Source organism: Pseudomonas sp. GM48 (assembly GCF_000282335.1).
Lineage (GTDB): Bacteria > Pseudomonadota > Gammaproteobacteria > Pseudomonadales > Pseudomonadaceae > Aquipseudomonas.
This window is the reverse complement of the sequence record NZ_AKJM01000040.1, coordinates 1-56012: the sequence shown is the minus strand read 5'-3', so window position 1 is coordinate 56012 and position 56012 is coordinate 1. Positions and strand designations below refer to the sequence as shown.

Sequence of the window (56012 nt, the reverse complement as noted above, 5' to 3'; positions counted from 1 at the left end):
AAACTTTACGCGCCCCCCAGGTTGAGAGCGGGAAACATCCCCTTTCAGCGCACGTTGACTCGGGCCAAGCGCTCCACATGCTGCTGTCCACTTAATGCCAGATGGATCTTCCACTGCTGATCGGGATGAATGTCCCGGGGTCCGAACAGTGGAACGGGTACTGAACCGGTACTGCCGCAACCCTAGCTACTCTGAATGCTTCGCAGGAAAAACCTTTGATTTCTACAGCTAACATCACGATGCAGTTCGGCGCCAAGCCGCTCTTCGAAAACGTTTCGGTCAAGTTCAACGGTGGCAACCGTTACGGTCTGATCGGCGCCAACGGTTGCGGCAAGTCGACCTTCATGAAGATCCTCGGCGGCGACCTCGAGCCTTCCGGCGGCCAGGTCATGCTGGAGCCGAACGTGCGTCTGGGTAAATTGCGCCAGGACCAGTTCGCCTACGAAGAATTCACCGTGATCGACACCGTGATCATGGGTCACGAAGAGCTGTGGAAGGTCAAGGCCGAGCGCGACCGCATCTATTCGCTGCCGGAAATGAGCGAAGCAGACGGCATGGCCGTGGCCGAGCTGGAAACCGAATTCGCCGAAATGGACGGCTACACCGCCGAATCCCGCGCCGGTGAGCTGCTGCTGGGCCTGGGTATTCCACTGGAACAGCATTTCGGCCCGATGTCCGAAGTCGCTCCGGGCTGGAAACTGCGCGTATTGCTGGCTCAGGCGCTGTTTTCCGATCCGGAAGTGCTGTTGCTCGACGAACCGACCAACCACCTGGACATCAACACCATTCGCTGGCTGGAATCCATTCTCACAGTGCGCAACAGCACCATGATTATCATTTCCCACGACCGTCACTTCCTCAACAGCGTCTGCACCCACATGGCCGACCTGGACTACGGTGAGCTGCGCCTGTTCCCGGGCAACTACGACGAGTACATGACCGCGGCGACCCAGTCCCGCGAGCAACTGCTGTCGGACAACGCCAAGAAGAAAGCCCAGATTGCCGAACTGCAAACGTTCGTCAGCCGCTTCTCGGCCAACGCCTCGAAAGCCAAGCAAGCCACTTCCCGCGCCAAGCAGATCGACAAGATCCAGCTGGCCGAAGTCAAGCCATCGAGCCGCGTGAGCCCGTTCATCCGCTTCGAACAGACCAAGAAGCTGCACCGCCAGGCCGTGACCATCGAACAGATGTCCAAGGGCTTCGACGGCAAGACCCTGTTCAAAAACTTCAGCTTCACCGTCGAAGCCGGCGAGCGCGTGGCGATCATCGGCCCGAACGGTATCGGCAAGACCACCCTGCTGCGCACCTTGATGGGTGAGCTGACCCCGGACGCCGGTTCCGTGAAATGGACCGAAAGCGCGGAGCTGGGCTACTACGCTCAGGACCACGCCCATGACTTCGAAGAAGACGTCAGCCTGTTCGACTGGATGGGCCAGTGGACTCAGGGCGAGCAGATCATTCGCGGCACGCTGGGTCGCATGCTGTTCTCCAACGACGAGATCCTCAAATCGGTCAAGGTCATCTCCGGTGGTGAGCAAGGCCGCATGCTGTTCGGCAAGCTGATCCTGCAAAAGCCGAACGTACTGGTGATGGACGAACCGACCAACCACCTGGACATGGAATCCATCGAGGCGCTGAACCTGGCGCTGGAAAACTACCCGGGCACGCTGATCTTCGTCAGCCACGACCGTGAGTTCGTATCGTCCCTGGCCACCCGCATCATCGAGTTGAGCCCTAACGGCGTGACCGACTTCAGCGGTACCTACGACGATTACCTGCGTAGCCAGGGTGTGGTGTTCTAAGGGCAGCTATTGGTTTCAAGCTGCAAGTTAAAAGCCCTGTCCATGTGACGGGGCTTTTTGCATTTCATGGTCAGGATTTTGTTGGGTACCGAATCCTTCGCGAGCAAGCCCGCTCCCACATTTGGAATGCATTCCCCTTGTGGGAGCGGGCTTGCTCGCGAAGAGGCCTTCAAGAACAGCGATAATTAGTTAGCCTGCTTCCTTTTATCACTGTCCCGCGCCATGATGCAGTTCTCCCACCGCCGCCCGCGAACGAGCCCTCATGTCTGTGCAGCAAGTCGCTCCGCAAAGCTCCATGGCGATCACCCTGCAGATCGTCTCCATCGTTTTCTATACCTTCATTGCCTTCCTCTGCATTGGTTTGCCGATTGCGGTATTGCCGGGTTATGTCCACGAGCAACTGGGGTTCAGCGCCATCGTGGCTGGGCTGACCATCGGCTCGCAATACCTCGCCACCCTGCTCAGCCGGCCCATGGCCGGGCGAATGTCGGACAGCGTTGGCACCAAACGCGCAATCATTTATGGCTTGTCCGGGATTGTGCTCAGTGGCCTGCTGACCTTGCTGTCGACCCTGTTGCAAGGCTTTCCCTTGCTCAGCCTGTTGATTTTGATCGCCGGCCGCCTGTTGCTGGGTATCGCCCAAGGGTTGATCGGCGTCGGCACTATCAGTTGGTGCATGGGCCAGGTCGGCGCCGAACACACTGCGCGGTCGATCTCCTGGAACGGCATTGCGTCCTATGGTGCGATTGCCATTGGTGCACCGCTGGGCGTGGTGATGGTCCAACAACTCGGTTTCACCAGTCTGGGCATCGCCCTGTCGCTGCTGGCCCTGGCCGCACTGTTGCTGATTCGCAACAAGCCCTCGGTACCCGTGGTGCGCGGTGAGCGCCTGCCGTTTTGGGCAGTGTTCGGACGCATAGCGCCGTTTGGCGCGAGCCTGAGCCTGGCTTCCATTGGCTACGGCACCCTGACCACCTTTATTACCTTGTATTACGTCAATCGCGGCTGGACCGGCGCGGCCTACTGCCTGACCGCATTTGGCGTGTGTTTCATCCTGTCGCGACTGCTGTTCATTTCCGCCATCAGTCGTTTCGGCGGGTTCACGTCGGCCATTGCCTGCATGTGCATCGAGACGGTTGGCCTGGTGCTGCTGTGGCTGGCACCGTCGACCGGGTACGCGCTGATTGGCGCCGGGCTGACCGGATTCGGCCTGTCCCTGGTGTACCCGGCACTGGGTGTCGAGGCCATCAAACAGGTGCCTGACTCCAGCCGGGGGGCGGGCTTGAGTGCTTATGCGGTGTTTTTCGACCTGGCGCTGGCAATCGCCGGCCCGTTGATGGGCGCCGTGGCGTTGAACCTGGGTTATGCGTGGATTTTCTTCAGTGCGGCGTTGTTGTCGGTGACGGGCCTGGGGCTGACCCTGCTGCTCAAGCGCCGGGCGATGGTTTAATGTGGGAGCGGGCTTGCTCGCGAAGGCGGTGTGACAGTAGGCATATGTATTGCCTGACACACCGCCTTCGCGAGCAAGCCCGCTCCCACAGAGGGTCGAGGAAACTTACTGATCAGCCGTCTGCATCCCCGCCCGGGTCGCTCTGCCCAGGGTGCGCGAGAAGAAACTTCCAGCCTCGGAAATCAGGTTGCGGTGAATATCTTGCCGGTCGACGCCATCGGCATCGGTGCACAGCGCGGGCATGATCACGATCTGTTCGTCATTGCACGGCGCCATGAACACGAAGTGCCCTGCCCCGGCCAGTAACTTGAAGTCAGGTGCCGTCGGCAGTTTGCGTGCCAGGGCTGCGGCGTTTTTGTCGAAAGCAACCAGTTTGTCGCCATCACCGCTGTACAGCAGCACCGGCACATGCACATCGGCCAGGGTGTGGCGGCCGAACTTCAGGCTCAACGGCGCCATCAGCATCAAGGCATGGACGCGAGGATCAGCGACCGGTTGCAGGTCATCGCGGTCAACAATCAATTCACCCCGGGTGTTGCAGGCATCGCGGTCATCCGGACGCTCCTGGCAGTAACGACGCAGGCGATCCAGGTCCGGGGTCGCGCCGGACAAAATCAATGCGGTCTCGCCACCGGCCGAATAGCCGATGACCCCCACCTGCTCGGCATTGACGAACGGCGACAGCATACGGTCGCCCAAGGTGGCGGTGATGGCTTCGGAAATCTGGATCGGCCGGCCGTACAGGTTACTCAAAGTACCGAGACGGCTGTGGTCTTTGGAGTTGTCACCGGGGTGAATCACCGCCACCACGACAAAGCCTTTACGCGCCAGCGACGTGGCAAGGTCGTGCAGGGCCAGCGGGGTGCCGGTGTTACCGTGGGATAGCATCAGCATCGGGAACCGGCCAATGGCGACTTTGGTATCTTCCCCGGCTTCGACGGTGTAACCCTCGAGTTTGCTGGTGTGCTCCCAGTCACTGGAAGGATAGAAGGCGATGGCGCGCATCGGCTGCAGGTCCAGTGGATCGAGAAAAGTCATCTCATGGAAGCCGACGCTCCAGTGAGGATGCGGTGCAGGCGCGGCGTGCACTGTATTCAGGCTGCTAAGCAGACAAATCAGTAAAGTTGCACAAAGACGCATCATGGGATGCCCCACCTTGTTACCGGACTTGAGATGTGAACCCTTGACTGCATAAGTCAGGCCACAAACTGCAATAACCAGAAACAAAAAACTCCGTATCTGGTACTTGCGTAACCAGAATACAGAGTTTTTTTTGCTTTACCCGAACGCTTGCCTACTTTTACGCAAGCCTTACGCGGCGGCGAACAACTGCTCGCTGATTTGCGTGTGAGCATCGCTCATGGCTTTGTTGCGAACATCGTCACCGTAGGCCAGGCCTTCGGCGCGGACGATTTCGATGTCGGTGATGCCGATGAAACCGAACAGCAGCTTCAAATATTCTTCGTGGGCAACACCGGTGGCCTGACCTGCGTGCATGCCGCCGGAAGTCGAGACGATCACGACTTTCTTGCCACCGCACAGGCCTTCAGGGCCGGCTTCGGTGTAACGGAAGGTCTGACCGGCAACGGCGATGCGGTCAATCCACGCCTTCAGTTGAGTCGGGATGGTGAAGTTGTACATCGGTGCGGCAATCACCACGGCATCGGCGGCAAGGAATTCGGCCAGGGTCGAGGCGCTCAGTTCGGCTTCGTGCTGTTGTGCGGCGTTGCGCAGTTCAGCGGTGGTGCCGGCGGCAACCAGGGTGGTGGCAGAGAAGTGGCTGATCGCGTCGGCGGCCAGGTCGCGGTAGGTCACCACGGCGGTTGGCTCGGCGGCTTGCCAGGCTTTGACGACTTCGCCGCTCAGCTGACGGGAGGCCGAGTTGTCGCCCAGAATGCTCGAATCGATATGCAGCAGTTTCATGTGGGATCTCCAAGTGAGGATCGCCCACAAGGGCGATCTGATGGGACTAATCCTACAGACGAAACCAATAGCTGATTAGTCGGCAACAATGCGATAGTTCGTCTCACAGATAGAACAATCAGGCTCACATCATGCAAGACCTCAACGACCTGTATTACTTCGCCAAAGTCGTGGAAGCCGGTGGTTTCGCGGCGGCCGGGCGTTTGCTGGGCATCCCCAAGTCACGACTGTCGCGCCGTATCGCCGAACTGGAAGAACGCCTTGGCGCACGATTGCTGCAACGCACGACCCGACAGCTGAAGTTGACCGCCGTGGGTGAGCGTTACCTCAGGCACTGCCAGGCGATGCTGTTGGAGGCGGAAATGGCCGATGAGGCCGTGGCCAGCATGTCCAGCGAACCCCGTGGGCGATTACGGGTGTCCTGCCCGGTTGGGCTGGCCCACGAAATATTGCCGGGAGTAATCAGCGACTTTCTCGAACGGTTTCCGCAAGTCCAGTTGGAGGTCATGTTGCTCAACCGGCGGGTCGACCTGGTAAACGAAGGCATTGATGTGGCCCTGCGTGTGCGGGAACTGGGCGACGAAGACCCGCTGTTGGTCACTCGCCGCCTGCGTCAGGCGCAGATGCTGATGGTCGCCAGCCCCGGTTTCCTCGTTGGCCGTGAGATCAACCATCCCGAGGATCTGAAAAGCCTGCCGGTACTCGGCGCCCTGGAAGCCGACCGCATGGTGCACATCCGCATGCTGGATCAAAAAGGCAAAAGTTGTGAACTCGCGCTTGAGGCCCGGCTGGGCATCGATGACTTTATCGTGCGCAAGGCCAGTACCCTCTCCGGCCTGGGCTTCACGATGTTGCCCATGATGTATTGCGAGCAGGAACTGGAAAACGGCTCACTGGTGCAGTTGTTGCCCGAGTGGTCGCTGCCCGGTGGCTGGTTGCAAGCGGTCTATCCTCATCGGCGCGGGGTGATGCCGGCGGTGCGCGCCTGGATTGACCATTTGGTCGAATCATTCAATGCCTGTGGGGAACGATTGTTATGAAAGCTGGACGGATGAGCGAAGAGGATGTCGCGAAATTTTGCCTCGCCCTGCCCGGAGCGCGGGAAGACTATAAATGGGGAGGCGTACGGGTGTTTTCGATTGCCGGGAACAAGATGTTCGCCTTACAGGGCCTGCGGGGTGACTCCCTGGCCTTCAAGGTCGACAAGGATTTGTTTCTCGGTCACTGCGACCGCCCGGGGATTCATCCGGCGCCTTATCTGGCGCGCGCCCAGTGGATCATCATGGAAACGCCCTACCCGCTCGGAGGCGAAGAACTACAGGGATTACTGCAGCGCTCCCACCAATTGGTGGTGAGCAAACTGCCCAAGCGCACGCAAGTCGGCCTGTTGCTTTAGGGCGTTCTTTATTAGAACAAGGCGAACAGGTGTGCACCGAGGAACAGGTGATCGATCCAGAACACCTGGTGCAACAGCACGATGATCCAGAACACCAACTGGAACGAGACTTTGCGGGTTTTGTGCCGAAACGCTTGCTGGGCCAACAAGGCGCCGGGCCAGCCTCCGGCGAACTCCAGCGCATGCAAGACGTTTTCCGGCGTCCGCCATTGATCGGCGCGCGCCTTGCGCTTGTCGCTCCAGTACAGGAAAAACGTCACGACGCTGACGGTGCCATAGGCCGCGAGGGGAATCAGCGACTCCCCGTGCAGCCATGTCGACACCGACCCCGACAGCGGCAACGCGCACAGGATGGCAAACACCAGCCACTTCAGCCGCGAATGGCGGATCTGTCCCCCGGACTGGCGCCCGGGGTTGTTGCGCGAGCGCGAATCACTCACGGCTTGGCCGCGCTCCAGTCGACCCAGCCAAATTGCCAGGTCGCCAGGATGATCAGGCCGAACACAATGCGGTACCAGGCAAACGCCGCATAGCTGTGGTTGGCGATGAACTTGAGCAGCCCGCGGACCGCAATCATCGCGAAGACGAATGCCGTGACGAAGCCGATTGCGAACACCGGGAAATCCGCCGGGACAAACAGGTGACGGTATTTATAGCCCGAGTACACCGCCGCGCCGACCATGGTGGGCATTGCCAGGAAGAACGAAAATTCGGTAGCCGTCTTGCGCGACAGGCCGAACAGTAACCCGCCGATGATCGTCGAGCCCGAACGCGATGTGCCCGGAATCATGGCCAGGCATTGGGCGAAGCCGACTTTCAGGGCATCTTTCCAGGTGATGTCATCCACCGTTTCGGCGTGTACTTCATGCTGACGGCGCTCGGCCCACAACATGATGATCCCGCCCACGACCAGCGCCGTTGCCACGGTGATCGGATTGAACAGGTACTGGTGGATCAGGTCGGCGAAGATGACGCCCAACACCACGGCCGGCAAGAACGCGATCAACAGGTTTGCGGTAAACCGCCGAGCGCCCGGCTGGGTCGGCAGACCGATGACCACGTCGAAGATCTTGCGTCGAAACTCCCACACCACCGCCAGGATTGCCCCCAACTGAATAATGATGTTGAACGCCATCGCCCGCTCGCCCCCGAAGCCGAGCAAGTCGGCCACGATGATCTGGTGGCCGGTACTGGAAATGGGCAGGAACTCGGTCAGCCCTTCTACAACCCCAAGAATCAATGCCTGAAAGGCGGTCCAAAAATCCATTAATCCCCCAAAAGGCTATGCGCACCGGCATGCCCCGTTAGTATTTTTCAAAAGCTTTCATCGCGATCAGCGTAGCTGAAGCCCCGCGCATCAAGGATTACCACAGAACCGTAAAAATCCTGTGAAAAAACAACCCTGATTCGGGTTTATCCGTACGGGGCCGAAATCCTATCAGACAAGTCCGATTGGCGCTGCCGCGTTATCGGCGCACGGCCCTTCGCCACAGGATTCCTGACGCCAATCCGGGTACAATCCGCCCCCTCTTCGATTTCTCCAAGGAACCTCCATGTCCGGGCTTGAACTGTTTGCCGCCGCCCTCGGTGTCATTGCCGTCTGGTTGACGGTCAAACAGAATGCCTGGTGCTGGCCCATCGGCCTGGTCATGGTGCTGCTTTATAGCTGGATCTTTTTTGAGGTGAAGCTGTATTCGGACATGCTGCTGCAAGTCGTCTATGCCGCTTTGCAGCTTTACGGCTGGTGGCAGTGGACGCGGTTTGACGATACCACCCATGGCCGCGAAGTCAGTCGGCTCGATACCCGGTCTGTGGCGTTGAGCCTTACCGTTGGCGCACTCGGCAGTCTGTTGCTGGGGGCGGCCATGGCCCACTGGACTGACGCTGCGCAACCCTGGCTCGATGCGGCGCTGACCGGGTTCAGCCTGGTGGCGCAGGTCTGGATGGCGCAAAAACGTGTCCAGTGCTGGCCGTTGTGGATCACCCTGGATGTAATTTTCGTCGGGTTGTTCATCTACAAGGGCCTGTACCTGACCGCCACCCTGTACGGGTTGTTCACCGTTATCGCCGTGCAGGGCTGGCGCGAATGGCGCGCCGATCCGGCATTGCGCGCATGAAAGTTCTGGTACTCACCGGCCCCGAATCCAGCGGTAAAAGCTGGCTGGCGGCCGAGTTGCAACAGCGTTTCGGCGGGATTCTGGTCGACGAGTATGTGCGCCGGTTCATTGAGCAGAATCCTCGGGACACTACATTGGCCGACATTCCGGAGATTGCCCGCGGTCAATTGGCATGGGAAGACGAAGCGCGGACGCAACAACCGTCTTTGCTCATCCTCGACACGCACCTGTTGAGCAACATCCTCTGGAGCCAGACCCTGTTTGGCGATTGCCCCGCCTGGATTGAACAAGCGTTACTGGCCCGGCATTACGACTTGCACCTGCTGCTGTCGCCGGAACACGTCGACTGGACTGACGACGGCCAGCGTTGCCAGCCCCGATTGAGTGAGCGCCAGGCATTTTTCGATCAGACGCTCGACTGGCTTTTGCGCCACGCACAACCGGTTCAGGTACTGCACGGAGATTGGGCAGAACGCCGACTCCAGGCACTGAACGCCGTGACCCGATTGCTCGGCGCCTGACCGGCGTTTGGGGCAATTTCCCCATCATCCCCCTGCCTTGGGGGGGAAAGTGTCCGATCCTGAAACACCCTCCCTGCCTGAAACGGCCCATTTCAGCGCCCTTCATCGTTTGATCACAGGATGTGTTAGGGCATTGATACAACTACGCTAGAACCCTTGTTCCAGAGGGGGTCGTCCGCAATTACGGGCTGCCTGCGCAGGGTTTCGTCTCACCGTTGGTACATCCTCGGCAAAGGGTTCCCGAACAGAGTCTGTAAACCATTGAATCAACTCGATATTCAAAAACCGGCACGGCTTTCGCTCTATCCCTCTTACAGCTGACCGGGGCCAGCTTACAAATGAAGGAATGAATGTCGTGGAGATATTCAAAAAAAAAGGCTTGATGTGCCTCCTGCTGATCGCAAGCGCTGTCGGCACTGTACTCAGTTTCAACGTTCAAGCCGAAGGCAACGGTGTCATCGTGCTTGATCGTACCGTTCACCCCACTCTCATCGGTCGCAGCGGTGGCAGAGATCCGAACCCGGCCACCATCAATGCCAACCCTTCTGCCCGCGTCACCGGCGAACTCAGCGACGCCGATATCGCCGGGGTAACCACCGGAACGACCCCTCATAACAACTTCGGGCAAAACCCGGGCGGCATGCAAGGCATGAATGTCATCACCAACCCCAACGGTTTGCCCGGCATGTCCGTCGGCCACGGTGGTGGCAGTGGCGGTGCCATTTCCGGAACCATCAACCGCGCCATGAGCAGCGGCCTCGGCTCACTGGGCAGAATGGCGGGAGGCCAGTGAGATGGATCGTTTCTTCCTGTTACCTGCCCTGTTACTTGCCCTGCTCGACTGTACCAGCGTGATGGCCGATTCGGGCGTCAGTTCGGTGAACAACGCCACCCTCCTGGATTCCGGTACTCAATATCGAGGCAACTTCAGCGTCAACCAGGCGGCCGGTGATCAACAGCAGCAGGCCAACGTCCGCGCGATCGCCATTGGTACCGAAGCCGGTGCGACCACCAGCGTCAGACAGAGAATCACCTCACCCGCCAATCCGTCAATGGATGCGACGGCCAATATCGGCGGCACCTCCTTCAGTAATGGCAACGGCGTACTGGGTGTCAACCAGGGTGCCGGGGCGAACAACCAGATGGCCAACGCCATGCGCATCAGCATCAGCGCTGCTCCGCAAGCCGTTGACGACAGTGCCCTTTCTCAACAGAACGTGGCGTTGTTTCCGAACTCGGGAGCAACTGGCACCGCAATCGGCAGTCGCCAGGTCGTGACAAGCGACCAGGCCTTCACCGGCAGCCGGGGAGTGATCCAGGTAAACCAGAGTGCCGGGGTGGGGAACCGAATGGCTAACACCCTGAGCATCCGGGTCGCTGACTGACCCCTATGGAGTGCAATTAGGGAAGTACCAACACTTGACCAACTAATGAGCACGGAGAATCACCATGAACCCGACAACTGCTCTCAAACCACTGGCTTTCGCCCTGGCAGCAGTGATGGCATTCGCAGCCCAGGCTGATCCCGTGCAGGGCAATGGACAGGGCAGCAACCAACAGCCTAATGGCCCGTCGCTGGATCAAATTCTGCAGATTACCTCAGGCGCCGGGGCCGCCGTGCTGGACTCGCAGGAAAGCAGTGACAGCAGAGTAGTGAACCGGGGCACCCAAAACGACGCCAAAATCGATAACTCCCTGAACAACTCCAACGGCAACATGGGCGCCAACGTTGCAGCCGGTAACGGCAACCAGCAAGACAACGCCGCCGCCCTTGCCACGGCTGACGAAGCCTTCATCTTCGGCAGCGCGATCGCCGTCTCCAGCGCGACTCAAAAGAGCGCCGGCAACACCGCCAGGAACCACTCCAACACCAACAACACAACGCTCAATAACGCTGGCAACAGCGGTTCCGGCAACATCGGCATCAACGTGACCACCGGCGACTTCAACCAACAGAAAAACAACCTGGCGATTGCCGTTTCGGGTGGCCGTGTAGCAGTAGCCGCGGCGGCGGCCAACCAAAGCACGTCCGGGCTGAACGTCACCAACAACGCCAGGACTGATTTCGTACCCGTGGGTGTACTTGGTCTGTCCGGCATATCCACTCAACAAGTGATGACGCCAGAAGGCTGGAGACCTCCCGTAACCAACAATGCTTCGATCACGGGTTCGATGAACAACTTCTCCGGCAACGGCGGAGCCAACGTATCGTCCGGCGTCGGCAACCAGCAAAGCAACTCGCTGTCGATCGCCGCAGGCTGCAAATCATGCCCATAATCGCGAACGCAATGAAAGCCCCGGCGACGGGGCTTTTCCACGGTCCCAAGGCGTATCGATCATGCGTAAGACGGCCCTTTTCGCCCTGCTCTGCCTGTCTGGCCTGACCCAGGCTGCACAGATGCCGGTTGCCGCCCTGCCGGGTGGCGTGCTGGTGTACAAGCACGTACAGAGTTTGCGTGAGCGCAAGTTCAGCGACATCGTCGAACAGAAAACCGATTTCAGCTGCGGCGCCGCCGCGCTGGCAACGATACTGCGCCAGGCCTATTGGCTCGACGTCGATGAGGAGCACATCATCAAAGGCATGCTGGTCTACGCCGACCAGGACCTTGTGCGTACCCAGGGTTTTTCCATGCTGGACATGAAGCGCTACATAGAAAGCATCGGCATGCGCGCCCGGGGCTACAAGATCCCGCCTGAAAGACTCGATGCCGTAACGATTCCGGTGGTAGTACTGATGGAAATTCGCGGCTACAAGCACTTCGTGGTGTTGCAGCGGGCGGACAAGAACTGGGTCTACATCGGCGACCCGGTACTCGGTCACAAACGCTACTCCCATGATGACTTTGTCAAAGGCTGGAATGGCATTATCTTCGCTATCGTCGGTACGGGTTATGACAAAACCAATGCGTTACGCAGTCCACCTCAACCGCTGACAGCCAAGAACAAGCTGGATAATTTCAACCCGGTCAAAGATGCTGAATTGATGGATTTTGGTTTCATACAGAGCGACTTCTTTTAATCGCCAATAAGATGATAGGGGGCAGGATGCTCCGGGAGCAGCAAATGAAAACCTCGTATTGGGTGGTCGCTGCCTGTCTGGCAGCGACCACTTCAGGTTTTGCTGATGAGTTCAGACCCATCGAAATCAAGGACCAGGAACTGGCCGAGTTGCGTGGCCGGTATGTGATGCCGGGGCGGATCATCAGCTTCGGTGTCGTCATGAGCAGTACCTGGCGCAACGCCAGTGGTGATCTGATCGGGGCATCAACCTCGATGCAACTTCAAGCCGAAACGGTCAAGCCCGAGTTCTACGTTTCAACCATCAAACACAACGGTAAAGGCGGTTCGCCCAACTCGGGTACCGGTCATGTAACGGGTGGCGCCGGGCTGAGCACCTCTCAAGGCATCACCCAGGTCACACGGGCTGCAGGCGATGGCAACAGTTCAAACAACAAGATCGCCATCAACGTCAAAGAGGCCAGCACGGCCCCTGCGCCGGTGCCGAGCCGGGGCCAGGCGCTGATAGCCGGTCAAACCATCACCGGCAGCAATGCTGCAGGCAGTGTCGCTGTGTCCGCGACCGGCGGCGGTGTTCAGGTGGCCATTACCGCCAACAACAACCAGGGCTCAAGCCTGCAACAAATCGCCCAAGGCGGGTTACTGCAAGACACCCGGTTGCTGGGCAACAGCAATGTGGTCAACAACATGACTCGACTCAATGTAGTGCTCGACAATAAAAGCCCGAGAGCTGGTGGATTGGGCTACAACCTGAACCAACTCGCTGCATTACGGACCTTGGGGTATTGAGCTACGCTGAATCACGACCATTGGGCACAAATGGACGGCTTTTTCATGTACCGATCGGTATCACTGCGTGCAGTTATATGCTTGTGCTCTCTACTTCCGGTGGCGATGGTGCAGGCAGCACCTGACCCGGAATTGGAGGCTCTCAAACGAGAGCTTCTGGAGTTGAAACAACGATACGAAGTCCAGCAAAAAGCCCTGGCGGTTCTCGAACAACGGGTCCGCCAGGTCGAAGACCAGCCCGCTTCGCCCCCTCCCAAACGCCTGGCCAAGTCGCCAGCGGATCTCAAGGGCAATCAAAATGTCGCCACTGGCACCGGTGCCGCAGCGGCTTCAGGGGGCGCCGCCGGGGGCAGCGGCAGCTCTTATGGGCAATCGCTGGCCGATGATTCACAACCGGCGCAAAGTGTTTCAAACCTGTATGACGAGGCCAGCGGATTCTTCGGCGGCGGAAAGTTCAGCGTCGAAACCGGAATAACCTACTCCCGATACGATACCCGCCAACTGGTCCTCAACGGTTTTCTCGCCCTGGACTCGATCTTTCTCGGTGCCATCAACCTGGACCGGATCAAGGCCGACACCTGGACGCTGGACCTCACCGGCCGCTACAACTTCAACAATCGCTGGCAGTTCGACCTGAACGTGCCCGTGGTCTACCGTCAGTCCACGTACCAGTCCGGTGGCGGCAATAACGGCGCCTCCAACGTCACGACCGAAGGTACCGTCAAGGAAGACCCGACCATTGGTGACGTCAACTTCGGTATCGCCTACAAATTCCTCGACGAATCGGCCAACACCCCGGATGCCGTGGTGACCTTGCGCGTCAAGGCACCGACCGGCAAAGATCCGTTCGGCATCAAGCTGGTTCGGGTGGACGATAACTCCAACCTGGCCGTGCCTGAATCCTTGCCTACCGGTAATGGCGTCTGGTCGCTTACGCCGGGGATCTCTCTGGTCAAGACGTTCGATCCGGCCGTGCTGTTCGGCAGCCTGTCCTACACGCACAACCTGGAAGAGTCTTTCGACGACATCAGCTCCAACCCGGCGGTCAAGACACCGGGCAAAGTACGCATTGGCGACAGCTTCCAGATTGGCGCCGGTATTGCGTTCGCCTTGAACGAAAAGATGAGTATGTCGTTCTCGGTCTCTGACCTGGTGCAACGCAAAAGCCAGCTCAAGGAAGATGGCGGGGATTGGCAATCGGTGGTTTCCAGCGACGCCAACGCCGGTTACTTCAACATCGGTATGACCATTGCGGCCACCGACAACCTGACCATCGTACCGAACCTGACCATCGGCATGACGGACGATGCCCCGGACTTCCAGTTCAGCCTGAAATTCCCTTACTACTTCTGACCCGAACAGAAAAACTGCTGCAATTTCAAACGCAACGGTTTTTTTGTTTCAGGCTGGGGGGTTAGCGAATCTGGTGCTTGTGCAACAACCGGTAGAAGGTCGGTCGCGACACACCCAATACTTTGGCGGCGACACTCAGGTTATCGCTGTGGCGGTTCAATACATCGCACAACGCCTGGCGTTCGGCCCGGGCCTTGTATTCTTCGAGGGTGCCCATCGGTGCGGCGATCATATGCTGACTGATCAACCCCAGATCGCGGGCCTCGATCTGCCGGCCTTCGGCCAACACCAGCCCGCGACGAACGCGGTTGGCCAGTTCGCGAACATTGCCTGGCCAGTCGTGTTTGCCCATGGCAATCAATGCGTCCTCGCTGAAACTGCGTGGGCGGCGCCCGGTTTCATGGCTGTAGGAATGGGCGAAGTGGTTGGCCAGCGTCACCAGGTCGCCATGGCGCTCGCGCAGTGGAACGGTCACCACTTGCAGAACGTTCAGGCGGTAATACAAGTCTTCGCGAAAACGTTTCTTCTCGATGGCGGCTTCAAGGTCGACGTGCGTGGCCGCCAGCACCCGCACATCCACCGGAATCAGTTGACTGCCGCCCACCCGCTCGATGTGTTTTTCCTGAAGGAACCGCAACAGGTTGGCCTGCAACTCCAGTGGCAGGTCACCGATTTCGTCGAGAAACAGGGTGCCGCCGTTGGCGGCTTCTATCCGCCCGACCTTGCGTTGGTGCGCACCGGTAAACGCGCCTTTTTCATGACCAAACAACTCGGACTGGATCAAATGTTCGGGAATCGCACCACAATTGATCGCGATAAAGGGTTTGTTGTGACGCTGGGACAGACGATGCAGGGTTCGTGCGACCAGCTCTTTGCCGGTGCCGCTTTCACCCCGAATCAACACCGGAGATTCGGTTGGAGCGAGTTTGCTCAACAGTTTTCGCAGTTCACGTATAGGTTTGCTGTCGCCCAGCAATTCGTGCTCGGGCTGGTCGACATGCACCGTGCCCTGTCCGCGCAACCGCGCCATGCCAAACGCCCGGCCCAGCGTTACCTGAACCCGGGACACATCGAATGGCAGGGTATGAAAGTCAAAAAACCATTCACAGACAAAGTCGCCGACATTTTGCAGCCGCAGCACGTCCTGATTGAGTACGGCTATCCACTCGGTGCCGCTGCGACGGATCAACTCTTTGACAGCCTCCGGGTGCTCAAAGTGAAAGGGCTGCAAGCGCAACAGGCCCACGTCACAGGTTCGGTCACCGGCGTTCTCCAGCGTGCAGCTGTCAACGTCCCAACCGATAGCGCGCAATCCTGGGAGCAGACGATAGCAATCGTCGCAAGGGTCCACCACTAATAGACGTCGTAAAGCAGGCGCATTGCTCATGACTGTTCCTTGGCGCCAAATTTAAGAAATTTTATTAAAAACAGTCATTTGGCATACCTGACTGTAACATTAGCAAGAATTTGACAAGCTCTTGTACCGTTTAACTATAGAGGCGCTATACAAGCAGTTATAAGGTGCGAGTTTGTTAGTTACCTAACGACTCTTTCCTTTCATTCAGCTTTCAATGCCAGGCTCATTCTTGAGCATTTGAAATAAAGCGGAAATTTTTTTTGATTGTGTGTGACCCACACCCCGGTTGCGGGCATCAGTACAAGTAACCAGCCGAACGGTAAGCCCAACCGTCGGCACATCACTTGATTGGGCATGCCGAGGAAGACCCCATGAACGCCCCGCTCCGTATCAACGAAGCACTTCTGATTGCCGACCGCGCATTTAAACCATTCAAATGCGTGGCCTGGGCTCCACAGGACGGTAATGGCGAACTCAGCCTGACCGTTATCGACCGCACCAGCACCAGTATTGGCCGCAAGCAGATCCCAAGCAGCGCTTACTCCGACCCCGCACAACTCGAACTTCTGCTGGAACAGGCCCGTGCCGAATTGAGCCAGGAAGGCTACACGCTGCAGTCGTGGTCGATGCCGCACTAATTGTTATGCGGATTACTCCGGGGTAATCCGCACCCTCCTCCAGTCATTAGTTCGCTGGTTTTTCTGGCCATGCGCACTTCTTGACGCCGTTTATTTCGAACTTTGCAAACGCCTGATACTTTGCAGGCTTGCCAATGGTTCGAAAAGACACTGTTGTGGCACACAACGACCCTCCGTCTGTTAGTTCTTGCCGTTGTGCATCCCTTGATTCAGGGGTTGAATATTTTCCTTATAAGTCGCCACCCAAACTTCTGGATCATGACGACGCGCAAGGAGATGCGGTGCATGTCAATCCAGCCGGCCTTTGCCTACCCCGCCACCCGGAACAACGCCGGGACCCTCGATACGACGTTTGCCGCCAACGGCAAGACCCAAGTGTATTTTGCCGACAGCCTTTCCAGCCAGGCCAATGGCATTGCGATCGATGCGCAGGGTCGCTTGCTGGTAGCCGCTAAAGTCGTCATGGCCGATGGCAGTCGCTTTGGCCTGGCCCGCCTGCTGAAGGATGGTTCCGCAGACCTCGCATTCGGCAAACAAGGCAGTGTCATCGGGCAGTTCGAACCTGGGTTCGAAGCCATGGGCGCCAAGGTCCTGGCCATGCCCGACGGCACTATCCTGTTGGCCGGCCTGCAATACGAAAACGCACGCCGCACGCTTCCGGCCCTGGCGTTGCTGGATCAAGAGGGCCGCCTGGTTCAACGCTTTGGTGATAATGGCTACCGTGTCGTGCGATTGCCTGGTGGTTTGTCCCTGGGCATGCGCGATGCCTGTCTCCCGCCCGGTGTGCCGGGTGCCGAAGCCTGCGATGTCGGCGTGCAACAAGACGGTCGAATCCTGATTCTGGCCAACCATCACTACGAACCGACTGATCACGCCGGTATGTTGATACGGCTGGATGTCGAAGGCTCGCTGGACTACTCGTTCAACGACCGCGGCTTTGTCGTGGTCAGGCACCTGCTGATGAACACCTGGCTCAGCAGCCTGACGCTACAACGTGATGGCCGGATTCTGGTCGGTGGATCGATCAACTTCCCTGAAGAAGGCTTGCTGGCACGCTATCACCCTGACGGGCGTCTCGACGACAATTTTGCCGTGGATGGATTCATGACCTTCAAGGCGCAAGGGCATGGTGCCCGGGTCAGTCAGGTGGTCCAGCAAAACGAAGGTGACATCCTGTGTTTTGGCAGCAGTCGCGAGCCGATGCACTGCCTGACATTTAAAATGCACAGCAACGGCCGCCCCGACAATCATTGCAACGGCGGAAAACCGCAGCGGCTGGTAATCGGTCACAGCGGCTGCAAGTGGAACGCTGCGCAGTTACAGCCCGATGGCGGTGTGCTGACGGCGGGCGCCACCATCGGCGGCATTGAAGCAGACTTCATTCTGGGGCGATACCTGCCCAATGGCCGTCCCGATCGCCACTTTGGCAAAGGCTGCGGCTGTACGCGAACCCGCCTCGGCCCCCACCTGGATACCGCCACGTGTGTCGCCGTGCAGGCCGATGGAAACATCGTTGCAGGAGGCTATTCACTGCACGGCAATTACAAGGCGGTCATCGCACGCTATTTGGGATAAACACCTGCGTTTTTCCCGTGCTTGATCTTCTTGCCCGCTTGCGGCAAGTTGCGCGCTTCTTAAAACAAGGAGCAGCCGATGTCCGGTTCAATGGCCCAGGCGTTCGCGCACAACTTTCTCGGGCACTCGCCCCGTTGGTATAAGGCCTGCATCGTCGGCTTCCTCATCCTCAATGCCCTGGTGCTGTGGTCTGCAGGCCCGGTGGCTGCCGGCTGGCTGCTGGTGCTGGAGTTCATCTTCACCCTGGCCATGGCGCTCAAATGCTATCCGCTGATGCCCGGCGGCCTGCTGATGATTGAAGCCCTGTTGCTGAAGATGACCACGCCCCAGGCGCTGTACGACGAGTTGCTGCACAACTTCCCGGTGATCCTGCTGCTGATGTTCATGGTGGCTGGCATCTACTTCATGAAGGACTTGTTGCTGTACCTGTTCTCGCGCTTGCTGCTCGGGGTTCGCTCCAAGGCCCTGCTGGCGCTGATGTTCTGTTTTTTATCGGCCTTTCTGTCGGCGTTTCTCGATGCCTTGACCGTGACCGCCGTGATCATCAGTGCCGCCGTTGGTTTTTACTCGGTGTATCACCGTGTCGCCTCCGGTAACGATCCGCGTCAGGACAGCGAGTTCAACGACGACAAACATCTGCCAACCCTGCATCACGGCGATCTCGAACAGTTCCGCGCTTTTCTGCGCAGCCTGCTGATGCACGGTGCCGTGGGCACCGCACTGGGTGGCGTTTGCACGCTGGTCGGCGAGCCGCAGAACCTGCTGATCGGCCATGAAATGGGCTGGCACTTCTCCGAGTTCTTTTCCAAGGTTGCGCCGGTATCCCTGCCGGTGCTGGCAGCCGGATTGATGACATGCGTCCTGCTGGAAAAATTGCGCTGGTTCGGATACGGCACGTTGCTGCCGGACAACGTCCGAGCGGTGCTGGCCAACTACGCCGCCGAAGACAACGCCGCGCGCACCTCTCGCCAGCGTGCAGCGCTCCTGGTCCAGGGCTTTGCCGCATTGATCCTGATTGCCGGGCTGGCGTTTCACATTGCCGAAGTGGGCTTGATCGGCTTGATGGTGATCGTATTGATCACGGCCTTTACCGGCATCACCGACGAACACCGCCTCGGCACCGCGTTCAAGGACGCCATGCCGTTCACCGCCTTGCTGGTGGTGTTTTTCGCCGTGGTCGCGGTGATTCATGATCAGCAGCTGTTCACACCGTTGATCCAGTGGGTACTGGCACTACCGGCGGACCAACAACCGGGCATGCTGTTCATTGCCAACGGCCTGTTGTCCGCCATCAGCGACAACGTGTTCGTGGCAACCATTTACATCACCGAAGTGAAGCGTGCATTCATGGCAGGTGAGATGAGCCGTGAGCATTTCGAGACGCTGGCCATTGCGATCAATACCGGCACCAATCTGCCGAGCGTGGCGACACCCAATGGTCAGGCGGCGTTCCTGTTTTTGCTGACCTCGGCAATTGCGCCGCTGGTGCGCCTGTCTTATGGGCGGATGGTCTGGATGGCGTTGCCGTACACCGTGGTGATGGGCTTGCTCGGGTGGTATGCGGTGAGCTACTGGCTCTGACACCGCCGCCCCTGTGGGAGCGAGCTTGCTCGCGATGGCGGCGGCACATTCAACATCCCTGTGCCTGACAGACCGCCATCGCGAGCAAGCTCGCTCCCACAGGAGATCCGTGTTATCCGAGGCGATGCCAGACGCGACCATCGCGGGTCAGCAATTCTTCACCGGCCTTCGGGCCGTTCTCCCCGGCGGCATAGCTCTGCACGCTGGAGTCCTGCTGCCAAGCATCCAGGAACGGCTGCACGGCGCGCCAGCCGTTCTCGATATTGTCGGCACGCTGGAACAGCGTCTGGTCGCCGGTCAGGCAATCGTAAATCAGGGTTTCGTAACCGGTGGACGGTTGCATCTCGAAGAAGTCCTTGTAGGCAAACCCGAGCTCGATGTTGTCCATCTTCAGGGCCTGGCCGGGACGCTTGGCCAGCAGGTCGAACCACATGCCTTCGTTGGGCTGGATCTGAATGCGCAGATAGGTCGGTTGCAACTCATCGACCTCGGTGTCGCGGAACTGCGCATAAGGCGCCGGCTTGAAACAGATGACGATCTCGGTGTCACGCACACTCATGCGTTTGCCGGTACGCAGGTAGAACGGCACGCCGACCCACCGCCAGTTATCGATCATCACCTTGAGGGCCACATAGGTTTCGGTATTGCTGTCGGGCGCCACGTTGTTTTCCTGGCGATAGCCCGGCAGTGCCTTGCCGTCGATCTCACCCGCGACGTATTGGCCGCGCACCGAGTTGACGCGGGCCTCCTCCACCGTCCACGGCCGGATCGCACCGACGACCTTGGCTTTCTCGCCGCGTACCGCATCGGCGCCAAACGCAGCAGGTGGCTCCATCGCCACCATCGCCAGCAACTGGAACAGGTGATTGGGCACCATGTCCCGCAGCGCGCCGGTGTGCTCGTAAAAACTGCCACGGGTTTCCACGCCGACGGTTTCGGCGGCGGTGATCTGCACATGGTCGATGTAGTGATTGTTCCAGAACGCCTCGAACAGGCTGTTGGAGAACCGGCTGACCAGGATGTTCTGCACGGTCTCCTTGCCCAGGTAATGGTCGATCCGATAGATCTGCTTTTCCGTCATCACCTTGAGCAGGCAAGCGTTCAAGGCCTCGGCCGTATGCAGGTCGGAGCCGAAAGGCTTTTCGATCACCACCCTTCTGAACGCCTCAGGGGTTTCTTCCAGCAAACCGGCCGAACCGAGGCGACGCACCACTTCACTGAAGAATCGCGGCGCGGTGGCCAGGTAGAACACCGCATTGCCGGTACCGCTGTCGGCGATTTTTGCCGCCAGCGCTTGATAAGTGCTGTCGTCCAGGAAATCGCCCTGGACGTAGCTGATGCCTTTGGCGAGCTTGGCCCACACCGCCGGATCAAGGGCCTGATCGCCCTTGCCGGTCTTGGTGGCCACCTCGTTGCGGATGAAGTCTTCGAGTTTTTTCGCGAAGCCTTCATCGCTGATGGCGTTGTGGTCAACACCGATGATCCGCAGTCCATCCCCGAGTAAACCGTCGCGACTGAGGTTGTACAGCGCCGGCATCAGCAGGCGCTTGACCAGATCGCCGTGGGCGCCGAACAGGAACAGCGTGGTCGGCGGCGCGGGTTCAGCCTTGGATTTTCTGTGGATCGTGTGGGTCATTTCTTCGCAGTCTCCACGTGGCCGCCGAAGCCAAAGCGCTGGGCCGAGAGGATCTTGTCGCCAAAGGTGCCTTGGCCACGCGAACGGTAGCGGGAGAACAGCGAGTTCGACAGCACCGGCACCGGCACCGCTTGCTCCATGGCAGCTTCGATGGTCCAGCGACCTTCACCGCTGTCGGCCACCGAGCCGGAGAAACCGTCGAGTTTCGGATCGCTGGCCAGGGCGTCGGCAGTCAGGTCGAGCAACCACGACGACACCACGCTGCCACGACGCCAGACTTCGGCGATGTCCGCCACGTTCAGGTCGAAACGCTGGTCTTGCGGCAGGTTCTCGCTGTTTTTGGTCTGCAGAATGTCGAAGCCTTCGGCAAACGCCTGCATCATTCCGTATTCGATGCCGTTGTGGATCATCTTGACGAAATGCCCGGCGCCTGCAGGGCCTGCATGGATATAGCCACGCTCGGCACGATCGTCGTCGGACTTGCGGTCCTTGGTACGCGGGATGTCGCCCATGCCCGGGGCCAGGGTAGCGAACAGCGGGTCAAGACGCTTAACGGTCGCGGCATCGCCGCCGATCATCATGCAGTAACCGCGCTCCAGGCCCCAGACGCCGCCAGACGTGCCGACGTCAATGTAATGCAGGCCTTTTTCCGACAGGGTTTTGGCCCGGCGGATATCGTCCTTATAGAAGGTGTTGCCGCCGTCGATGATGGTATCGCCGGCTTCGAGCAAAGTGCTCAGGGTGTCGATGGTTTCTTCGGTCGGTGCGCCTGCCGGCAGCATGACCCACACCGCACGCGGCTTGGCCAGACCAGCGACCAGCGCTGGCAGATCGGTGACGCCGGTGGAGCCCTCAGCGGACAAGGCTTCGACAAAGGCGGTATTGCGGTCGTAAACAACGGTGGTGTGCCCGTTGAGCATCAGGCGCCGCGCAATATTGCCGCCCATGCGGCCCAGTCCAATAATCCCGAGTTGCATGTGCTGATGCTCCCTACTACAAATAAAAGGTGTGTCAAAGGTTATAGCCCAACGCGACTCATGAGGTTAGTCCAGAGCGTTGGCGTGAAGTTTCCGGGCATTGTGCCCGATCCTGATGGATAACGTCGGCAATCAAGCCGAAGACACAACGACAATCAAAAATAAAAAAGTTCCCTTCAGGGGCAAAAGAAATCAAAATTGGCGCCGATAGTAGATCAGCCGTTGATTTCGAGGCGGACCTACAGTTGAGACACGCCATTTGCGAGGTGAGCAATGGGCACAGTACACACCGCACTGCCAGCACAAACCCTTTACGTCACTATCCGTCGCGATGAATTGCGTCAGTTGAAAGACGAACGCGATCAATTGAAACAGGAGCTGGCGCAATTGCGACTGCTGCTGCAAGCCAGTCAGACGCAACCCCTGGCTGTGACGTAACGCGCCCCACTCGCCTGCCCCCCTCCTTTCAAGCGGGAGCAGTCTGCACTGCTTCCGCAGCCGTTCTCGCACTCGCGGTCGTTCAGCAGTAATCCTTTGTAGCAGCTGCCGAGCCCGCGAGGCTGCGTTCGGCTGCGAAGCAGTCGTAAAAATCAGTGATTGCGGCATGTCAGGCAGACCGCGTCAGATGGACTCACGACTGCTTCGCAGCCGAACGCAGCCTCGCGGGCTCGGCTGCTGCTACAGATCGCATTAGCGCTTAACTGACTGGCATCAGGCCGATTCCCGCCCCCTTTTTCATGCTCCCGTCGCAGCCATAAAGGCCGCTGGTGAAGTTAATTCCCATTTAGCCGAATCGGCGGATAATGTCATTTCGACACTGATTCATTGATTCATGGACGAAAGGCATCCGACATCTGTGGTGGGAGGCAAACCATGAAACGCACCGCATTGATCCTCGCCGGCCTGATGGCCTTGGGCGCAACCAGCGCTTTTGCCGAAGGCGGAGCCGAACGCATGCGCTATTACTACGAAAGTCTGCGACTGGCCCAGCAACAAGCCCTGGGCCACCCCATCCAAAGCACCGAGCTGCGGGTTCCGGACGATCAAACCGCACAAATGACTGAAACCTACAGACCGAAATGATCCATGGGTCTCTGACTGCGGCTCTACAGTCGGAGAAGATTGTTGGGCGTCCTGATGGACGCCCTTGTTTTGCCTGTTGAGTCAGAGACTCTTGGTCCAGAACAACATCCGTCCATGGGCAGGGTCGAACATGCCGGCGGCGAAACCGGCTTTTTCATAAGAGCCCTGCGCCACGGCATTGCCTTCCAGCACTTCCAGAGTGAGCTTGCAGCAGCCACGCTGACGGGCGATGTCCTCGACCTTTTGCAGCATCTTCTGGCTCAAGCCCAGGCCGCGAAATTTTTTCACCACCGACACATCGTGCACATTGACCAACGGCCGGCAGGCAAAGGTGGAGAACCCTTCGAAGCAATTGACCAGCCCGGCCGGCTCGCCACCGACAAAGGCCAGCACGCTGAAGGCGTGGGGACGCCTGGCAAGCTCAGCCGGGAGTTGCTCAAGCACACCGGCCGGTAACGGCTGGCCACCCCCCATCGGGTCCTCGGCGTAGTGGTTCAACACCAGGCAAATAGCCTCGGCATGCACCGGATTGGTGTAGCTGGCCTGAAGCACAAGAATTTCTGCGGAGTCCATTTCCATCCTCGATCACACATGAAGTAGCCCCCGGCATGTATTTCACGCTGAAGTGCCCGCAGACCATAGCGCGAGCACCGGGGTAACGACAATCGCAACCGAGGAAATCTTTGGCGCTCAAGCGCCCCAGATCAAAGCTTCCGTCCATCCCAGTTCGGCAAAGTCCTCGGCCCGCAAGTGCGACTCACCGGCACAGAAAAACTCGTCAAGTTGCGGTGGCTTGACCGAGGTGCCGCTGAGCATGGCGTGAACCTGGCCGCGGTGATGGATCTGGTGTTCAAACAAATGGGACAGCAGGCGCAGACGGCTGTCGTGTTGCGGGGTGTCACGGGCGATGGTCACGATTTTGCCGAGGTCGGCGTCGCGCATCTGCTCGCAGTAGGCGATCAGCCGGCGGTCGACGTGGGCCTGTTCGCCGACGAGGTCCGTCGCCAGGAGACAGGGCTCGTCTTCCTTGAAAAACCTATGACAATCGGGATGCGGATCGTCGCCGCGCAATTCGCGCTCCAGGGCGTCCACATAGAACCAGTCACAGGTGAGGATGTGGTTGAGCGTGGCGCGAATAGTGGGGAAGAAGCTGACCCGGGGTGCGGTCAACTCCTGCGGGCTCAACTGCCGCCAGGCTTTGGCCAGTCGGTGATTGGCCCAGGCGTTCTGATAGGCCATGGTCAGCAAATGGTGTGACAGGGGCTGATTCATGTTCGCTGCTCCCGATCAAATCCCGATCAAACTTCGGCAAACCGTTGCAGTTGCATTTCCTGTAAGCGGCTGAGGGTGCGGCGGAACGGGAACTCCAGATAACCCTCAGTGTAAAGCGACGCCATTGGCACTTGCGCTTCAAGGTACAGCGGCACCTTGCGGTCATAGCACTCGTCCACCAAGGCAATAAACCGTCGTACACCGTCATCATGCACCGACAACTGCGGTAACTCGCGATCCCCCGCTGCCACCCGTTCGACACCGTCCTCGGTGCCACGGGCAATGCGCCCGGCGCGTTTTTGCGCGCTGAGGTTGGGTACGTCCCCCAACAGAATAGCGCCGTAGGTATCGCACAGGGCGATGAAATCCATGGCCGCGAAGGGTTGCTCGCACAGCGCGGCGTAACGGGTCCAGAGCACAGTCGGGCTGGCCTTGACCACCTCAAGGGCGCGGTAACCGACCTTGACCGGCTCGCTCGAAACCGCCTGGTCCACAGTCAACCCCGCGAACACCTCGGCGAGTGCGCCGGGCTGGCCGGGCTCGGCTACCCAGTAGCGTTGCGAACCGGCACCCGGATGCAGGCGATGGTCTTCCCCGCCATCCACCGCAATCACCTGCATGTGTTGCTTGATCGCCGCGATGGCGGGCATGAAGCGGTCGCGATTGAATCCGTCGGCGTACAACTGGTCCGGCGGCAGATTGGACGTGCAGACCACCACCACGCCCTGTTCGAACATCACCTGGAACAGCCGCCCGAGAATGATCGCGTCACCAATGTCATTGACGAACAACTCGTCAAAACACAGTACGCGCACTTCTTCGGCCAATTCACGGGCCAACGCCTTGAGTGGGTCGGCGGTGCCGGTCAGTTGAAACGAGCGTTGGTGCACCCAGCCCATGAAATGGTGAAAGTGCTGGCGCCGCGCCGGGACCCGCAGGCTTTGGTAGAACTGGTCCATCAGCCAGGTTTTGCCCCGCCCGACCGGGCCCCACAAGTACACCCCGGAAATACGCGAACGGCCTTCGTGCAGCGCTTCGTGGCATTTTTGCAGCGCCCACACGGCAAATTCCTGAGCCTCGTCCTGGACAAAGCCCTTGTGTTCGATGGCGTGTTGCCAGGCGTTTAAGGGGGATTCGATAGTCATGGGCGGCAGTATGCCATTGCGCGTCGATGCCGCGACCAGTGATCGGCAGTTTTGTGCAGGAAGAAAAAGCGTCTTGACGGCTTATATTACTCACATCATATTTAATACATGTCGACAGACATTTAAATACAACCCCGACCTCATCCCTCTGGAGTCATCCCATGCATTACAAAGTTTTCGGTCGTAAAACCGGCTTGCGTGTTTCCGAACTGGCGTTGGGCGCCGGCAATTTCGGCACCGGTTGGGGTCATGGCGCCGAGCGTGACGAAGCCAGGCGCATTTTTGATGGCTACCTGGAGGCCGGTGGCAACTTCATCGATACCGCCAATGGTTACCAGGGCGGGCAGTCCGAGGCCATGCTCAGCGAATTCATCAACGCAGAACGGGATAGCCTGGTCATCGCCACCAAATACACCCTCGGGACTACACCGGCGGCCGGCATTTCCCACACTGGCAACAGTCGCAAGAACATGGTGCGCGCCGTCGAGGAAAGCCTGAAACGCCTGAAGACCGATCATATCGATCTGTTCTGGGCCCATATGAGCGACGGCGTCACGCCCATGGAAGAGATCCTGCGCGGCTTCGACGATCTGGTCAGTGCCGGCAAGATTCATTACGCCGGGCTATCGAATTTCCCCGCGTGGCGTATCGCCCGCGCCGACCTGCTGGCCGAGGTACGCGGTTTTGCACCGATTGCCGCGATCCAGGTCGAGTACAGCCTCGCCGAACGCACCGCTGAGCGTGAACAACTGCCGATGGCCGAAGCCCTGGGCCTGGCCGCGACATTGTGGTCGCCGCTGGGTGGCGGCTTCCTCACCGGCAAGTATCGCAACAGTGAAGGCGACAATCGCGCGAACAAGCTCGGCGTGCTGATTCATACCGAAAAAAGCGCCCGCGAAACCGCTCTGCTCGACACCTTGATCGGTGTCGCCGCAGAACTGGACGCCAGCCCGACCCACGTAGCCATTGCCTGGCTGCGGGAAAAGGCCAAGCGTTCGACCACGGCGCTGATTCCGATCCTCGGCTCCCGGACCCGCGAGCAATTGGACGCGACATTGGGGGCACTGAATGTGCAGTTGAATGCTGAGCAATTGGCGCGACTCGATGGCGTCAGTGACGTGGCCAAAGGCGTGCCGCACGAATCCATTGCCGGTTCGTTCGCGCGGTTTAGCGGTGGTCGGGTCCTCGATCTGCCAAGCATTCCGGTAGCCTGACACCCATCAAACCTGTGGGAGCGGGCTTGCTCGCGAAGGCGTCGTATCAGTCGACATAGTTGTTGGATGACACACCGCTTTCGCGAGCAAGCCCGCTCCCACATTTCGACCGTGTATTACTTATCGATCTTGTGCCTGGCCGCATACAGACACAGCATCTCCATCGCCAACGTCGCCGCTGCCAGTGACGTGATCTCTGCGCTGTCATAGGCCGGGGCCACTTCCACCACGTCCATGCCCACCAGATTGATCCCGCGTAATCCGCCGAGAATCTCCAGTGCCTGCACCGTGCTCAAGCCGCCGCAGACTGGCGTTCCCGTACCAGGCGCGAACGCCGGATCGAGGCAGTCGATGTCGAACGTCAGGTACACCGGGTTGTCGCCGACCCGCGCCCGAATCGCCTCGACAATCGCTTCGCAGCCACGGCGATGCACTTGCCGCGCGTCCAGCACTTCAAAGCCCTGATGATCGTCATTGGTGGTGCGCAAACCGATTTGCACCGAGCGCGACGGGTCGACCAGCCCTTCCCTGGCCGCGTGCCAGAACATGGTGCCGTGGTCGATGCGCTTGCCCTCTTCGTCCGGCCAGGTGTCGCTGTGGGCGTCGAAGTGGATCAGCGACAACGCCCCGTGCTTGCGCGCATGGGCCTTGAGCAGCGGATAGGTGATGAAGTGATCGCCGCCGAACGTCAGCATCGCAGTGCCGGCATTGAGGATGTGCGCGGCGTGAGCCTCAATCATTTCGGGCGTCGACTGCGGAGAGCCGTAGTCGAAATCGCAATCGCCATAATCGATCACCGCCAGATGGTCGAACGGGTCAAACGTCCACGGCCAGTGCCGTTCCCAGGCAATCCCGGCAGAGGCGGCGCGAATGCCGCGTGGTCCGAAGCGTGCGCCGGGGCGGTTGCTGGTGGCGGTGTCGAACGGCACGCCACTGACAGCCACATCAACACCACGCAGGTCACGGCTGTAGCGGCGACGCATGAAACTGGTAATGCCGGCGTAGGTGCTTTCGGCGGCCGTGCCGTAAAGGCTGTCACGGGTAAGGGCTTGATCGTTCTGCATCGGGACGTCCATTGAAGGCTCCTTTTTATTATTGGCGACTACGGAAAGTGGTCCACAGACGGGTGCGCTGACGCATGTCCTTGAGGTTCATGCTGCGGTCGGCATACAGCCGTTCGCGCACGTCAGCCAGTGGATAGATGTCCGGGTCGGTGCGCACCGCTTCATCCACCAGCGGTGTGGCGGCCTGGTTCGCCGTGGCGAAGAACAACGTGTTGGTCAGTGCCGCGACGGACTCGGGGCGCAACATGAACTCGATAAAGGCGCGGGCGGCTTCGGGGTGCGGCGCGTCCTTGGGAATGGCCAGGTTGTCCTGCCAGACGAGGGTGCCTTCCTTGGGAATCCGGTAGGCAATTTCATAGGGTTTGTTGGCTTTGCGCGCCTGATCGGCGGCCATGCTCGCGTCACCGTTGTAGGTCAATGCCAGACAAACGCTGCCATTGGCCAGGTCGCTGATCTGCCGTCCAGTGGCGACGTACAGCACATTCGGCTGCAACTGATGCAGCAACGCCTCGGCGGCTGACAGATCGTTCTTGTCGATGCTGTAGGGATCTTTACCCAGGTAGTGCAGCGCCAGCCCGATCACTTCCTGGGGCGAGTCGAGAATGGCGATGCCGCAATCCTTCAACTTGCTCGCGTACTCGGGCTTGAACAGCATATCCAGACTGTTGAGTGGCACATCCGGCAAGCGCTGCTTTACCGCCTCGACGTTCATGCCAAATCCCAATGTGCCCCAGGTATAAGGCACGCCGTAGCGGTTGCCCGGATCGACAGCGGCGAGTTTTTCCAGCAAATCCGGATCGAGGTTGGCGTAACCCTTGAGGCCTTCGTGGGGGATCGGTTTCAACGCCCCGGCGGCAAGGCCCCGGGCCAGCACACTGGAAGACGGCACCACCACGTCATAACCGCTGCCGCCAGTGAGCAACTTGGTCTCCAGCACTTCCGAAGAGTCAAAGGTGTCGTAGCGCACATGGATGCCGGTTTCCTGCTCGAACCGTTGCAGGGTTTCGGGGGCGACGTAATCAGCCCAACTGTACAGATTGACCACGTTGTCTTCGGCCTGGGCCGATGCAGCCATGGCAAGGAATAGCGCGGGTAAACACAGCTTGAACATGGGAGCCATGACGAACACCTGACCAGAGGAAGTGGTTGCAGGATGCGTCGTCGGATACATTGGTGAAATATCAAGTTAATTAACCTGACTTTATGACGGAGTAATGTTTGATGCTCGGCCAACTGCATGATCTGGATCTGCAATTGTTGCGTCTGTTTGTCAGCGTGGTGGAGTGCGGCGGGTTCAGCGCAGCCCAGGGCGAGTTGGGGTTGAGCCAGTCGAGCATCAGCCAGCAAATGGCCAAGCTGGAAACCCGTCTCGGCTATCGCTTATGCAGTCGCGGCAAGGGCGGATTCAAAATCACCCCCAAGGGCGAGCAATTGCTCAGCGCCACCCGCGGGTTGTTCCAGTCCATCGAAGCGTTCCGCCATCAATCCAACGGCGTGGCCGGACGCTTGATCGGCGAAGTGCGCCTGGGTCTGTCCGAAGCCCTGGATCAATCGGTGCTGCAACGAGTGGCCGAAGCGATCCGGCGTTTCCGAGAGCGGGACGAGTCGGTGCGTATCGAACTGATCAGCGCCATGCCCGGCGAAATGGAACGCTTGCTGCTGCAACAGCGGCTGGACCTCGCCATCGGTTATTTCTCACAAGTGCAAAGCGCGTTTGACTACCGCCAACTGTTCATAGAAACCCAGCACTTGTATTGCGCTCCCGGCCATCCGCTGTTCACCAGCGCGCAACCGGACGATCAGGATCTCCAGTCCTGCGACCGGGTCGATCACCCCTACCGTTTCCTGCGCAGTGACGAACCCTTTCAGGGCAAGCGGTGTTCGGCGCGTTCGGAACAGGTCGAAGGCACCCTCGCCTTCATCCTTTCCGGCAAGCATGTCGGTTATTTGCCCAGCCACTTTGCCCGTGGCTGGGAAGAAAAAGGATTGCTCAGGGCCGTGCGTCGAAGCGATATGAGTTTCGATGTCGCGTTTCATCTGGCCCGGCACCGGGCGCAGGTGGCCGGCGATGCGCAGAAGGCGTTCGAAGAGGATTTGCTCGCGGCGTTTGCCTGAATACGCCGTGGTCTACGCTGAAACAGTGCCGGTCATCACCATGCAAAAATGCACAGATAACCTGCACTTATCCGGGTTGTACAAGGCAAATTTGCACTGATACGATCCCCCATCGCTCGCGCGCGAGCATCTCGATAAAGAACAATAAAAGCAGGGAGTTAGTGATGACTGCTCAGGTTTCATCGAAGGGGCCGCTGTCCATGGATGCCATGCAAAACGAAGTGCTGGCCGAGGTGCGCAACCACATCGGTCATCTGACCCTCAACCGCCCCGCCGGCCTCAATGCCCTGACCCTGGACATGGTGCGCAACCTGCACCGCCAGCTCGACGCCTGGGCCCAGGATTCGCAAGTACATGCGGTGGTCTTGCGCGGCGCCGGCGAAAAAGCCTTCTGCGCCGGCGGCGACATTCGCTCGCTGTATGACAGCTTCAAAAGCGGCGATACCCTGCATGAAGATTTCTTCGTCGAAGAATACGCCCTCGACCTCGCGATCCATCATTACCGCAAACCAGTGCTGGCCCTGATGGACGGTTTTGTCCTCGGCGGCGGCATGGGTCTGGTGCAAGGCGCAGACTTGCGCGTGGTCACCGAGAAAAGCCGCCTGGCGATGCCGGAAGTCGGCATTGGCTATTTCCCCGACGTCGGCGGCAGTTACTTCCTGCCGCGCATCCCTGGTGAACTGGGGATTTACCTCGGCGTCAGCGGCGTGCAGATTCGCGCCGCCGATGCGCTGTATTGCGGCCTGGCCGACTGGTACCTGGAAAGCGACAAACTGGGCGTCCTGGACGAGAGTCTTGACCAGCTCGAGTGGCACGACACGCCGCTCAAGGACCTGCAAGGCCTGCTGGCAAAACTCGCCGTCCAGCAGCTGCCCGACGCTCCATTGAGTGCACTGCGCCCGGCCATCGACCACTTCTTCGCCCAACCCGATGTGCCGAGTATTGTGGAGCAACTGCGCCAGGTCACGGTCGCCGACAGCCATGAGTGGGCCGTCACCACCGCCGACCTGCTGGAAACCCGCTCGCCACTGGCCATGGGCGTCACCCTGGAAATGCTGCGTCGCGGACGCGAGCTGCCACTTGAACAATGTTTCGCCCTTGAGCTGCATCTGGACCGCCAGTGGTTCGAGCGCGGCGACCTGATCGAAGGCGTGCGCGCCTTGCTGATCGACAAAGACAAAACACCACGCTGGAACCCGCCAACCCTCAAGGCGCTGGACGCCGAACACGTGGCGAGCTTCTTCAGCGGGTTTGACCAGAGCGAGAGCTGAGCCATGCACGATATCGAATTGAGCGAAGAGCAAGTCATGATCCGCGACATGGCCCGGGATTTTGCCCGTGGCGAAATCGCGCCCCATGCCCAGGCCTGGGAAAAGGCCGGCTGGATCGACGACGGCCTGGTGGCGAAGATGGGCGAACTGGGCTTGCTCGGCATGGTGGTGCCTGAGGAATGGGGCGGCACCTATGTCGACTACGTGGCCTACGCCCTGGCGGTAGAAGAGATTTCCGCCGGCGACGGTGCTACCGGCGCCTTCATGAGCATCCACAACTCCGTGGGCTGCGGGCCGGTGCTCAACTACGGCAGCGAAGAACAGAAACAGACCTGGCTGGCGGACCTGGCCAGCGGCCAGGTCATCGGCTGCTTCTGCCTAACCGAACCCCAGGCCGGTTCCGAGGCCCACAACCTGCGCACCCGCGCCGAACTGCGCGACGGCCAGTGGGTGATCAACGGCGCCAAGCAATTCGTCAGCAACGGCAAGCGCGCCAAGCTGGCGATTGTATTTGCCGTGACCGACCCGGACCTGGGCAAGCGTGGCATCTCGGCGTTCCTGGTACCCACCGACACCGCCGGTTTTATCGTTGATCGCACCGAGCACAAAATGGGCATCCGCGCTTCCGACACCTGCGCGGTCACCCTGAACGACTGCACCATCCCTGAAGCCAATCTGCTCGGCGAGCGTGGAAAAGGCCTGGCCATCGCCCTGTCCAACCTCGAAGGCGGCCGCATCGGCATCGCCGCCCAGGCGCTGGGCATCGCCCGTGCTGCGTTTGAAGCGGCGCTGGCCTACTCCCGTGATCGTGTGCAGTTCGGCAAAGCGATCAATGAACACCAGAGCATCGCCAATTTGCTGGCCGACATGCACATGCAGTTGAACGCCGCTCGGTTGCTGATCCTGCACGCCGCGCGCCTGCGCACGGCCGGCAAGCCCTGCTTGTCGGAGGCGTCACAAGCCAAGCTGTTTGCTTCGGAAATGGCGGAAAAGGTCTGTTCGTCCGCCATTCAGATTCATGGCGGCTATGGCTATCTGGAAGATTACCCGGTGGAGAAGTACTACCGGGATGCGCGGATCACGCAGATCTACGAAGGGTCGAGCGAGATTCAGCGGATGGTGATTGCCCGCGAACTGAAGAACTACCTGGTGTGAAGCTCTAAAAGCTTCGCGAGCAAGCCCGCTCCCACAAAGGATCTCGGAAACGCTGAGGTCCAATGTGGGAGCGGGCTTGCTCGCGAAAGCGTCAGTGAAAACGCAGCATTACTTGCCTTGGAATTCCGCTTCACGCTTGGCAATGAACGCCGCCATTCCTTCCTTCTGATCCTGCGTCGCAAACGCTGCATGGAACACCCGACGCTCAAAGCGCACGCCTTCGGCCAGGCTCACTTCGAAGGCACGGTTGACGCTTTCCTTGACCATCATCGCAATCGGCAACGATTTTTTGGCGATCAACGCCGCGACTTTCAGCGCTTCATCCAGCAGCTCATCGCTCGGCACGATACGCGCCACGATGCCGCAACGCTCCGCTTCCACGGCATCGATCAAACGCCCGCTCAAGCACATTTCCATGGCCTTGGCCTTGCCCACCGCACGGGTCAGGCGCTGGGTGCCGCCCATGCCCGGCAACACGCCGAGGTTGATTTCCGGCTGACCGAACTTGGCGTTGTCGCCAGCCAGAATGAAGTCGCACATCAGCGCCAGCTCACAGCCGCCACCCAAAGCGAAACCGTTGACCGCCGCAATGATCGGCTTGCGGCGGTTGGCTACGCGGTCGCTGTCGCTGAACAGGTCGTCGATATAGATCTGCGGATAGGTCAGCTCCGCCATTTCCTTGATATCGGCGCCAGCGGCGAAAGCTTTTTTCGACCCGGTCAGGACGATGCAGCCGATGTTCGAATCAGCTTCCAGGCCATCAAGGGCGTGGTTCAATTCGCTGACGATCTGCGCGTTCAAGGCATTCAGCGCTTGTGGACGGTTGAGGGTAATCAGGCCGACGCGGCCGTGGATTTCCAACAAAATCGTTTCGTAGCTCAGCTCTTTGTCGCTCACAGGGAACTCCTTCTTATAGATTGCGCGAAATGACCATGCGCTGAATATCGCTGGTGCCTTCGTAGATCTGGCAGACCCGCACGTCGCGGTAGATCCGCTCCAGCGGGAAGTCGTTGAGGTAACCGTAGCCGCCAAGGGTTTGCAGCGCCGAGGAGCATACCTTCTCGGCCATTTCCGAGGCGAACAACTTGGCCATAGACGCTTCGACCAGGGCCGGTTTGCCACTGTCGCGCAGGGCGGCGGCGTAGTGCACCATTTGTCGCGCCACGGCGATCTGGGTGGCCATGTCCGCCAGGCGGAACGCCACGGCCTGGTGTTCGATGATCGGCTTGCCGAAGCTCTCGCGCTCACGGGCGTAGTCACGGGCCGCTTCAAACGCGGCGCGGGCCATGCCCACCGATTGCGAAGCGATGCCGACGCGGCCGCCTTCAAGGTTGGCCAGGGCAATCCTGTAGCCTTCGCCCTCCTCGCCCAAACGGTTGGCCACCGGGACCTTCACGTCTTCGAAGAGGATCTGGCAGGTGTCGGACGCATGCTGGCCGAGCTTGTCCTCGACCCGCGCAACGGTGTAGCCGGGCGAGTCGGTCGGCACGATAAACGCGCTGATGCCACGCTTGCCGGCGTTCGGATCGGTCACCGCAAACACAATCACCACACCGGCATTGCGCCCGGAGGTGATGAACTGCTTGCAGCCGTTGAGCACGTAGTGATCGCCCTCCAGACGGGCACGGGTTTTCAGGCCGCTGGCGTCGGAACCGGCCTGGGGTTCGGTCAGTGCGAAGGCGCCGAGCATCGCACCGCTGGCCAGTGGTTTGAGGAAGCGTTCTTTCTGCTCATCCGTGCCGTAGTTGAGGATCGGCACGCAGCCCACGGAGTTGTGCACGCTCATGATGGTCGAGCAGGCGCCATCGCCAGCGGCAATTTCTTCCAGGGCCATGGCGTAGGCCAGGTAACCGGTGTCGCATCCGCCCCACTGTTCCGGCACCAGCATGCCAAAGAAACCCAGCCCGGCCATCTCGCCGATGGCTTCCTTGGGAAAGCGGTGTTCGCGATCCCATTCGGCAGCGAACGGCTTCAGCCGTTCCTGGGCAAAGTCCCGGGCCATGTCGCGGATTTGTTGTTGGTCGTCATTGGGGATCATGGTGAATCCTTGAATCAAGCTAAGTGCGAATCCCTGTGGGAGCGGGCTTGCTCGCGAAGAGGCCGTGTCAGTCGAATTCTTTGTTGAATGACACACCGCTTTCGCGAGCAAGCCCGCTCCCACATGGGTTTTGCGTCTATTTCAGTACAGGCATTCCACGGCCATGGCCGTCGCTTCACCGCCGCCGATGCAAATCGCTGCGACGCCGCGTTTCAGGCCTTTCTGGCGCAGGGCCGAAAGCAAGGTCACGAGAATCCGCGCACCAGACGCCCCGATCGGGTGACCCAAGGCGCAAGCACCGCCGTGCACGTTGAGTTTCTCGTGGGGGATTTCCAGATGAGTCATCGCGGCCATGCCGACCACGGCGAAGGCTTCGTTGACTTCCACCAGATCGACGTCGTTGAGCGACCAGCCGGTTTTTTTCATCAATTTCTTGATGGCGCCAATCGGTGCCACCGGGAACAGGCCCGGGGTGTCGGCGAACGCCGCGTGACCATGAATCACCGCCAACGGTTTCAGGCCTTGTTTCTGTGCTTGCGACTGGCGCATCAACACCAGCGCCGCCGCACCGTCGGAGATCGAACTGGAGTTGGCCGCCGTCACGCTGCCACCCTCGCGGAACGCCGGTTTCAGCGAAGCGATCTTGTCCAGTTTGGCTTTTGGCGGCTGCTCGTCATTGCTGATCACGACTTGCTCTTTGCCGACCGTCACGGTCAGTGGGACGATTTCGTCCTTGAAGCTGCCGTCCTGGATCGCCTGCTGGGCGCGAGTGGTCGAGGCGATGGCGAACGCGTCCTGGGCTTCACGGCTGAAGCCGTTGGTTTCGGCGCAGTCTTCGGCGAAGGTGCCCATCAGGCGGCCCTTGTCGTAGGCGTCTTCGAGGCCGTCAAGGAACATCGAGTCCTGCACCCGGCCATGGCCCATGCGGTAGCCGGCACGGGCGCGGTCCAGCAGATACGGCGCGTTGGACATGCTTTCCATGCCACCGGCGACCACGACGTCGGCACTGCCAGCCAACAACATGTCGTGGGCCAGAATCGTCGCTTCCATGCCGGAACCACACATCTTGTTCAGGGTGGTGCAGCGGGTCGATTTATCCAGCCCGGCACCCAGCGCCGCTTGACGCGCCGGAGCCTGGCCAAGGCCAGCCGGCAGTACGCAGCCAAACAGCACTTCATCGACGCTATCACTGGCGACGCCGGCGCGCTCAACCGCGGCCTTGATGGCAGCAGCACCGAGTTGCGGCGCGGTCAGGCTTTTCAGATCGCCCTGGAAACCGCCCATCGGGGTGCGGACGGCGCTGACGATAACGATTGGATCGTTGGACATAGTCATGACAAATCCTCCTTACTTGGCGGCCATGCGCAAGGCACCGTCGAGACGGATCACCTCGCCATTGAGCATGCTGTTTTCAATAATATGCCTGACCAGCCCAGCGTACTCGCCCGGTTTGCCCAGACGCGGCGGAAATGGCACGCCAGCCGCCAGGGAGTCGCGGACTTCCTGGGTCATACCCGCCATCATCGGGGTCTCGAAGATGCCGGGAGCGATCGTCATCACACGGATGCCGAAGCGTGCCAGTTCGCGGGCAGCGGGCAAGGTCAGGCTGACAATCGCACCTTTGGACGCCGAGTAAGCCGCCTGACCAATCTGGCCGTCGTAAGCCGCAGCAGAGGCGGTGTTGATGATCACGCCGCGCTCGCCGTCGGCATCCGCTTCGGTCTCGGCAATCGCCGCTGCCGCAAGACGCAGCATGTTGAAGCTGCCGATCAGGTTGACGTTGATCACCTGGCTGAAACTGGACAGCGTGTGTGGACCGTTCTTGCCGAGAATCTTCTCGCCACGCACGATGCCGGCGCAATTGACCAGACCGTTGAGGCCGCCGAAGGCTTTGACCGTCGCTTGCACAGCCGCTTCGGCCGCCGCTTCGTTGCTGATGTCCGCCACCACGCTTTGCGCGCCAAGGCGCTGGGCCTGGGCCGCAACGGCCTCGGCGTTCATGTCCACCAGCATCACTTTCGCGCCAGCGGCGACCAGCACCTCGGCGGTGGCGGCACCGAGGCCGGAAGCGCCGCCAGTGACGATAAAAATCTTGTTCTCGATCTGCATCATTGTTTCCCTGGATTCAAGCTGGAACGTTCTTCGCCGCAGCCTCTTGAGCCTTGGCGATTTCCTGGTTGCGCAAGATAAAGCGCTGCAATTTGCCGCTTGGGGTTTTCGGCAATTCGCTGACAAATTCGATTTCACGGGGGTACGAGTGCGCCGCCAGACGCTTGCGCACGTGCTGGCGCAGCTCTTCGGCCAACGCAGGTTCTGCGCGGTATTGCGGGCTGAGCACGACGAAGGCCTTGACCAGTTCGGTGCGCTCGGGATCGGGCTTGCCGACCACGGCAGCCTCGACCACGGCCGGGTGTTCGATCAACGCACTTTCCACATCGAACGGACCGACCCGGTAGCCTGAAGTGGTAATCACGTCATCACTGCGACCGACGAAGCTGATGCTGCCGTCCGGGTTCCACTCAACGGTGTCGCCACTCAGGTAGTAGTTGCCAACGAAAGCCTTGGTCGGCCCGCCTTCGTAGCCGGCGAACCAGCACATCGGCGATTGGCTGCGGTCGATGGCCAAAATGCCCGGCTGGCCAACGCCCAGTTCCTTGTACTCGTCATCCAGAACCACAATGCGGTGGCCTGGCGAGGCAAAACCGGCGGCGCCCATGTGGATCGGGTGCTCAAGGCCGTGGTGGTTGCACAGCACCATGCCCAGTTCGGTCTGCCCGTAATGGTCGTGGATGACCACGCCGAGGTTGTCGGCGAACCAGCGGATCACTTCCGGGTTCAGCGGCTCGCCGGCGCTGCTGACGATACGCAACTTGCCCTTGATGGATTTGGCGAATTCATCACCACCGGCAATCAACAAACGGTAGGCTGTCGGCGAGCCGGTGAGGTTGGTAATCCCGTACTTGTTGATCACCCGGCAGGTGCTTTCGAGGGTGAACGGGCCGTCGTAAAAGGTGATCGGATGGCCCATGGACATCGGCCCCGTGACACCGAAATAGATGCCGTAGGCCCAACCCGGGTCGGCGACGTTCCAGAACGCGTCTTCCGGGCGCAGATCCACCGCATCGCGGGTGTAGCTCTGGAACGCGACGATGGCCTTGAGCGGCACCGACAGTGCTTTCGACGGGCCGGTGGTGCCTGAGGTGAACATCAGCAGGAACGGATCTTCGCCGGTCAGCAGCACTGGTGCACAGTCGGCGGAATAATTGGCCAGTTCGGCCCAGAAACTGAAGTCGCCACGAACCAGGCCCTGCCCTTTGGCGCCGGTGACGGTAACCGTGGTCGGGCAATCGGCGACTTCGGCGAGTTTCGGCCGGTTCACCGCATCGGTGACCACCACTTTGGCACCCGAGCAGCTCAGGCGGTGCTCGATGGCTTTGGGGCCGAACGCGGTGAATAGCGGTTGATACACCGCGCCGATGCGCCAGGTAGCGAACACGGTGATCAACAATTCGATGTTGCGTGGCAACAGGCCGGCGACCTTGTCGCCCTTCTTCACGCCCTGGGCCAGCAGATAATTGGCGAAACGCGCGGCCTTGTCCTGCAATTCGGTGAAGGTGTACGTCGCACCGGTGCCGTCGCGGCCTTCCCAGAACAGCGCGATGCGCCCCGGCAAGGCATGCCGGTCACAGCATTCGACACAGGCGTTGAGGGCCGTCAGATCGCCTGCGAGTGCGGCGTCGACGGTGTGCTGATAATTGAACTGAGAAGTAGCAGACAAGTAATCGCGCATTGCCAGAATCCCTCTGTGTTTTTGTTAGGTTGGGGGAACCGTAAACAACAGGGAAATACTCGCTCTGCTTGGGGTGGCGGGCAATGGTCAAAGCTATCAAGTTGTCTGACTGCTTTGGCCAAAGCCCTCAGGCATCAGGAAGTGAAGCGCACCCCCGGTTTAGCGCGCTCGTCCACGGTCAGCTCGAACACATCAGGGCGAGCGTAGTGACCGACCACGTCATAGTCGTAGCGGGCGCGCACCAGGTCGTCAGTGTCGATTGATGCGGTAAGCAAACCGGCGCTGTCGCGCAACGGTCCGGCGAGAATGTCGCCCATGGGACCAACAATCACGCTGCCGCCAGCAATCAACGGCCGATCCGCCGGCCAGTTGGCGATATCCAGGCCCAAGGCCTGCGGCGACGCCTGGACCTGACAGGCACTGACCACGAAACAACGCCCCTCATGGGCGATGTGGCGCATGCTGACCTGCCACATCTCCCGCTCGTCCACGGTCGGCGCGCACCATACTTCCACGCCTTTGGCGTACATCGCGGTGCGCAGCAGCGGCATCATGTTTTCCCAGCACACCACCGCGCCGACACGTCCGACCTGGCTGTCGATCACCGGCAGCGTCGAACCATCGCCCTTGCCCCAGATCAGCCGTTCGGTGCCCGTGGGCATCAGCTTGCGGTGTTTGGCCACCAGCCCGGCCTGGGGATCAAAGTACAGCGCGGTGCAGTACAAGGTGCTGCCGGCGCGCTCGATGACGCCGATCACCAGATTGGCCCCGGTGCGTGCGGACAGCGCCGCCAGCGCCTCGGTTTCCGCGCCGGGCACGTCGATGGCATTGGCAAAATAGCGCGCAAAGGCTTCGCGCCCTTCCGGCAACCGATAACCGAGCTGCGTGCCAAAACCCTCCCCCTTGGGATAACCACCCAGCAGCGCTTCCGGCATCACCACCAGCGCGGCGCCGGATTCGATGATCGCGTTTTCATAGGACAGGATTTGTTCCAGGGTTTCAGCCTTGCCACCGGGCAAGGCGCCGATTTGCAGGGCGGCAACGATTGATTTGGGCATTGCACAGACTCCATTCGCATCAGGTGTTGCTCATTCTCCGGCGCCACGTGATCATCAAAAAAGACCGATTCACTGCTGAATGATATGAGCCAAATGAATATCACCGACATCGACCTCAACCTGCTCAAAGTCTTCGAAGCGCTGCACGAAGAGTCCAGCGCCAGCCGTGCCGCCTTGCGTCTGGGTGTGACCCAATCGGCGGTCAGCGCGGCCTTGCGCCGGTTGCGCGAGGTGTATGGCGATCAGCTGTTCGTGCGCACCGGACGAGGCTTGGCCCCCTCACTCAAGGCCAATCAGCTCAAACCGGTGGTCAGCGATGCCTTGAACAAATGCCGGCAGAGCCTGGCGATGGTCGATCCGGCCGCCCGGCAGTACGAAGGACGCTCGGTGACCGTGGGAATGTCGGATGATTTCGAAATAGCCTACGGCCGGCGGCTGATCGAAGAAATCGCCCGTTGCGCGCCGAAACTGCGGCTGATTTTCCGCCAGACCCACAGCCAGATCGTGGCTCAGGCGCTGATGGAACGCAGTATTGACCTGGCGATTACCGCGGGCGGTTTTGCCGAGCGGCTGCTCAGCCGTCAGGTCCTGGGGGAAGGCGGATATCTGTGCCTGGCAGACCCGTCGAGCCTGGTCGAGGGCCAGCAGAGCATCAGTCTTGAAGAGTTTGTGGCCCGCGAACACATTCTGGTGTCGTCCGGCGGTTTTATCGGTATTACCGACGAGGGGCTGGCGGCACTGGGGTTGAGTCGGCGGGTGTGCGCCTCGACCACGCATTTTGCCGCGTTGCCCCATTTGCTCAAGGGCAGTCCGGCCGTGGCGACCATTCCGGCACATGCCGCCCGAAGCATCGCGGCGCTCAGTGGGCTGGCACTGCTGCCCTGCCCCTTGGCGTTGCCGCGCTACCCGATCGAACTGGGCTGGCGCACCGGCAACCCGCTCGACCCGGTGGTGTTGAAAGTGCGCGAGGCGATTGTCGCGTGTTTCGCGCAGGAGCTGCCGCCGGCTGCTCCTACTTGGCCGCCATCAGGCGATTGACCTCACTGCGCACCATGTTGGCGAATTCCGGGGGCGACATGCCGTCCAGTTCGGCGCGCACCCATTCCGCCCACTTGCCTTTGCGCTTGGCCCGTTCACCGAACAACCGTGCGGCCTCGCCCTTGGCTTTGCCCAGGTTGTTTTGCCAGAGTTCGAACAGACGGGATTTCTCGTCTTCAAGCGCAGCGCGCTCGGCGAGGGGTTTGTCGGCCAGATTGAAGCTCATGGGAATTTCCTGCTGCGTAAAATTGGCGACATCTTACACTGTAGGGCGAAATGTCCTGCGCCGGTTTTTCAGCAAGATGACCTCCCCAGGCAAAATAGCTGCAACTTTTCCGACGACGACAGACTCCATCATTCATTGTCCACCTACCTGCAAGGAGTACTTCAATGGCCCGCAAAACCGCCGCGCAAGCCGCCGAAGATCAAATCAAGGATCAAGCGTTCAGCGAGCTGAAATCGCTGATCGAAGAGTCGGAAAAGCTGCTGAAAAGCAGTGCCTCGCTGGTCGGGGAAGAAGCGGAGACCCTACGCGGACAAATCGCCCTGAAACTTCGGCAAGCCAAGGATTCGGTGAGCAGCGTACGCGACCGCACCCTGCCCGCGGTCGAGGCCACTGAAACTTACATTGGCGGGCACCCATGGCAAACCGTGGCCATTTCCGCCGGGTTCGGTCTGGTCGTGGGGTTGTTGCTGGGCCGTCGCTGAGCATTCCGATCAAAAACCGCAAACCTTGTAGGAGCGAGCTTGCTCGCGATGGTCGTTAACGATTACGCGGGAAATCTGATTCCCCACGGAGCCCTCAAGTCCATCGCGAGCAAGCTCGCTCCTACAGGATCAGAGCCCGGCCAGCTCCTGCAGGTTCGCCAGCGTCTGGGCATCCAGTTCGATGCCGTTGGCCTGCGACCTGGCGCGCTGATGGTGACGCCGGTCACCCGGCAAACGCTTCAAGCCAACACCGTGCATTTGCCGCACCAGTTCCTGGCTGCGCTCGGCAAAACTTTGCCCTGCTGCTTTGCCCGGATCGATCACGATGAGCAATTGACCCGTCCACGGCGTCTTGGCGCCTGGGTGGTTCTTCCAGTCGAATTCGAAGGAAAAATTGCCGCCAGTCAATGCCGCCGCGAGCAACTCCACCATCATCGACAATGCCGAGCCCTTGTGCCCGCCAAAAGGCAGCAACGCACCGCCCTCAAGAATCGCTTTCGGGTCTGTGGTCGGCTGGCCGAGGCTGTCCACGCCCATCCCTGCCGGCAAGCGCTCACCCTGGCGTGCGGCAATTTGCACATCGCCATGGGCAATGGCACTGGTGGCCAGGTCGAAGACAATCGGCTCGCCATCAGCCCGCGGGGCAGCAAAGGCAATCGGGTTGGTACCGAACAGCGGCCGGTCAGCGCCGTGGGGCACCACGCAGGTCATGCTGTTGACCACGCTCAACGCTACCAGGCCCTCATAAGCGAAGGGTTCGACATCCGGCCACAAGGCAGCGAAATGGTGCGAGTTACGGATCGCCAACACTGCAATGCCGGCACTTCGGGCTTTCTGCACCAGTAGTTCACGTGCTGCCGCCAGGGCCGGTTGCGCAAAACCGTTACCGGCATCGACCCGCACAAATCCTGAAGCCACATCTTCGACCACCGGAACGGCCTGGCCATTGACCCAGCCGCTTTGCAGCGTCGAAACATAACCAGGAATCCGGAATACCCCGTGGCTGTGCGCGCCGTCGCGCTCGGCGCCGGCACAGTTTTGCGCCAGCACCCGGGCAACGTCGGCCGACGTGCCGTGACGCAGAAAAATCTTCTCGAGCAAAGCGCTCAGCGCTTCGAATGACAGGTGTGGCGAGACCGCCGTAGAGGCATGTTCGTGTGGCGCAGACATCTGAAGCTCCAGACTGATTATTGGAGGGAACAACAGCGTACAAAGACCCGTCGATTAACAACGCGCGGCAAGCGACCTGTCAACCTTTCGCTGAGGGTCAATGACGTTTATCCGTGCCACGAATACGCACGGCCCGTGCGTTATCTATTTACCACCTGCGTCGTCCCGCCGGCTTTTAGTCTCGATGCTCAATCCACAGGCGCCTTTGAGTGGCACCTTGAACGAGACTCGACGATGTCTACACCTGTAACTCCGCTGTTTTTTCCTGAGGCGCTGAAGTTGCGCGGCCTCTGGAGAGAACTGGGCAAAACCCACGGGCTGACGCTAAAAGACTTCGAATGGTTCAGCCAAATCGAACTGGCCACCCAGGCACTGCGCGATCAGCAGACGCCGCCCATGCTCGCGAAAACAATCCGGCTGAAGATCCCGAAACTGGAACCTGTGGTGCTGGCCGGCAGTTTTTTACTGACCGCGACACCCGATGACAATGGCCTGATTCTCTACACCCCCTACACGGGAATAAAAAAGTTCGCTGACCGTACCGCCCTGACCCAACACCTTATGACTCAACTCAAAGCGGCCAGCGAAGAAGACGATCTGCTGGCCTTCATGGCGTTGTCCCTACGCAAGGCCGTGGTGGACGCCGCCGACATCGAACTCGACTTTCAAACCATCGACGGTGACGTGTTCGAGGACCAGCGCAACACCCTCTCCACCCTACAGCAGATCAACGACCAGGCCCTGCTCGACGAACTCAAAGCACTACCGTCCCTGACGTCGCTGCTCGATGCATGGCTGGGTGAACAGCTGGCTTCGTCTTTTCCCGGTCTGGATCAGCGCCAGACCCGGGTGAACTTCTATCTGGCAACAACGCAAGAGAACGATGATGAAAGCCGTCCAACGCGGCGCTGGGTCCACTCCCTGTCCCTGAGTGACGCCGTACTCCTGCACTATCGCCATCAGCGTTGGCCGTCCGGACAGTCCCATGAGTTTTCCCATCCGAAAAAGTCCCCGGCAAACGCCGACCAGCCACGCTGGGAAGCCGCGGTCACGACGCTCTCACGCACACTGGTCAACCAGTTGGTCGGGCAGCTCGATGGTTTCTGGGCGGCGGCGAGTGCCGATGGTGCATCGCGTCGCGAATTCTTCGGCCGCGCCATCGCCGATCAGGTGCGGGTGCAACTGCTGCTCAAGCGCGAAGCCGGGATCATCAGCCCGGAGCAAAGTCAGGATTTGCACGCGTTGATCTCGCCGGCCAGCCGAACGAACCAGTCAATGACGGTCGAAACCGTGCGCCTGTGGGAGTACAAGGCCAACTATGTCGAGCTGGCCGGCTCACTGATGGTCAGCGCCAGCCATGCGTTTCTCTACACGCCCACCGAAGGCCTGCAGGTGCTCAAGGACTATCAGGACTTGTGCGATACCGTGCTCGGCAAGTTCAGCGCGGCCGGTCACGAGGATGAGCTCTATGGCCTGCTGAGCCTGGACGAACGCCAACGCTTCATCGGTTTTGATCGGCCGAATGTGACCGGGGAAGTGATTTCCGGCGCGATCTTCCACAAGCTCTTCGACGCGATCGTCACCAAGCAACTGCAGAACATCGAATATGCCCTGCAGGTGTTCCGTCACAGTGACGGCGCCGTGGACATCCACGCGCTGTTCGACAAGGCGCTGGATATCCGCTCGATGATCGGCGAACGCTTGCTGACACGGGAAACCGACGGACGCTGGAGCACCCGGCCCGTGTTGTCCGGCAATCAGCATCCCTCCATGGTGCTGGCCGATACGGCGGCAGCTTTCGCCAAGACCTTCAGCGACATCGAATCACTGATCAACGCAGACTTTGCAGCACAACCGCTCGCTTCCCTTGCCTTACAGCGCATCTATCTGGAAAACATGAAACCCCGCCTGGCCCATGCGCTTTCCGTCGGCGTCCGTGGCGAAGCCAGTGTTCGCGGGCTCAGCGCGACACTGCGGGACGCGGACCGGGCCATTGTCGAAACGGTTTTCAACCCGGATCAGGCCAGCCGGCACAATCGTCGGTCACTCAAGGGCTTCCGGCCCGATGCCTACTCGTTGACCCTGGCGTGCTCCGGTCAGAGGGATGTCCTGCCCCTGGCCCATTGCCTGCTCTTGACCGAGCGTGGCGGGCTCGACCCCTCGCATTCCGGCCGGACGATCCTGTGGACACCCGCCGAGGGCCTGGAAGTGTTTGACACCATCAGTCGTGCGCGGCTGGAACTGAACCGCCGTCTGCTCGACCCACGACATCGCCTGGCGCTGCTGGAAAACCTCACCCCGGCCCAGCGCATCTTTCACCAACGCTACTCACTGGGTCCGCTGCGGTTGATTGCAGGGTCTGCATTGGAGCAAGTCGCGCAATCGTCCATCGAGCATTTTCTCGCTCGCTGCGAACACGTGCGCACCTTCGAACTGAACGACACAAAGCAGAAAAAGGCCCTGAAAGCCCTGACCACAACAGTCTTCAACACCAACCTGCAAAGGGCCACCTCGATTTCCCGTGCGATCAGCCGGCAGCAGGCCCTGCCCGCCTGGCTTGGCATGGCACCGCTGGAAGACCAGCAACTGCACCTTGAACTGCTGGAGCAATACCGCAACAACGTTGATGAGGACAAAGACTACTTGCACGGGATCAAACCCCTAAAGTCGTATGTGCATGAAACGCTGACGTCGTTGCTTGGCAGCCGCTTCCCTGAAAAAGCACTGGACCCCGACGACATCGAAATCACCCCCGACCTGACCCTGGCTGGCCCCGCCCGGAGCCTGACTGAATTCGCCCTGAACCATGTCAACATCGCGCAAGGCACCGGGTTCAACGTCAGCTCGGCAACCCCTCAAGCACTGCCCGCGGGGTTGGACCAGGCGGCGGTCCGTAAACTGTTACTGTCACTGGGCATTGCGCAGAAATACGCTAAACAGGTCTCGGACAGCCTGTCGAATCAAGCGGCTGGCATCGAAAGCCGAATGTTACGCTTCGTCAAACAACTGCCCTGGCAACTGCTGCAACACGCCCACCAACTGAAGCTGCAGCAACGGCTGTCCGACGGAGCTTTCGATTTGCTTCGGCAAGTGCTGGACATGCCGGACGCCATCGCCCGGGCGGCCGTGCAGGGTGCGCACGCGATTGCCCGACCTCTTGAACTGATCAAGACAACTGGTAGCACCGCCGTCAAGGCGCTGGGCCTGTATCTGATTGGCCCAGGCAGTGGCAAGGCAGGCCCGCAAATCCTCTACGCCCCCTACCACCCCGGTGGTTCACCGTTTGTCGAGTTCGCCAATGAGGCCCGCGTTGTCGCGGCGCTCAACACACCGGGGCCATTGCAGGACATGTTGATTCGGCGCCTGCCGGACAGTGAGCAAACGGTGTTTCGCAACCTGTTCGAGTCCACCGCCGGCCAGCCCAGCGAAATCACCCTCGCGTCCAGCCCCTTCGACGGCAACCTGCTCACCCGCTTTTTCCATGACAACACCCAACTGCTGGCGCAGTTGCTCGCCAGCCAGTCACAGGCTACCGGTCAGTCGGACTGGGAGGCTGTCAAACACCTGTTCGGCTCGGGCATTGAGCGCATCTCAGCCCTGCTGCCGGGCAAACTCGCGTATGGGCAATTTCTTTGGCAGGCCTTCAAGGACGCCCGAAATTCGGCCGAAGCCCTGCAGGACCATCACTGGGGGGTGGCATTACGGAACTTTATTGCCGGTGCCGCGCAACTCGTGTCGTTGGGCCGGTTATCGCTTGAAGGATGGAACGACACCGCCCAGGCAACCGGCGAGGCGGTTGCTCAACCGGTTGCCACCCCTGTAATTGCGCAACCCTGGTCGCAGATCCGGTCGACAGCCGCGCTGCGTACTCGGCTACAACCGTTCGAAACCACGGTCGAATTGAAGGGCCTGACGAAAAGCCGCACTGATGGCACCTACCTCGAAGCGGCCAGCCAGAAAACCTTCGCCGCCATTGCCGGCAAGGTGTACGGCGTGAACAAGACCGGGGCGGTTTGGCGAATGGTCAAGGGCGAAGAAGAAGGCCCCGTGTTACGGGCAGCATCTGACAAGCAACTGCTGATCGACCCGGATACCCACACCGTCCACTGCGGAAAAGCCCTCTCGAAAATGCACAATCAGTTTGCCAACGCCCTTGTTGCCAGGGATGTGCTGAACATCGAGGCACGGGGGATGGAAGAAATCCGCGCAAAACATCCCGAAAAAGCCCGGATGATCGTGCAGGCCATCGACATCGCTCGCCATTACGCGTTCAACAGCCTCCACAACATGGTGCAGCTACGCAAACTTCTCCCGGGTACACGACTGGATACATTCCTCAAGGGTTTCTTTGGTGTGAGCCAGGTCGACATGGCGCTGATCGAAAAAATCAAGAAAGCCATCGTGCCCATCTGCAACGCGCTGGTCGATCCCGATGAAGACTGGATGAACTCGCAACGCTTTATCGTGGGCTCAAACCGGGACCCGAACAACCATCTCATCGCGTTTGTCCTGGATAAGGATCAACAGCGCAATGTGCACTTCACGGAACGATTCTTCGACCAGCAACTCGACTGGTACAAATCCTGTTTAAGCCAGCCCTTCAACGTCGATGGCCACAGTCAGGCCGCCACGCTGATACACGAGTTCGCCCATTTGTTTTCCGAGGCCGTGGACATCGCCTACCTTGAGGCCAGGCGCCCGTTCAGCGATCTGGTAGCGCCGATCACCACCTATGGCGCCGCCATGAAACAGTTACAGCTGGACTTCCAGCGAGCTGCCTTGTCGACGGAAACGCCGCAGGAGGAACTGTTCGCACGCTGGAACAGTGGGCTGCAATCGTGGATCAGCCTGGATTCAATTCCCGGTTCTTATCACGTCGGCAAGGCCGTCCTGAGGCTAACGGGCAGCAAGACCATGGATAAGGCGCGGGAAGCTTTTTTAAACGTGCAGGATCCGAAGTTCCGAACCGATGTCATTTTGCACAATGCCGACTCGATCGCGTTTCTGATCTGCGAAATGGGCCGGCAACTGGACCCGGTGCCCGTCACTTCGCCCCCTGAAACCTGATCCTGACGTAACACCGCGCAGATCCCCGGATCCGCGCGGTACACGGTGCGTATTTTGATCTTTTTTTCACGCCCCCTGTGGATACTGCTGCCCGACAACAAGTGTTCCAGAGGCAAGTCGTTGAAAAAGAACTGCACATTGATAGTTAAATGCCATGACTGATGTTCTCGCAGACTTCCCCCAAGGTTAGAATGCACGAAATCAGGATGAGCCAATGACCGACCACATGCTCTCGGAAGCCGAATACGACGCTGTCACCGATGCCGCTGCGCATTGGTGCATGCGTCTGCACGCCAGTGACTGCACTGAGCAAGAGCGCCAGGCGTTCGAGCAATGGCGTGATGCGCATCCGCTCCACGCCTTCGAGTACGAAGCGATGCTGGAGATCTGGGATGTCGCCGGCGACTTGCCCCGCCCCGAGCCGGTCGTGCCGCTGGTTCGCCCCCAACGGGAAAACCCGTGGCGCCGCCTGGGCATTGCAGCGGCGGTGTGTGCCCTGGCACTGCCTTTGGCCGGTTATGGCGGCTGGCACCTGGGCTGGGTACCGAACGCTTACCAGCATTTCGAATCGACCGACAGTGTTCGTACCGTCACGTTGGACGACGGCAGCCGGGTGGAACTGAACCTGGGCAGCGAGCTGACGTACAGCAACTACAAGGATCAGCGGCAAGTCACGCTGAAAAAAGGCGAAGCTTTCTTCAGTGTCAGCCATGACACCCGTCACCCGTTTGTGGTCAAGGCCGCCGAAGGCCGGATTCGGGTGACCGGGACCCAATTCAATGTGTGGATGTATGAAGACCAGGTCAAGGTCAGCCTGATCGAGGGTTCGGTACTGGTCAGCAGCAACGACGACCTGCCCGGCGACGGTCTGCGCCTTGATCCGGCAATGCAGGCCAGTTATCGCCACGGCGACTTCATCCCCCGCATCAGCCAGACCTATGACAATGACAGTTCGCTGGCATGGCGCCAGGGCAAACTGGTGCTCGACGATCTGGCACTCCACGATGCGTTGCCGCTGATCAATCGCTACCTGGACAAACCGTTGATGGTCGCTGACAACAGCACCGGCTCGATCCACATCGGCGGTATCTACAACATCAAAGAGATCAACGGCCTGGTGAAGTCCCTGCCGCGGGTCCTTCCGGTCTACCTGACCCGCAATCAGAACGGCAATCTGGTGGTCAACGCGATTCCGCAAAAATCCCCGAAAAGCTGAAAAGGCCGCCACCCTTTCGGGGTGCGGCCTTCAGCGTCCATGCAAAAATCCACGGCCTTACTGCGCAGTCACCTCGGTAGCCTTTGCATCCTGCTGGCGGATCGTCTGCACCTGATAGTTCGGGTCGGACAGGATCTGTTGCTCGGTGAAGGGCAGCGTGCTCCATTGTTTTTTCGAAAAGGCCTGCGTCTGATCCCGTGAAAACTTCGAGGCCGGGTCACTGGACAACGAGAACGCCAGCAGCCCTTTGGCCTGCGGTCCGTTTTCGTCAAAGGTCACCACTTGCAGGTAACTCGTGCCGCTGACCACTTCGCGCTTGCCATCGCTGCGCGGTACGCTCTGGATCGAGTTATAGACCCCCAGCGTCCCCGGCCCGCCGTGGATCGGCGTCTGTTGTCCGCCGCTGCTGACCACCTGGATATCGCCCCAGCGGCTGTCGGGTTGCAGTCCTGAAGCGTTGACTTGCTCAACCGAAGCCAGCATCGCTGCCCGCAGCGCCTTCGCCACTTGCGGGCGATCGACTGCGAGTCCACGCGGGGTATGTTGCGGATCCTGCGAATCGAAGGCGACACGCCACAGGTCCGGCACTGGCTCCAACGCCTCCATGACATTCTGGAAGTGCACAAAGCCCAGGCCGCTGTCGAGGTTGGCCTTGCGGTCCCACGCCTTGAGGCTGGCGCACAGTGGCGTGAGGGTTTTTGCATCGGCACCGAGATCCGCAGCGCAGAATTGCAGCAGGTCCGTCATCACTTGAGGGGCCAGATACACCTGGTCGTCCATCACCATCTGCTGCAGATCCGCCGTCCCGACGGTGCCGGTCAGCGTACCCAGGCGATCCAGGGCAAAGCGTGAGCGCAGCCCCAATGGCCGGTTGTCCTGGCTGATCAATGGCGAATAGCCGGTCAGCGGTTGCGCCGGGTTGGCCATCCATGCCGAATCGTTGGAGTGCTGGACAAAATCCTTGCGCAACAATTGCGGCAACTTGTCGGACGCAAAGATGCCCTGCTGTGGCGCCTGCGGGTCGATATCCCAGGCACAGGCGCTGTTGGAGCCGTCGAGAATGATCATCTGCACACCCAATCGCGGGTCGCTGCATTGCGCCAGCTTGTCGACGCTGACGTTGGGCACCACCGAGAGGTTCATGTACAGCGTCTGCCCCTGATCGTCCGCCGCCAGGGTGTTGACCCACGGAATACCCTGGATCTTGTGCACCGAAGCCTGGAAATCCTTGAGGTTTTCAGCGCGGTTCATCGCGTACCACTGCTGCAGAACGCGGTCGTTATCCAGATTGGCGTCACGCAGGCTGAAGGCGTACTGATGATCCCAATCCAGTTTTCCCGGCCATTGCACCACCGGACCGAATTTCGAGCTGTAGACCACACGGGAAATCGCCTGGACCTGCCCGTCCGCCTGCCTGACATTGACGGTCACAGTCTGCTTGTCCATCGGCAAGGACTGGCCGTCGAGCAGATAGCGGGTCGAATCCTTGGGATCGAGTTGCAGGCGATACAGCGTGAAATGTCTGGACGAGTCCACGGTGTGGGTCCAGGCCAGATGTTGATTGAAGCCGATGTTGATCACCGGCAGGCCGGGCAACGCCGCCCCCATCACATCCAGTTTGCCGGGAATGGTCAGGTGCATCTGATAAAAACGCATGCCGCCGACCCACGGAAAGTGCGGATTGGCCAGCAACATGCCGCGTCCGTTAAAAGAACGCTCGCTGCCGATAGCGACGGCGTTGCTGCCCCGGTCCAGGGCAAACCGCTGCATCTGCGTGGCGGCCACCTGGAACACTGCCTGCGGGTTTGACGCCCGGGCCACGGCTTCGGGTGGCGTGGCACCGGCCAGGGCTTCGGCAAACTGGCCGACGCCACCTTCGACCAACAAGCGCCGGGTCAGCTTGACCAGATCCGCCGCGCTGATGTCCCGCACCCAATCGCCCTGGCACTGCGGCGGCAAACCCTGGGCGCGACGTTCGCTCAAGAAGCGGTTGTACCCTGCCACATAGCCTTCGACCAACTCACGCACTTGCGGGGTCTGGGCCTGCCAGAAACCGGCGACCGCCTGCGGGGTGTTCAGCCAGTTGAAAAACACATCGCTGACCAGGTTTTCACGCGCTTCAACGGTGAGCTGATCCGCTGCGAAATACCGCGAACGTTCGCCGTTCACCGTCGTGATTTCGTTGGCCAGCAGGCACAGATTGTCCTGGGCGTAGGCATAACCGATGCCGTAGCCAAGCCCGCGTTCGTTGTCGGCGCGGATGTGCGGCACGCCGAAACTGGTTCGGCGGATGTCGGCGTTCGTTTGCGCAGGCGCACCACTCGCGCTCGCCGCAAGGCTCAGCCCCAGGCTCAACCCCAGAGTCACACCCGCCAGGCTCAACCTGGTTAACTGGCTGGAAATAATCACGCTCGCTCCTGATCGAAAAAACGATGGCCCCAGGTGCGCATACCGGCGCGCGCTGTGCCTCCCTGTAGGGACGAAGCTCACCACAAAAATTTAGGGTTTTACTGCACGACTGCGCAAGGACTCACGGGTTGATCACACGACGGCGACAAATTTTCTACATTTGAGCCTTCATGATTTGGGATGCTCATCCGTCTAGTCACGTAAGAGCGCCCATTTTTCCTGATCAGGCTCTGAAAAGGAGTTTTTGCAATGTATAACTCGCAACTGCCAACGGACGGTAGCAATGCGCCAAAGGGTACTTCCATGGGAGTCGACGTATTCGAGCCGCGTAGCGATCGCCACGGCAACGAGCGGATCAGAATCCTGCTCAAAAGTTTTGGCCTGCGAACCAGCCTGATCCGCCTGAAAGTCATCGATGCCCTGCTGACCGCCGCCGAAAACGACCGCAGCCTGGGTGTGCGCGGCGTGCACAGTCAATTGCTGGACCTGGATGTTCCCCTGTCCTTTCTTAGCGTGCGTGAAGTGCTAAAGCGCTTGTGCAGCGAAGGCGTGATTGTCCTCAACCCCGACAAAAGCTACAGCCTGCATCCACAGGCTGCTGCCATCCTGCGCAACCAATGATCGAATGATCAGGGCTTGACCTTGCGCCGCATCACACCATTGACGACCACCACGATCACCGCCACGCCGATGGCGATGTACTGGAACATTTTTTCGCTGATGACGCCGGTGTTCTGCAACCAGGAAAGGCCAAACATGATCCCCAGCACCACCAGGGAGATCAGAATCGAGTATTTCAAACGTTGCGACTGAGTCATTGCGGGTTCCTGAATCTGAAAATGTATCCGGTTTGTATCGATACGCATGCCAAGCGCTTACCCTGTTTTGGGGATAAGCCGCTACAAGCGGGGTCTCATGTTACAGCCGATGAAGAGTTTTAGCTTCATTGCGGCGATAACCATGAGGACTTTCAAATGTTGCGTCGAATCACACTGTTGATTCCCCTGCTTGCCATCCTGACCCTGAGCGGTTGCATTGTTTTCCCCCACGGGGGCTGGCACCACGATCACTATGGCAACCATGGCGGACCGGGTTACTACCAGCACCGTTGATAGCTGCTCAACGCCCTGAATCCTTTCTGTAAAAGTCATTGCCGGGCTGGGCACACAGCTCCACCAGCCAATCGACAAATACACGCACCCGCCGGGATAACTGGCGGTGCGGCGGATAAAGCGCCGTCATTGGCATGCCCGGTGGCGGCACCTCCCTCAGCACTTCACACAAACGCCCTTCCTCCAGTTGCCGGGCGACGTGATAGTACGGCGTCTGCACCAGACCATATCCCGCCTCGCAGGCCGCCAGATAGCCATCGGCACTGTTGACCGCCACCTGCTTGGGCAGGTCGACCGGGCGCACCTGGCCATCCACGACAAACTCCAACCCATAGCGTTTTGCGCTGCTGCTGGAGAAATACTCGACGACCTGATGCCCGCGAAGCTCATCCAGGGTCGTTGGTGTTCCATGTCGCTGCAGATAGTCGGGGCTGGCACAGGTCACCTGATCCATCATCACCAGCGGCCGCGCCACCAGCGAATCGTCCAGCGGCTCGCCACCGCGCAACACACAATCGACACCTTCGCGAATCAGGTCGACCGGCCGGTCATTCAAGCCGATTTCCAGCTCGATCAACGGATAGCGGGCCGAAAACTGCGGCAGTGCCGGAATAACGACCAATCGCCCCACTCCCGCCGGCATGTCCACGCGCAATAAGCCCTTGGGATTGTTACGGGCTGCGCTGAACACCGACTCGGTCTCTTCAAGATCCGCCAGCAATTGCACGCAACGCGGGTAATAGGCCGCACCGTCGAGCGTCAGGCTGATCTGCCGCGTGGTGCGTTGCAGCAGTTGCACCCCCAGATGCGCCTCCAGTTGCTTGATCAGAATGGTCACCGAAGCCCGGGGTAATTGCAGGCTGTCGGCAGCCCTGGCAAAGCCACCGAGCTCGACGATTCGGGTAAAGACGCGCATGGCGTTGAAACGGTCCATTACTGGCTCCACCGACTGATTGTTTAGATTTAACGAATACTGATAGCCGTTTTAGCCGGTTTATCTTGTTTCTGTCGAGGCGAACAATGGCGATTCATTTCACAGGGAGCTGATTTCATGCACACACGTCAATTGGGAAAAAACGGTCCGCAGGTGTCGGCCATCGGCCTGGGCTGCATGGGCATGACCGATTTCTACACCACCGGCACGGACACCCGCGAAGCCACGGCCACCCTGCATCGCGCCCTGGAGTTAGGCGTCAACCTGCTCGATACCGCCGATATGTACGGCCCGCACACCAATGAAGAGCTGATCGGCAAGGCCATTGCCGGCAAGCGCGATCAGGTGTTCCTGGCCAGCAAATTCGGCATCGTCCGCGACCCGGCCAACCCCGGCGCCCGGGGCGTCAACGGTCGGCCGGAATACATTCGCCAGTCCATCGACGGCAGCTTGAAGCGCCTTGGGGTAGACACCATCGACCTGTATTACCAGCACCGTATCGACCCGCAAGTGGCCATTGAGGAAACCGTCGGCGCCATGGCCGAACTGGTCAGTGCCGGCAAGGTCCGTTACCTGGGATTGAGCGAGGCCTCGGTGGCGACACTGGAGCGCGCGCACAAGGTTCATCCGATCAGTGCGTTGCAAAGTGAGTATTCGTTGTGGAGTCGTGATCAGGAAGAAAACGGTTGCCTGGCTGCCTGCCAGCGCCTGGGCGTCGCCTTTGTGCCTTACAGCCCATTGGGTCGAGGGTTTCTGACGGGAGCATTGAAAAGCCCGGATGATTTTGCGGCGGACGATTACCGTCGTTTCAGCCCGCGCTTCCTGGGCGAAAACTTCGCGAAAAACCTGCTGCTGGTGCAGCAAGTGCAGGCACTGGCGGCAGAAAAAGGCGTGACGGCGGGCCAACTGGCGCTGGCGTGGGTACTGGCCCAGGGTGACTACCTGATCCCGATTCCAGGCACCAAGCAACGTAAATACCTGGAAGAAAACGTAGCCGCACTGCAAGTGACGCTGAGCGCCGAAGAACTGCACGCGCTGGAAGCGATCTTTCCGGCGCATGCCACCGCCGGCCTGCGTTATCCGGAGGAAGTCATGAAATTGCTCGACCGGTAAGGGTCGCCGGCCCGTTCGATGAACCGGACGGGCCGGGCAACACCGCGTCAGGCCTTGGCCGACAGTTCATTGCCTGGCGTTGCCATGGGGCCGTTGCTTTTGCCGTAAGTTTCCAGGTTTTGCAGGACGTAGATCGCTTTTTTGAATTCGGGAATCAAGTAGTTGGCGTACTTGTTACCCTTCAGGTTGTTGTTCTGGATGTTGTCCAGTTGAATCGCGAAATATTCCAGCGCATTGAACTTCGCGTCCGGGTCCTTGATGCCAAACCGGTCGAACTTGTCACCGGCATTGCTCAGCGTAACCGCCGTCACATCGCTGATCAGGCCACGCTCTTTCAGAAAGACACTGAGATTGCCCATGGATTTGACTGAAATATTTGTGGGGTCAAAACCCTTCATTTGCTTGCGCATTTCCATCTTGTCCATCTTGGCCGTATCCAGCGCAACTGGATTGTTGCCCACCAGGTTCAGCATCTGCCTGACCTTGTCATTCTGGGCAACAGGCTTCGATCTGCTGTTGGTATCTCGAACCAATAGTCCCGCCTTTGGGGTCCATGCGCCGGTATAACCGATAGTCATGAAAAACTCCTTGTCTGACCAAGCTAAGTGGTCGCGAGTATCAACTGGAGCATGGGAGCCGCCTAACGTTAATTAAGTTCTTTTACAATTTTTGTACATTTCAGCCACACACCGCAAAGTGCCTTGTTTATTGGGTCATGGCGCTTTAATGAATAGCCCTACAGGTTTTTCTTACATGACAATCAGCTGGTTTGTATCAATACCGATACCGACCCCGGGCATACAACCTGACGATTTTGTAATGCCCCCCTCATCTGCCTGACAGTGATGATCTAGCATCATTGAACAGCGGATTTCTGTAGCAATTCGAAATACTCCATGAATGCCTGACCGGAAAAAGTGGTCAGAATGCGTTTTTTGCCTGTTAGCCGAGACAAATCCCATGCGAAACCCTCTGCGTCTGATCGCCCTCAGCGCCTTGTTCATTTCCTCCCTGGCCCAGGCCGCCGACCTCATTCCGATCGAGGTTCATCGCGACGCCAATTGTGGTTGCTGCAAAAAATGGATCACTCATCTTGAAGCCAATGGCTTCAAGGTCGATGACCACGTCGAAGCCAACATGAGTGAGTTCAAGCAACAGCACGGCGTGCCACCACGCCTGGCGTCGTGCCACACGGCATTGATCAATGGCAAATTCGTCGAAGGTCATGTCCCGGCCGACCAGGTCCTGGCCTTGAGCAAGCGTGACGATCTGCTGGGCGTCGCTGCGCCCGGCATGCCCATGGGTTCGCCCGGCATGGAAATGGACGGCATGAGCGATGCCTATCAGGTCATCGGCCTGAAAAAGGACGGCACTGACGTGGTGGTCGCGGACTATCCCGCCCATTGATGGCCGGCGCGTACCTCGGGCTGTTTTTCGCCGCATTCGGTGCTGCCACGCTGCTGCCGTTGCAATCCGAAGCGGTGCTGGTGGGACTGTTGCTCAGCGACCGCTACTGGCTGTGGGTGCTGCTGGCGGTGGCGACAGTCGGCAACGTTCTGGGTTCGCTGCTTAACTGGTGGCTGGGGCGCGGGATCGAGCGGTTCCGCGACCGGCGCTGGTTTCCGGTGAGCCCCCGGCATCTGGAAAAAGCCCGGCTTCATTACCAACGCTATGGCCATTGGTCGTTGCTGCTCAGTTGGCTACCCGTGATCGGCGATCCGCTGACGCTGGTCGCCGGTGTCATGCGCGAGCCATTAGGGCGCTTCCTGCTGATCGTCACCCTGGCCAAAGGCGCACGCTATGGCGTACTGGCCGTGGCGACGCTGGGCTGGATGAGTTAAGCCATCGAGGGCAGTCAGCGCGACACCCTTTGTAGCAGCTGCCGAGCCCGCGAGGCTGCGTTCGGC

The 56012-nt window shown here is 59.7% G+C and carries 54 protein-coding genes; 30 read left to right on the top strand and 24 right to left on the bottom strand.

The features are described from left to right. Positions 1-215 precede the first annotated feature (215 nt). Complete coding sequence (locus tag PMI28_RS22560; protein ID WP_007983674.1) at positions 216-1802, top strand: ABC-F family ATPase; 1587 nt, start codon at positions 216-218, stop codon at positions 1800-1802. 262 nt (positions 1803-2064) lie between these two features. Continuing rightward, positions 2065-3252 (top strand): MFS transporter, encoded by a 1188-nt coding sequence (locus PMI28_RS22565; protein WP_007983672.1) that lies wholly within the window; start codon positions 2065-2067, stop codon positions 3250-3252. Between the two features lie 105 nt (positions 3253-3357). On the opposite strand, the gene PMI28_RS22570 is transcribed toward PMI28_RS22565, so the two are convergent. Continuing rightward, a complete protein-coding gene (locus PMI28_RS22570) occupies positions 3358-4395 on the bottom strand; it encodes an alpha/beta hydrolase family protein (protein ID WP_007983670.1) in 1038 nt (345 codons plus the stop codon). Positions 4396-4563: 168 nt separating this feature from the next. Beyond that, positions 4564-5175, bottom strand: a complete 612-nt coding sequence (locus tag PMI28_RS22575; protein WP_007983668.1) for an FMN-dependent NADH-azoreductase — start codon at positions 5173-5175, stop codon at positions 4564-4566. A gap of 131 nt (positions 5176-5306) precedes the next feature. Between PMI28_RS22575 and PMI28_RS22580 the strand changes: the two genes are divergently transcribed. After that, positions 5307-6215: a LysR substrate-binding domain-containing protein gene (locus tag PMI28_RS22580; protein ID WP_007983666.1), complete on the top strand. Its 909-nt coding sequence runs from the start codon at positions 5307-5309 to the stop codon at positions 6213-6215. Continuing rightward, complete coding sequence (locus PMI28_RS22585; RefSeq protein ID WP_007983665.1) at positions 6212-6571, top strand: MmcQ/YjbR family DNA-binding protein; 360 nt, start codon at positions 6212-6214, stop codon at positions 6569-6571. The genes PMI28_RS22580 and PMI28_RS22585 overlap by 4 nt, the downstream gene beginning before the upstream one ends. 11 nt (positions 6572-6582) lie before the next feature. Here PMI28_RS22585 and PMI28_RS22590 read toward each other — a convergent pair whose 3' ends face one another. Together PMI28_RS22590 and PMI28_RS22595 are read right to left on the bottom strand one after the other, a co-directional pair. Then, positions 6583-7011, bottom strand: a complete 429-nt coding sequence (locus PMI28_RS22590; RefSeq protein ID WP_007983663.1) for a DUF1294 domain-containing protein — start codon at positions 7009-7011, stop codon at positions 6583-6585. Then, positions 7008-7838, bottom strand: a complete 831-nt coding sequence (locus PMI28_RS22595) for an undecaprenyl-diphosphate phosphatase (protein ID WP_007983662.1) — start codon at positions 7836-7838, stop codon at positions 7008-7010. Before PMI28_RS22595 ends, PMI28_RS22590 begins: the two co-directional genes overlap by 4 nt. Before the next feature lie 286 nt (positions 7839-8124). Between PMI28_RS22595 and pnuC the strand changes: the two genes are divergently transcribed. The 8 genes from pnuC (at position 8125) to PMI28_RS22635 (ending at position 14369) form a co-directional block, all read left to right on the top strand. Continuing rightward, positions 8125-8688, top strand: a complete 564-nt coding sequence (gene pnuC / locus PMI28_RS22600) for a nicotinamide riboside transporter PnuC (RefSeq protein WP_007983660.1) — start codon at positions 8125-8127, stop codon at positions 8686-8688. Then, positions 8685-9209 (top strand): AAA family ATPase, encoded by a 525-nt coding sequence (locus PMI28_RS22605; protein ID WP_007983658.1) that lies wholly within the window; start codon positions 8685-8687, stop codon positions 9207-9209. Before pnuC ends, PMI28_RS22605 begins: the two co-directional genes overlap by 4 nt. 346 nt (positions 9210-9555) lie before the next feature. Next, entirely contained in the window at positions 9556-10002 is a 447-nt protein-coding gene (locus PMI28_RS22610; RefSeq protein ID WP_033063134.1) for a hypothetical protein, read from the top strand. Position 10003: 1 nt separating this feature from the next. Further along, the gene (locus tag PMI28_RS22615) at positions 10004-10594 is read left to right on the top strand and encodes a hypothetical protein (protein WP_007983655.1); all 591 of its coding nucleotides are present in this window, start codon (positions 10004-10006) and stop codon (positions 10592-10594) included. A 64-nt stretch (positions 10595-10658) separates the two neighbouring features. Next, on the top strand, positions 10659-11486 hold the full coding sequence (locus tag PMI28_RS22620) for a hypothetical protein (RefSeq protein ID WP_007983653.1): 828 nt from the start codon (positions 10659-10661) through the stop codon (positions 11484-11486). 61 nt (positions 11487-11547) lie between these two features. After that, positions 11548-12228 (top strand): C39 family peptidase, encoded by a 681-nt coding sequence (locus tag PMI28_RS22625; RefSeq protein WP_007983651.1) that lies wholly within the window; start codon positions 11548-11550, stop codon positions 12226-12228. A gap of 26 nt (positions 12229-12254) precedes the next feature. Next, positions 12255-13016 carry a hypothetical protein gene (locus tag PMI28_RS22630; protein ID WP_007983648.1) on the top strand — a complete coding sequence of 254 codons (762 nt, stop codon included), beginning with the start codon at positions 12255-12257 and terminating at the stop codon, positions 13014-13016. A 45-nt stretch (positions 13017-13061) separates the two neighbouring features. Then, positions 13062-14369 (top strand): hypothetical protein, encoded by a 1308-nt coding sequence (locus PMI28_RS22635; RefSeq protein WP_007983646.1) that lies wholly within the window; start codon positions 13062-13064, stop codon positions 14367-14369. Positions 14370-14430: 61 nt separating this feature from the next. On the opposite strand, the gene PMI28_RS22640 is transcribed toward PMI28_RS22635, so the two are convergent. Next, entirely contained in the window at positions 14431-15756 is a 1326-nt protein-coding gene (locus tag PMI28_RS22640; protein WP_007983642.1) for a sigma-54 dependent transcriptional regulator, read from the bottom strand. A 341-nt stretch (positions 15757-16097) separates the two neighbouring features. Here PMI28_RS22640 and PMI28_RS22645 point away from each other — a divergent pair, with 341 nt between their 5' ends. The 3 genes from PMI28_RS22645 (at position 16098) to nhaB (ending at position 19520) form a co-directional block, all read left to right on the top strand. Beyond that, positions 16098-16364 (top strand): hypothetical protein, encoded by a 267-nt coding sequence (locus PMI28_RS22645; RefSeq protein ID WP_007983639.1) that lies wholly within the window; start codon positions 16098-16100, stop codon positions 16362-16364. A 285-nt stretch (positions 16365-16649) separates the two neighbouring features. After that, complete coding sequence (locus PMI28_RS22650; RefSeq protein ID WP_007983637.1) at positions 16650-17939, top strand: hypothetical protein; 1290 nt, start codon at positions 16650-16652, stop codon at positions 17937-17939. A gap of 78 nt (positions 17940-18017) precedes the next feature. Then, entirely contained in the window at positions 18018-19520 is a 1503-nt protein-coding gene (nhaB, locus tag PMI28_RS22655; protein ID WP_007983635.1) for a sodium/proton antiporter NhaB, read from the top strand. A gap of 112 nt (positions 19521-19632) precedes the next feature. On the opposite strand, the gene zwf is transcribed toward nhaB, so the two are convergent. Beyond that, positions 19633-21156 carry a glucose-6-phosphate dehydrogenase gene (gene zwf, locus PMI28_RS22660; RefSeq protein ID WP_007983632.1) on the bottom strand — a complete coding sequence of 508 codons (1524 nt, stop codon included), beginning with the start codon at positions 21154-21156 and terminating at the stop codon, positions 19633-19635. Beyond that, a complete protein-coding gene (gene gnd, locus PMI28_RS22665; RefSeq protein ID WP_007983630.1) occupies positions 21153-22133 on the bottom strand; it encodes a phosphogluconate dehydrogenase (NAD(+)-dependent, decarboxylating) in 981 nt (326 codons plus the stop codon). Before gnd ends, zwf begins: the two co-directional genes overlap by 4 nt. A gap of 273 nt (positions 22134-22406) precedes the next feature. On the opposite strand from gnd, the gene PMI28_RS30735 reads away from it, so the two are divergent. Together PMI28_RS30735 and PMI28_RS22670 are read left to right on the top strand one after the other, a co-directional pair. Then, the gene (locus PMI28_RS30735) at positions 22407-22571 is read left to right on the top strand and encodes a DUF6026 family protein (RefSeq protein ID WP_007983628.1); all 165 of its coding nucleotides are present in this window, start codon (positions 22407-22409) and stop codon (positions 22569-22571) included. Positions 22572-23006: 435 nt separating this feature from the next. Beyond that, positions 23007-23216 carry a hypothetical protein gene (locus PMI28_RS22670; protein WP_007983626.1) on the top strand — a complete coding sequence of 70 codons (210 nt, stop codon included), beginning with the start codon at positions 23007-23009 and terminating at the stop codon, positions 23214-23216. 81 nt (positions 23217-23297) lie between these two features. Here the strand turns inward: PMI28_RS22670 and PMI28_RS22675 are convergent, their stop codons facing one another. From PMI28_RS22675 to zapE, 3 genes are all read right to left on the bottom strand, one after another. Next, complete coding sequence (locus tag PMI28_RS22675) at positions 23298-23789, bottom strand: GNAT family N-acetyltransferase (protein ID WP_007983624.1); 492 nt, start codon at positions 23787-23789, stop codon at positions 23298-23300. A gap of 117 nt (positions 23790-23906) precedes the next feature. After that, on the bottom strand, positions 23907-24488 hold the full coding sequence (locus tag PMI28_RS22680) for a DinB family protein (protein WP_007983622.1): 582 nt from the start codon (positions 24486-24488) through the stop codon (positions 23907-23909). A 26-nt stretch (positions 24489-24514) separates the two neighbouring features. Further along, a complete protein-coding gene (gene zapE / locus PMI28_RS22685) occupies positions 24515-25633 on the bottom strand; it encodes a cell division protein ZapE (protein WP_007983621.1) in 1119 nt (372 codons plus the stop codon). A 161-nt stretch (positions 25634-25794) separates the two neighbouring features. Between zapE and PMI28_RS22690 the strand changes: the two genes are divergently transcribed. Then, positions 25795-26847 (top strand): aldo/keto reductase, encoded by a 1053-nt coding sequence (locus PMI28_RS22690; protein ID WP_007983618.1) that lies wholly within the window; start codon positions 25795-25797, stop codon positions 26845-26847. Positions 26848-26963: 116 nt separating this feature from the next. Here PMI28_RS22690 and speB read toward each other — a convergent pair whose 3' ends face one another. Together speB and PMI28_RS22700 are read right to left on the bottom strand one after the other, a co-directional pair. After that, positions 26964-27923, bottom strand: a complete 960-nt coding sequence (speB, locus tag PMI28_RS22695; RefSeq protein WP_007983616.1) for an agmatinase — start codon at positions 27921-27923, stop codon at positions 26964-26966. A 16-nt stretch (positions 27924-27939) separates the two neighbouring features. Continuing rightward, positions 27940-29031, bottom strand: coding sequence for a polyamine ABC transporter substrate-binding protein (locus tag PMI28_RS22700; RefSeq protein WP_007983614.1), 1092 nt, complete (start codon positions 29029-29031; stop codon positions 27940-27942). A 101-nt stretch (positions 29032-29132) separates the two neighbouring features. Between PMI28_RS22700 and PMI28_RS22705 the strand changes: the two genes are divergently transcribed. The 3 genes from PMI28_RS22705 to PMI28_RS22715 all read left to right on the top strand — a co-directional run bounded on the left by PMI28_RS22705 (position 29133) and on the right by PMI28_RS22715 (position 32452). After that, positions 29133-30026 carry a LysR family transcriptional regulator gene (locus PMI28_RS22705; RefSeq protein ID WP_007983612.1) on the top strand — a complete coding sequence of 298 codons (894 nt, stop codon included), beginning with the start codon at positions 29133-29135 and terminating at the stop codon, positions 30024-30026. A gap of 164 nt (positions 30027-30190) precedes the next feature. After that, positions 30191-31297, top strand: coding sequence for an enoyl-CoA hydratase/isomerase family protein (locus PMI28_RS22710; RefSeq protein WP_007983610.1), 1107 nt, complete (start codon positions 30191-30193; stop codon positions 31295-31297). A 3-nt stretch (positions 31298-31300) separates the two neighbouring features. After that, positions 31301-32452: an acyl-CoA dehydrogenase family protein gene (locus tag PMI28_RS22715; protein ID WP_007983608.1), complete on the top strand. Its 1152-nt coding sequence runs from the start codon at positions 31301-31303 to the stop codon at positions 32450-32452. Between the two features lie 108 nt (positions 32453-32560). Here the strand turns inward: PMI28_RS22715 and PMI28_RS22720 are convergent, their stop codons facing one another. The 6 genes from PMI28_RS22720 to PMI28_RS22745 form a co-directional block, all read right to left on the bottom strand. After that, the gene (locus PMI28_RS22720; RefSeq protein ID WP_033063139.1) at positions 32561-33334 is read right to left on the bottom strand and encodes an enoyl-CoA hydratase; all 774 of its coding nucleotides are present in this window, start codon (positions 33332-33334) and stop codon (positions 32561-32563) included. 28 nt (positions 33335-33362) lie between these two features. Beyond that, positions 33363-34490 carry an acyl-CoA dehydrogenase gene (locus tag PMI28_RS22725; RefSeq protein WP_007983604.1) on the bottom strand — a complete coding sequence of 376 codons (1128 nt, stop codon included), beginning with the start codon at positions 34488-34490 and terminating at the stop codon, positions 33363-33365. A gap of 141 nt (positions 34491-34631) precedes the next feature. Then, positions 34632-35825 (bottom strand): acetyl-CoA C-acyltransferase, encoded by a 1194-nt coding sequence (locus PMI28_RS22730; RefSeq protein WP_007983602.1) that lies wholly within the window; start codon positions 35823-35825, stop codon positions 34632-34634. 12 nt (positions 35826-35837) lie between these two features. After that, a complete protein-coding gene (locus tag PMI28_RS22735; RefSeq protein WP_033063132.1) occupies positions 35838-36599 on the bottom strand; it encodes an SDR family NAD(P)-dependent oxidoreductase in 762 nt (253 codons plus the stop codon). Between the two features lie 16 nt (positions 36600-36615). Next, positions 36616-38280 (bottom strand): AMP-binding protein, encoded by a 1665-nt coding sequence (locus PMI28_RS22740; protein WP_007983598.1) that lies wholly within the window; start codon positions 38278-38280, stop codon positions 36616-36618. Positions 38281-38414: 134 nt separating this feature from the next. Beyond that, positions 38415-39338 (bottom strand): carbon-nitrogen hydrolase family protein, encoded by a 924-nt coding sequence (locus tag PMI28_RS22745; protein ID WP_007983595.1) that lies wholly within the window; start codon positions 39336-39338, stop codon positions 38415-38417. An 84-nt stretch (positions 39339-39422) separates the two neighbouring features. Between PMI28_RS22745 and PMI28_RS22750 the strand changes: the two genes are divergently transcribed. Next, positions 39423-40376 carry a LysR family transcriptional regulator gene (locus PMI28_RS22750; protein WP_007983593.1) on the top strand — a complete coding sequence of 318 codons (954 nt, stop codon included), beginning with the start codon at positions 39423-39425 and terminating at the stop codon, positions 40374-40376. Here the strand turns inward: PMI28_RS22750 and PMI28_RS22755 are convergent. After that, a complete protein-coding gene (locus tag PMI28_RS22755) occupies positions 40351-40602 on the bottom strand; it encodes a hypothetical protein (RefSeq protein WP_007983592.1) in 252 nt (83 codons plus the stop codon). The genes PMI28_RS22750 and PMI28_RS22755 overlap by 26 nt on opposite strands. A gap of 164 nt (positions 40603-40766) precedes the next feature. On the opposite strand from PMI28_RS22755, the gene PMI28_RS22760 reads away from it, so the two are divergent. Further along, positions 40767-41084: a DUF883 family protein gene (locus PMI28_RS22760; RefSeq protein WP_007983589.1), complete on the top strand. Its 318-nt coding sequence runs from the start codon at positions 40767-40769 to the stop codon at positions 41082-41084. 129 nt (positions 41085-41213) lie between these two features. Here the strand turns inward: PMI28_RS22760 and PMI28_RS22765 are convergent, their stop codons facing one another. After that, complete coding sequence (locus PMI28_RS22765) at positions 41214-42254, bottom strand: Ldh family oxidoreductase (protein WP_007983587.1); 1041 nt, start codon at positions 42252-42254, stop codon at positions 41214-41216. A 234-nt stretch (positions 42255-42488) separates the two neighbouring features. On the opposite strand from PMI28_RS22765, the gene PMI28_RS22770 reads away from it, so the two are divergent. Next, a complete protein-coding gene (locus PMI28_RS22770) occupies positions 42489-47321 on the top strand; it encodes a dermonecrotic toxin domain-containing protein (RefSeq protein ID WP_007983586.1) in 4833 nt (1610 codons plus the stop codon). 214 nt (positions 47322-47535) lie between these two features. Then, entirely contained in the window at positions 47536-48537 is a 1002-nt protein-coding gene (locus PMI28_RS22775; protein WP_007983584.1) for a FecR family protein, read from the top strand. 57 nt (positions 48538-48594) lie between these two features. Here the strand turns inward: PMI28_RS22775 and pvdQ are convergent, their stop codons facing one another. After that, positions 48595-50946, bottom strand: a complete 2352-nt coding sequence (gene pvdQ, locus PMI28_RS22780) for a bifunctional acylase PvdQ (RefSeq protein ID WP_007983582.1) — start codon at positions 50944-50946, stop codon at positions 48595-48597. A 249-nt stretch (positions 50947-51195) separates the two neighbouring features. Here pvdQ and PMI28_RS22785 point away from each other — a divergent pair, with 249 nt between their 5' ends. Beyond that, positions 51196-51567 carry a hypothetical protein gene (locus PMI28_RS22785; protein WP_007983580.1) on the top strand — a complete coding sequence of 124 codons (372 nt, stop codon included), beginning with the start codon at positions 51196-51198 and terminating at the stop codon, positions 51565-51567. Between the two features lie 8 nt (positions 51568-51575). Here the strand turns inward: PMI28_RS22785 and PMI28_RS22790 are convergent, their stop codons facing one another. Continuing rightward, a complete protein-coding gene (locus PMI28_RS22790; RefSeq protein WP_007983579.1) occupies positions 51576-51764 on the bottom strand; it encodes a hypothetical protein in 189 nt (62 codons plus the stop codon). 156 nt (positions 51765-51920) lie between these two features. Between PMI28_RS22790 and PMI28_RS30730 the strand changes: the two genes are divergently transcribed. Continuing rightward, positions 51921-52058 (top strand): hypothetical protein, encoded by a 138-nt coding sequence (locus PMI28_RS30730; protein ID WP_007983577.1) that lies wholly within the window; start codon positions 51921-51923, stop codon positions 52056-52058. A 7-nt stretch (positions 52059-52065) separates the two neighbouring features. On the opposite strand, the gene PMI28_RS22795 is transcribed toward PMI28_RS30730, so the two are convergent. Further along, positions 52066-52992 carry a LysR family transcriptional regulator gene (locus PMI28_RS22795; protein ID WP_007983575.1) on the bottom strand — a complete coding sequence of 309 codons (927 nt, stop codon included), beginning with the start codon at positions 52990-52992 and terminating at the stop codon, positions 52066-52068. Between the two features lie 117 nt (positions 52993-53109). On the opposite strand from PMI28_RS22795, the gene PMI28_RS22800 reads away from it, so the two are divergent. Beyond that, positions 53110-54105 carry an aldo/keto reductase gene (locus PMI28_RS22800; protein ID WP_007983573.1) on the top strand — a complete coding sequence of 332 codons (996 nt, stop codon included), beginning with the start codon at positions 53110-53112 and terminating at the stop codon, positions 54103-54105. Between the two features lie 47 nt (positions 54106-54152). Here the strand turns inward: PMI28_RS22800 and PMI28_RS22805 are convergent, their stop codons facing one another. Further along, positions 54153-54683, bottom strand: a complete 531-nt coding sequence (locus tag PMI28_RS22805) for a hypothetical protein (RefSeq protein WP_007983571.1) — start codon at positions 54681-54683, stop codon at positions 54153-54155. A gap of 382 nt (positions 54684-55065) precedes the next feature. Between PMI28_RS22805 and PMI28_RS22810 the strand changes: the two genes are divergently transcribed. Together PMI28_RS22810 and PMI28_RS22815 are read left to right on the top strand one after the other, a co-directional pair. Further along, the gene (locus PMI28_RS22810; protein WP_007983569.1) at positions 55066-55512 is read left to right on the top strand and encodes a DUF411 domain-containing protein; all 447 of its coding nucleotides are present in this window, start codon (positions 55066-55068) and stop codon (positions 55510-55512) included. Then, a complete protein-coding gene (locus PMI28_RS22815; protein WP_007983566.1) occupies positions 55512-55946 on the top strand; it encodes a YqaA family protein in 435 nt (144 codons plus the stop codon). Before PMI28_RS22810 ends, PMI28_RS22815 begins: the two co-directional genes overlap by 1 nt. The last annotated feature ends 66 nt before the right edge of the window (positions 55947-56012 follow it).

What these genes read in the sequence shown, in the direction of transcription:
- PMI28_RS22605 (WP_007983658.1), top strand. Translation starts at nt 8,685, where the DNA reads ATGAAAGTTCTGGTACTCACCGGCCCCGAATCCAGCGGTAAAAGCTGG.
- PMI28_RS22745 (WP_007983595.1), bottom strand. Translation starts at nt 39,338, where the DNA reads ATGCCCAAATCAATCGTTGCCGCCCTGCAAATCGGCGCCTTGCCCGGT.
- PMI28_RS22575 (WP_007983668.1), bottom strand. Translation starts at nt 5,175, where the DNA reads ATGAAACTGCTGCATATCGATTCGAGCATTCTGGGCGACAACTCGGCC.
- PMI28_RS22565 (WP_007983672.1), top strand. Translation starts at nt 2,065, where the DNA reads ATGTCTGTGCAGCAAGTCGCTCCGCAAAGCTCCATGGCGATCACCCTG.
- PMI28_RS22750 (WP_007983593.1), top strand. Translation starts at nt 39,423, where the DNA reads ATGAGCCAAATGAATATCACCGACATCGACCTCAACCTGCTCAAAGTC.
- PMI28_RS22755 (WP_007983592.1), bottom strand. Translation starts at nt 40,602, where the DNA reads ATGAGCTTCAATCTGGCCGACAAACCCCTCGCCGAGCGCGCTGCGCTT.
- PMI28_RS22790 (WP_007983579.1), bottom strand. Translation starts at nt 51,764, where the DNA reads ATGACTCAGTCGCAACGTTTGAAATACTCGATTCTGATCTCCCTGGTG.
- PMI28_RS30730 (WP_007983577.1), top strand. Translation starts at nt 51,921, where the DNA reads ATGTTGCGTCGAATCACACTGTTGATTCCCCTGCTTGCCATCCTGACC.
- PMI28_RS22690 (WP_007983618.1), top strand. Translation starts at nt 25,795, where the DNA reads ATGCATTACAAAGTTTTCGGTCGTAAAACCGGCTTGCGTGTTTCCGAA.
- PMI28_RS22710 (WP_007983610.1), top strand. Translation starts at nt 30,191, where the DNA reads ATGACTGCTCAGGTTTCATCGAAGGGGCCGCTGTCCATGGATGCCATG.
- pnuC (WP_007983660.1), top strand. Translation starts at nt 8,125, where the DNA reads ATGTCCGGGCTTGAACTGTTTGCCGCCGCCCTCGGTGTCATTGCCGTC.
- PMI28_RS22635 (WP_007983646.1), top strand. Translation starts at nt 13,062, where the DNA reads ATGTACCGATCGGTATCACTGCGTGCAGTTATATGCTTGTGCTCTCTA.
- gnd (WP_007983630.1), bottom strand. Translation starts at nt 22,133, where the DNA reads ATGCAACTCGGGATTATTGGACTGGGCCGCATGGGCGGCAATATTGCG.
- PMI28_RS22725 (WP_007983604.1), bottom strand. Translation starts at nt 34,490, where the DNA reads ATGATCCCCAATGACGACCAACAACAAATCCGCGACATGGCCCGGGAC.
- PMI28_RS22775 (WP_007983584.1), top strand. Translation starts at nt 47,536, where the DNA reads ATGACCGACCACATGCTCTCGGAAGCCGAATACGACGCTGTCACCGAT.
- PMI28_RS22715 (WP_007983608.1), top strand. Translation starts at nt 31,301, where the DNA reads ATGCACGATATCGAATTGAGCGAAGAGCAAGTCATGATCCGCGACATG.
- PMI28_RS22610 (WP_033063134.1), top strand. Translation starts at nt 9,556, where the DNA reads ATGAATGTCGTGGAGATATTCAAAAAAAAAGGCTTGATGTGCCTCCTG.
- PMI28_RS22680 (WP_007983622.1), bottom strand. Translation starts at nt 24,488, where the DNA reads ATGAATCAGCCCCTGTCACACCATTTGCTGACCATGGCCTATCAGAAC.
- PMI28_RS22815 (WP_007983566.1), top strand. Translation starts at nt 55,512, where the DNA reads ATGGCCGGCGCGTACCTCGGGCTGTTTTTCGCCGCATTCGGTGCTGCC.
- PMI28_RS22650 (WP_007983637.1), top strand. Translation starts at nt 16,650, where the DNA reads ATGTCAATCCAGCCGGCCTTTGCCTACCCCGCCACCCGGAACAACGCC.
- nhaB (WP_007983635.1), top strand. Translation starts at nt 18,018, where the DNA reads ATGTCCGGTTCAATGGCCCAGGCGTTCGCGCACAACTTTCTCGGGCAC.
- PMI28_RS22700 (WP_007983614.1), bottom strand. Translation starts at nt 29,031, where the DNA reads ATGGCTCCCATGTTCAAGCTGTGTTTACCCGCGCTATTCCTTGCCATG.
- PMI28_RS22785 (WP_007983580.1), top strand. Translation starts at nt 51,196, where the DNA reads ATGTATAACTCGCAACTGCCAACGGACGGTAGCAATGCGCCAAAGGGT.
- PMI28_RS22740 (WP_007983598.1), bottom strand. Translation starts at nt 38,280, where the DNA reads ATGCGCGATTACTTGTCTGCTACTTCTCAGTTCAATTATCAGCACACC.
- PMI28_RS22800 (WP_007983573.1), top strand. Translation starts at nt 53,110, where the DNA reads ATGCACACACGTCAATTGGGAAAAAACGGTCCGCAGGTGTCGGCCATC.
- PMI28_RS22640 (WP_007983642.1), bottom strand. Translation starts at nt 15,756, where the DNA reads ATGAGCAATGCGCCTGCTTTACGACGTCTATTAGTGGTGGACCCTTGC.
- zapE (WP_007983621.1), bottom strand. Translation starts at nt 25,633, where the DNA reads ATGACTATCGAATCCCCCTTAAACGCCTGGCAACACGCCATCGAACAC.
- PMI28_RS22620 (WP_007983653.1), top strand. Translation starts at nt 10,659, where the DNA reads ATGAACCCGACAACTGCTCTCAAACCACTGGCTTTCGCCCTGGCAGCA.
- speB (WP_007983616.1), bottom strand. Translation starts at nt 27,923, where the DNA reads ATGGACGTCCCGATGCAGAACGATCAAGCCCTTACCCGTGACAGCCTT.
- PMI28_RS22805 (WP_007983571.1), bottom strand. Translation starts at nt 54,683, where the DNA reads ATGACTATCGGTTATACCGGCGCATGGACCCCAAAGGCGGGACTATTG.
- PMI28_RS22585 (WP_007983665.1), top strand. Translation starts at nt 6,212, where the DNA reads ATGAAAGCTGGACGGATGAGCGAAGAGGATGTCGCGAAATTTTGCCTC.
- PMI28_RS22765 (WP_007983587.1), bottom strand. Translation starts at nt 42,254, where the DNA reads ATGTCTGCGCCACACGAACATGCCTCTACGGCGGTCTCGCCACACCTG.
- PMI28_RS22770 (WP_007983586.1), top strand. Translation starts at nt 42,489, where the DNA reads ATGTCTACACCTGTAACTCCGCTGTTTTTTCCTGAGGCGCTGAAGTTG.
- PMI28_RS22735 (WP_033063132.1), bottom strand. Translation starts at nt 36,599, where the DNA reads ATGCAGATCGAGAACAAGATTTTTATCGTCACTGGCGGCGCTTCCGGC.
- PMI28_RS22595 (WP_007983662.1), bottom strand. Translation starts at nt 7,838, where the DNA reads ATGGATTTTTGGACCGCCTTTCAGGCATTGATTCTTGGGGTTGTAGAA.
- PMI28_RS22615 (WP_007983655.1), top strand. Translation starts at nt 10,004, where the DNA reads ATGGATCGTTTCTTCCTGTTACCTGCCCTGTTACTTGCCCTGCTCGAC.
- PMI28_RS22730 (WP_007983602.1), bottom strand. Translation starts at nt 35,825, where the DNA reads ATGACTATGTCCAACGATCCAATCGTTATCGTCAGCGCCGTCCGCACC.
- PMI28_RS22795 (WP_007983575.1), bottom strand. Translation starts at nt 52,992, where the DNA reads ATGGACCGTTTCAACGCCATGCGCGTCTTTACCCGAATCGTCGAGCTC.
- zwf (WP_007983632.1), bottom strand. Translation starts at nt 21,156, where the DNA reads ATGACCCACACGATCCACAGAAAATCCAAGGCTGAACCCGCGCCGCCG.
- PMI28_RS22705 (WP_007983612.1), top strand. Translation starts at nt 29,133, where the DNA reads ATGCTCGGCCAACTGCATGATCTGGATCTGCAATTGTTGCGTCTGTTT.
- PMI28_RS22670 (WP_007983626.1), top strand. Translation starts at nt 23,007, where the DNA reads ATGAAACGCACCGCATTGATCCTCGCCGGCCTGATGGCCTTGGGCGCA.
- PMI28_RS22645 (WP_007983639.1), top strand. Translation starts at nt 16,098, where the DNA reads ATGAACGCCCCGCTCCGTATCAACGAAGCACTTCTGATTGCCGACCGC.
- PMI28_RS22625 (WP_007983651.1), top strand. Translation starts at nt 11,548, where the DNA reads ATGCGTAAGACGGCCCTTTTCGCCCTGCTCTGCCTGTCTGGCCTGACC.
- PMI28_RS30735 (WP_007983628.1), top strand. Translation starts at nt 22,407, where the DNA reads ATGGGCACAGTACACACCGCACTGCCAGCACAAACCCTTTACGTCACT.
- PMI28_RS22760 (WP_007983589.1), top strand. Translation starts at nt 40,767, where the DNA reads ATGGCCCGCAAAACCGCCGCGCAAGCCGCCGAAGATCAAATCAAGGAT.
- PMI28_RS22570 (WP_007983670.1), bottom strand. Translation starts at nt 4,395, where the DNA reads ATGATGCGTCTTTGTGCAACTTTACTGATTTGTCTGCTTAGCAGCCTG.
- PMI28_RS22810 (WP_007983569.1), top strand. Translation starts at nt 55,066, where the DNA reads ATGCGAAACCCTCTGCGTCTGATCGCCCTCAGCGCCTTGTTCATTTCC.
- PMI28_RS22580 (WP_007983666.1), top strand. Translation starts at nt 5,307, where the DNA reads ATGCAAGACCTCAACGACCTGTATTACTTCGCCAAAGTCGTGGAAGCC.
- PMI28_RS22630 (WP_007983648.1), top strand. Translation starts at nt 12,255, where the DNA reads ATGCTCCGGGAGCAGCAAATGAAAACCTCGTATTGGGTGGTCGCTGCC.
- PMI28_RS22675 (WP_007983624.1), bottom strand. Translation starts at nt 23,789, where the DNA reads ATGGACTCCGCAGAAATTCTTGTGCTTCAGGCCAGCTACACCAATCCG.